This is a genomic window from Natronorubrum marinum (assembly GCF_052040125.1).
Taxonomy (GTDB): domain Archaea; phylum Halobacteriota; class Halobacteria; order Halobacteriales; family Natrialbaceae; genus Natronorubrum.
In genome coordinates, this window is record NZ_JBPPFV010000002.1 from 559383 (window position 1) to 616036 (window position 56654).

At 64.7% G+C, this 56654-nt stretch carries 51 protein-coding genes (2 of these 51 cut by a window edge); 28 read left to right on the top strand and 23 right to left on the bottom strand.

The genetic code is table 11. The features are described 5' to 3' along the window. Nucleotides 1-539, bottom strand: partial view of a nucleotidyltransferase family protein gene (locus tag ACSFC5_RS12435; RefSeq protein WP_440765568.1) — the 5' portion only. 436 nt of this gene lie to the left of the window's left edge; the window shows 539 of its 975 coding nt (coding positions 1-539); it begins with the start codon at nucleotides 537-539; its stop codon lies beyond the left edge, outside the window. A 105-nt stretch (nucleotides 540-644) separates the two neighbouring features. On the opposite strand from ACSFC5_RS12435, the gene ACSFC5_RS12440 reads away from it, so the two are divergent. Together ACSFC5_RS12440 and ACSFC5_RS12445 are read left to right on the top strand one after the other, a co-directional pair. Then, nucleotides 645-941, top strand: coding sequence for a transcriptional regulator (locus ACSFC5_RS12440; RefSeq protein WP_440765569.1), 297 nt, complete (start codon nucleotides 645-647; stop codon nucleotides 939-941). Nucleotides 942-1139: 198 nt separating this feature from the next. After that, a complete protein-coding gene (locus ACSFC5_RS12445; protein ID WP_440765570.1) occupies nucleotides 1140-1502 on the top strand; it encodes a DUF7344 domain-containing protein in 363 nt (120 codons plus the stop codon). Nucleotides 1503-1509: 7 nt separating this feature from the next. Here the strand turns inward: ACSFC5_RS12445 and ACSFC5_RS12450 are convergent, their stop codons facing one another. Then, nucleotides 1510-2007 carry a Rieske (2Fe-2S) protein gene (locus tag ACSFC5_RS12450; protein ID WP_440765571.1) on the bottom strand — a complete coding sequence of 166 codons (498 nt, stop codon included), beginning with the start codon at nucleotides 2005-2007 and terminating at the stop codon, nucleotides 1510-1512. Nucleotides 2008-2099: 92 nt separating this feature from the next. On the opposite strand from ACSFC5_RS12450, the gene ACSFC5_RS12455 reads away from it, so the two are divergent. Continuing rightward, entirely contained in the window at nucleotides 2100-3218 is a 1119-nt protein-coding gene (locus ACSFC5_RS12455) for a saccharopine dehydrogenase family protein (protein WP_440765572.1), read from the top strand. Nucleotides 3219-3221: 3 nt separating this feature from the next. On the opposite strand, the gene ACSFC5_RS12460 is transcribed toward ACSFC5_RS12455, so the two are convergent. After that, nucleotides 3222-4535, bottom strand: a complete 1314-nt coding sequence (locus ACSFC5_RS12460; RefSeq protein ID WP_440766304.1) for an MATE family efflux transporter — start codon at nucleotides 4533-4535, stop codon at nucleotides 3222-3224. 166 nt (nucleotides 4536-4701) lie between these two features. Between ACSFC5_RS12460 and ACSFC5_RS12465 the strand changes: the two genes are divergently transcribed. After that, entirely contained in the window at nucleotides 4702-4908 is a 207-nt protein-coding gene (locus ACSFC5_RS12465; protein WP_440765573.1) for a hypothetical protein, read from the top strand. Nucleotides 4909-4938: 30 nt separating this feature from the next. On the opposite strand, the gene ACSFC5_RS12470 is transcribed toward ACSFC5_RS12465, so the two are convergent. The 5 genes from ACSFC5_RS12470 to ACSFC5_RS12490 form a co-directional block, all read right to left on the bottom strand. After that, a complete protein-coding gene (locus tag ACSFC5_RS12470) occupies nucleotides 4939-5835 on the bottom strand; it encodes an aminotransferase class IV (protein ID WP_440765574.1) in 897 nt (298 codons plus the stop codon). Beyond that, nucleotides 5828-6529 (bottom strand): anthranilate synthase component II, encoded by a 702-nt coding sequence (locus ACSFC5_RS12475; RefSeq protein ID WP_440765575.1) that lies wholly within the window; start codon nucleotides 6527-6529, stop codon nucleotides 5828-5830. The genes ACSFC5_RS12470 and ACSFC5_RS12475 overlap by 8 nt, the downstream gene beginning before the upstream one ends. Next, on the bottom strand, nucleotides 6522-8171 hold the full coding sequence (locus tag ACSFC5_RS12480) for an anthranilate synthase component I family protein (protein WP_440765576.1): 1650 nt from the start codon (nucleotides 8169-8171) through the stop codon (nucleotides 6522-6524). Before ACSFC5_RS12480 ends, ACSFC5_RS12475 begins: the two co-directional genes overlap by 8 nt. 153 nt (nucleotides 8172-8324) lie before the next feature. Next, nucleotides 8325-9146 (bottom strand): helix-hairpin-helix domain-containing protein, encoded by an 822-nt coding sequence (locus ACSFC5_RS12485; protein ID WP_440765577.1) that lies wholly within the window; start codon nucleotides 9144-9146, stop codon nucleotides 8325-8327. 81 nt (nucleotides 9147-9227) lie between these two features. Further along, a complete protein-coding gene (locus ACSFC5_RS12490) occupies nucleotides 9228-10040 on the bottom strand; it encodes a shikimate dehydrogenase (RefSeq protein WP_440765578.1) in 813 nt (270 codons plus the stop codon). A 109-nt stretch (nucleotides 10041-10149) separates the two neighbouring features. Here ACSFC5_RS12490 and ACSFC5_RS12495 point away from each other — a divergent pair, with 109 nt between their 5' ends. Further along, complete coding sequence (locus tag ACSFC5_RS12495) at nucleotides 10150-10566, top strand: universal stress protein (protein ID WP_440765579.1); 417 nt, start codon at nucleotides 10150-10152, stop codon at nucleotides 10564-10566. 81 nt (nucleotides 10567-10647) lie between these two features. Continuing rightward, a complete protein-coding gene (locus tag ACSFC5_RS12500) occupies nucleotides 10648-11592 on the top strand; it encodes a calcium/sodium antiporter (RefSeq protein WP_440765580.1) in 945 nt (314 codons plus the stop codon). A gap of 28 nt (nucleotides 11593-11620) precedes the next feature. On the opposite strand, the gene ACSFC5_RS12505 is transcribed toward ACSFC5_RS12500, so the two are convergent. The 5 genes from ACSFC5_RS12505 to ACSFC5_RS12525 all read right to left on the bottom strand — a co-directional run bounded on the left by ACSFC5_RS12505 (nucleotide 11621) and on the right by ACSFC5_RS12525 (nucleotide 17979). After that, on the bottom strand, nucleotides 11621-12967 hold the full coding sequence (locus ACSFC5_RS12505; protein WP_440765581.1) for a carboxylate--amine ligase: 1347 nt from the start codon (nucleotides 12965-12967) through the stop codon (nucleotides 11621-11623). A gap of 90 nt (nucleotides 12968-13057) precedes the next feature. Next, complete coding sequence (locus tag ACSFC5_RS12510; RefSeq protein ID WP_440765582.1) at nucleotides 13058-13492, bottom strand: nuclear transport factor 2 family protein; 435 nt, start codon at nucleotides 13490-13492, stop codon at nucleotides 13058-13060. A 209-nt stretch (nucleotides 13493-13701) separates the two neighbouring features. Next, nucleotides 13702-14583 (bottom strand): coiled-coil protein, encoded by an 882-nt coding sequence (locus ACSFC5_RS12515; protein ID WP_006092173.1) that lies wholly within the window; start codon nucleotides 14581-14583, stop codon nucleotides 13702-13704. 315 nt (nucleotides 14584-14898) lie between these two features. Then, nucleotides 14899-16830, bottom strand: coding sequence for a glycoside hydrolase family 2 protein (locus tag ACSFC5_RS12520; RefSeq protein WP_440765583.1), 1932 nt, complete (start codon nucleotides 16828-16830; stop codon nucleotides 14899-14901). 60 nt (nucleotides 16831-16890) lie between these two features. Continuing rightward, nucleotides 16891-17979, bottom strand: a complete 1089-nt coding sequence (locus ACSFC5_RS12525) for a tubulin/FtsZ family protein (protein WP_440765584.1) — start codon at nucleotides 17977-17979, stop codon at nucleotides 16891-16893. 166 nt (nucleotides 17980-18145) lie between these two features. Here ACSFC5_RS12525 and ACSFC5_RS12530 point away from each other — a divergent pair, with 166 nt between their 5' ends. The 3 genes from ACSFC5_RS12530 to ACSFC5_RS12540 all read left to right on the top strand — a co-directional run bounded on the left by ACSFC5_RS12530 (nucleotide 18146) and on the right by ACSFC5_RS12540 (nucleotide 20869). Continuing rightward, nucleotides 18146-18571: a DUF5791 family protein gene (locus ACSFC5_RS12530; protein WP_440765585.1), complete on the top strand. Its 426-nt coding sequence runs from the start codon at nucleotides 18146-18148 to the stop codon at nucleotides 18569-18571. Between the two features lie 131 nt (nucleotides 18572-18702). Next, a complete protein-coding gene (locus ACSFC5_RS12535) occupies nucleotides 18703-19593 on the top strand; it encodes an SDR family oxidoreductase (RefSeq protein ID WP_440765586.1) in 891 nt (296 codons plus the stop codon). An 88-nt stretch (nucleotides 19594-19681) separates the two neighbouring features. Next, the gene (locus tag ACSFC5_RS12540; protein WP_440765587.1) at nucleotides 19682-20869 is read left to right on the top strand and encodes a DHH family phosphoesterase; all 1188 of its coding nucleotides are present in this window, start codon (nucleotides 19682-19684) and stop codon (nucleotides 20867-20869) included. Nucleotides 20870-20963: 94 nt separating this feature from the next. On the opposite strand, the gene glmM is transcribed toward ACSFC5_RS12540, so the two are convergent. Further along, nucleotides 20964-22322 carry a phosphoglucosamine mutase gene (gene glmM, locus ACSFC5_RS12545; RefSeq protein WP_440765588.1) on the bottom strand — a complete coding sequence of 453 codons (1359 nt, stop codon included), beginning with the start codon at nucleotides 22320-22322 and terminating at the stop codon, nucleotides 20964-20966. A 214-nt stretch (nucleotides 22323-22536) separates the two neighbouring features. Here glmM and ACSFC5_RS12550 point away from each other — a divergent pair, with 214 nt between their 5' ends. The 7 genes from ACSFC5_RS12550 to ACSFC5_RS12580 all read left to right on the top strand — a co-directional run bounded on the left by ACSFC5_RS12550 (nucleotide 22537) and on the right by ACSFC5_RS12580 (nucleotide 30735). Next, nucleotides 22537-22845 (top strand): transcription factor S, encoded by a 309-nt coding sequence (locus ACSFC5_RS12550; RefSeq protein WP_090304183.1) that lies wholly within the window; start codon nucleotides 22537-22539, stop codon nucleotides 22843-22845. Between the two features lie 139 nt (nucleotides 22846-22984). Beyond that, entirely contained in the window at nucleotides 22985-23290 is a 306-nt protein-coding gene (locus ACSFC5_RS12555; RefSeq protein ID WP_440765589.1) for a DUF7518 family protein, read from the top strand. A 108-nt stretch (nucleotides 23291-23398) separates the two neighbouring features. Further along, complete coding sequence (gene smc, locus ACSFC5_RS12560) at nucleotides 23399-26989, top strand: chromosome segregation protein SMC (protein ID WP_440765590.1); 3591 nt, start codon at nucleotides 23399-23401, stop codon at nucleotides 26987-26989. Continuing rightward, the gene (locus ACSFC5_RS12565) at nucleotides 26982-28079 is read left to right on the top strand and encodes a segregation/condensation protein A (protein WP_440765591.1); all 1098 of its coding nucleotides are present in this window, start codon (nucleotides 26982-26984) and stop codon (nucleotides 28077-28079) included. The genes smc and ACSFC5_RS12565 overlap by 8 nt, the downstream gene beginning before the upstream one ends. 93 nt (nucleotides 28080-28172) lie before the next feature. Beyond that, nucleotides 28173-28841, top strand: a complete 669-nt coding sequence (locus ACSFC5_RS12570) for a DUF8108 domain-containing protein (RefSeq protein ID WP_440765592.1) — start codon at nucleotides 28173-28175, stop codon at nucleotides 28839-28841. A gap of 74 nt (nucleotides 28842-28915) precedes the next feature. Beyond that, nucleotides 28916-30379 carry an MATE family efflux transporter gene (locus tag ACSFC5_RS12575; protein ID WP_440765593.1) on the top strand — a complete coding sequence of 488 codons (1464 nt, stop codon included), beginning with the start codon at nucleotides 28916-28918 and terminating at the stop codon, nucleotides 30377-30379. Between the two features lie 164 nt (nucleotides 30380-30543). Further along, complete coding sequence (locus ACSFC5_RS12580) at nucleotides 30544-30735, top strand: hypothetical protein (RefSeq protein ID WP_440765594.1); 192 nt, start codon at nucleotides 30544-30546, stop codon at nucleotides 30733-30735. Between the two features lie 78 nt (nucleotides 30736-30813). Here ACSFC5_RS12580 and ACSFC5_RS12585 read toward each other — a convergent pair whose 3' ends face one another. Next, nucleotides 30814-31512 (bottom strand): phosphoribosyltransferase, encoded by a 699-nt coding sequence (locus tag ACSFC5_RS12585; protein ID WP_440765595.1) that lies wholly within the window; start codon nucleotides 31510-31512, stop codon nucleotides 30814-30816. Between the two features lie 134 nt (nucleotides 31513-31646). Here ACSFC5_RS12585 and ACSFC5_RS12590 point away from each other — a divergent pair, with 134 nt between their 5' ends. Next, the gene (locus ACSFC5_RS12590; RefSeq protein ID WP_440765596.1) at nucleotides 31647-32969 is read left to right on the top strand and encodes a chymotrypsin family serine protease; all 1323 of its coding nucleotides are present in this window, start codon (nucleotides 31647-31649) and stop codon (nucleotides 32967-32969) included. A 35-nt stretch (nucleotides 32970-33004) separates the two neighbouring features. Here ACSFC5_RS12590 and ACSFC5_RS12595 read toward each other — a convergent pair whose 3' ends face one another. Next, a complete protein-coding gene (locus tag ACSFC5_RS12595) occupies nucleotides 33005-33727 on the bottom strand; it encodes a class I SAM-dependent methyltransferase (protein ID WP_440765597.1) in 723 nt (240 codons plus the stop codon). 136 nt (nucleotides 33728-33863) lie between these two features. On the opposite strand from ACSFC5_RS12595, the gene thiC reads away from it, so the two are divergent. Then, nucleotides 33864-35297, top strand: a complete 1434-nt coding sequence (thiC, locus tag ACSFC5_RS12600) for a phosphomethylpyrimidine synthase ThiC (RefSeq protein ID WP_440765598.1) — start codon at nucleotides 33864-33866, stop codon at nucleotides 35295-35297. Nucleotides 35298-35388: 91 nt separating this feature from the next. Next, the gene (locus ACSFC5_RS12605) at nucleotides 35389-36288 is read left to right on the top strand and encodes a PhzF family phenazine biosynthesis protein (RefSeq protein WP_440765599.1); all 900 of its coding nucleotides are present in this window, start codon (nucleotides 35389-35391) and stop codon (nucleotides 36286-36288) included. Between the two features lie 18 nt (nucleotides 36289-36306). On the opposite strand, the gene ACSFC5_RS12610 is transcribed toward ACSFC5_RS12605, so the two are convergent. Continuing rightward, nucleotides 36307-36651 (bottom strand): hypothetical protein, encoded by a 345-nt coding sequence (locus tag ACSFC5_RS12610; protein WP_440765600.1) that lies wholly within the window; start codon nucleotides 36649-36651, stop codon nucleotides 36307-36309. 22 nt (nucleotides 36652-36673) lie between these two features. Further along, nucleotides 36674-37390, bottom strand: a complete 717-nt coding sequence (locus ACSFC5_RS12615) for a helix-turn-helix domain-containing protein (protein ID WP_440765601.1) — start codon at nucleotides 37388-37390, stop codon at nucleotides 36674-36676. A 183-nt stretch (nucleotides 37391-37573) separates the two neighbouring features. On the opposite strand from ACSFC5_RS12615, the gene ACSFC5_RS12620 reads away from it, so the two are divergent. The 3 genes from ACSFC5_RS12620 (at nucleotide 37574) to ACSFC5_RS23360 (ending at nucleotide 41085) form a co-directional block, all read left to right on the top strand. Next, the gene (locus ACSFC5_RS12620) at nucleotides 37574-38431 is read left to right on the top strand and encodes an SDR family oxidoreductase (protein ID WP_440765602.1); all 858 of its coding nucleotides are present in this window, start codon (nucleotides 37574-37576) and stop codon (nucleotides 38429-38431) included. Between the two features lie 2 nt (nucleotides 38432-38433). Then, complete coding sequence (locus ACSFC5_RS12625) at nucleotides 38434-40461, top strand: AMP-binding protein (RefSeq protein ID WP_440765603.1); 2028 nt, start codon at nucleotides 38434-38436, stop codon at nucleotides 40459-40461. 75 nt (nucleotides 40462-40536) lie between these two features. Next, nucleotides 40537-41085, top strand: a complete 549-nt coding sequence (locus ACSFC5_RS23360) for a DUF2238 domain-containing protein (RefSeq protein WP_502262729.1) — start codon at nucleotides 40537-40539, stop codon at nucleotides 41083-41085. A 266-nt stretch (nucleotides 41086-41351) separates the two neighbouring features. On the opposite strand, the gene ACSFC5_RS12630 is transcribed toward ACSFC5_RS23360, so the two are convergent. Further along, nucleotides 41352-43577, bottom strand: coding sequence for an LUD domain-containing protein (locus ACSFC5_RS12630; RefSeq protein WP_440765604.1), 2226 nt, complete (start codon nucleotides 43575-43577; stop codon nucleotides 41352-41354). Further along, nucleotides 43570-44124: a LutC/YkgG family protein gene (locus ACSFC5_RS12635; RefSeq protein WP_440765605.1), complete on the bottom strand. Its 555-nt coding sequence runs from the start codon at nucleotides 44122-44124 to the stop codon at nucleotides 43570-43572. Before ACSFC5_RS12635 ends, ACSFC5_RS12630 begins: the two co-directional genes overlap by 8 nt. Nucleotides 44125-44827: 703 nt before the next feature. On the opposite strand from ACSFC5_RS12635, the gene ACSFC5_RS12640 reads away from it, so the two are divergent. Beyond that, complete coding sequence (locus tag ACSFC5_RS12640) at nucleotides 44828-46675, top strand: L-lactate permease (RefSeq protein WP_440765606.1); 1848 nt, start codon at nucleotides 44828-44830, stop codon at nucleotides 46673-46675. Nucleotides 46676-46737: 62 nt separating this feature from the next. Further along, nucleotides 46738-46995 (top strand): HalOD1 output domain-containing protein, encoded by a 258-nt coding sequence (locus ACSFC5_RS12645; RefSeq protein WP_440765607.1) that lies wholly within the window; start codon nucleotides 46738-46740, stop codon nucleotides 46993-46995. A gap of 126 nt (nucleotides 46996-47121) precedes the next feature. On the opposite strand, the gene ACSFC5_RS12650 is transcribed toward ACSFC5_RS12645, so the two are convergent. Then, entirely contained in the window at nucleotides 47122-47727 is a 606-nt protein-coding gene (locus tag ACSFC5_RS12650) for an ArsR family transcriptional regulator (protein WP_440765608.1), read from the bottom strand. A gap of 351 nt (nucleotides 47728-48078) precedes the next feature. On the opposite strand from ACSFC5_RS12650, the gene ACSFC5_RS12655 reads away from it, so the two are divergent. From ACSFC5_RS12655 to gatB, 4 genes are all read left to right on the top strand, one after another. Continuing rightward, the gene (locus tag ACSFC5_RS12655) at nucleotides 48079-49860 is read left to right on the top strand and encodes an L-lactate permease (RefSeq protein ID WP_440765609.1); all 1782 of its coding nucleotides are present in this window, start codon (nucleotides 48079-48081) and stop codon (nucleotides 49858-49860) included. A gap of 112 nt (nucleotides 49861-49972) precedes the next feature. Next, a complete protein-coding gene (locus ACSFC5_RS12660; RefSeq protein WP_440765610.1) occupies nucleotides 49973-53071 on the top strand; it encodes an FAD-binding and (Fe-S)-binding domain-containing protein in 3099 nt (1032 codons plus the stop codon). 304 nt (nucleotides 53072-53375) lie between these two features. Then, nucleotides 53376-53864 (top strand): RDD family protein, encoded by a 489-nt coding sequence (locus tag ACSFC5_RS12665; protein WP_440765611.1) that lies wholly within the window; start codon nucleotides 53376-53378, stop codon nucleotides 53862-53864. Nucleotides 53865-54188: 324 nt separating this feature from the next. Then, nucleotides 54189-55685 carry an Asp-tRNA(Asn)/Glu-tRNA(Gln) amidotransferase subunit GatB gene (gatB, locus tag ACSFC5_RS12670; protein ID WP_440765612.1) on the top strand — a complete coding sequence of 499 codons (1497 nt, stop codon included), beginning with the start codon at nucleotides 54189-54191 and terminating at the stop codon, nucleotides 55683-55685. A gap of 28 nt (nucleotides 55686-55713) precedes the next feature. Here the strand turns inward: gatB and ACSFC5_RS12675 are convergent, their stop codons facing one another. Beyond that, nucleotides 55714-56187, bottom strand: coding sequence for a toxin-antitoxin system TumE family protein (locus tag ACSFC5_RS12675; protein ID WP_440765613.1), 474 nt, complete (start codon nucleotides 56185-56187; stop codon nucleotides 55714-55716). Nucleotides 56188-56189: 2 nt separating this feature from the next. Continuing rightward, nucleotides 56190-56654: the 3' portion of a DUF7342 family protein gene (locus ACSFC5_RS12680; protein WP_440765614.1), read on the bottom strand. It continues 45 nt past the right edge of the window; the window shows 465 of its 510 coding nt (coding positions 46-510); its start codon lies beyond the right edge, outside the window — the gene reads right to left on this strand; its stop codon occupies nucleotides 56190-56192.

The window sequence follows — 56654 nt, forward strand, 5'->3', positions numbered from 1 at the left end:
GCGTAGCAGGCAATCGAGACGAGCGTGCTCTTGGGATCGTCGGGCTTCTCCTGAAAGTCGACGACCCGCTCGCCGTCGAGTTCGACCAGCCCGTAGGATTTGGCCTTCTCGCGCGAGCCGACGTCGTAGGCGGCCAGCGTCGGCGCCTCTCGCTCCTCGAAGAAGTCGAGAAAGTCGGTGACGTCGAAACTGATCAAGTTGTCACCGGCGATGACCAGCAGGTCGTCGGTGACGTTCTCGCGGTCGATTAGCTGGGCGAGCGCGCCGACGACGCCGAACTTGTCGTCTTCTTCGCTCGTCTGCTCGATCGATAGCGTCGGTTTTTCGAACTCGCCGTCGGCGAGGTGGGCCTCGAAGTCGGGGGCGAACCGCTCGTTCGTGCTGACGTAGACCTCGTCGATTCGTCCGTCCCCCTCGAGTTCGGCGAAGATACGATCGATGACGGTCGACTCACCGATCGGGAGGAACATCTTCGGCCGATGCTTCGTGATCGGCCACATGCGGGTCGCGTATCCGCCGGCTAGGACGACGGCCTTCATGGTTCGACGTTCACCAGCACGGGGTAAGTCGTTTGTCCTTTCAGTGGTTCTCGAGTCGCCGGAGGCGAGCGGGACATGTAAGGGGCCGACGCCCGTGCCTCGAGTATGCGCGAGGCCGACGAAACGACGCGACAGCGACTCGCGGACGCACTCCGCGAGGAACCCGCAACGCCGAGCGAGCTCGCAGTCCGGCTCGATCTCACCCCTCACTCGGTGCTCCGCCACGCCGAACACGTGTTCCGGTCGGTAGACAGCGCGGAGACGGACGAACAGCTACTCGTTGCACCGCCGACGTGTCGCGACTGCGGCTTCGATGGCTTCGACGACCTGTTGAACCTGCCGTCGCGATGCCCCAGTTGTAAGAGCGAGTCCGTCTCCGAGCCGACGCTGACCATCGAGTGAGACGTACCAGTCGGCGATACAATCAGTTTTCGCTGACAACCTGAAACGGATTCGATACTAATATTTACTGTGGAGCCGAGAAATCGGTACGAACCCTCGAACGACGGACAGCCGACCCGCGTCCAACCGATCTCTCACCCCTCTCGTCTTCGCGTCGCGGGAACTCGTTCGTCCCGAGCGGTCTCACGGTACACACGTATGACTGCCACACCCCCTTCCGAGTCCGACTGTGTTGAGTTCGTGCTGGCGGTCCTCGATAACCTCGACTCCTGTGAGGCGTCGGCGTCGGCCGTCGACCGGGCGTTCGGGCTGCTCTCCGACCAGCGCAGACGGCTCTTCCTCGAGGTGATGCGCACGTACGGCGAATCGCTGACCCTGCCGGACGCCGCCGAGGAGGTCGCCGTTCGCGAGACCGGCTGCAAGGTAACGAACATCTCGGCCGAGCGCGTCCACGAGGTCTACATCTCGCTCTACCACGATCATCTGCCCCGACTGGTCGACGCCGGATTGCTCGAGTACGACCAGGAACGGGATCTGGTCTCCCCCGCTGCGCTCCGCTGATACGGAACTAGATTTTGACGTTCGAGGTCGACGTCAGATCGTCGTCGTCATCGATCGGCCCCTTGCCGACGTACGAATAGTCGTCGTCAGTCAGGTAAACGTCGCCGCCGTCGACGGTGATCTCGAGGGGATTCAGGTACGCACCCTCACAGGGCCCGTACGTACACTCGCCCGAGTCGCTATCGAAGTAGGCGCCGTGGTTGGCACAGACGAGTTCGCCGTCTCGCATGGGGGCACCCGACCCTTTGTCGATCTTGATGTGGGTGAGGTGTTGGCAGTAGTTCAACCAGCAGGAGAGTTGCGGTCCGTCGGGACGCTCGGCCGATCGTTCGGCCCCGCAGCTCTCGTGTGAGCCGCCGTCGCAGTCGCCGGGCGAACCGTCAGCGGCGTCGCTCGCGACGAGAATCGCCTCCCGCTCTTCGCCCTCGTCGTCCGTCACTCGAAAGAGCAGCGTCGACTCCGTCGGCACCTCCTCGAGCGCGGTAATCCGCTCTGAGACGTCCATTGGCGCCCCGGTTATCGACCGGGAATCCTGAACGTTTCGATACGGAACCTGTCTTACGCAACTTTAACACCCTGAGAACCAAACGACGGCCAATGGACTCCCTCCTCATCTACGGCTCGTACGGCTACACCGGTCGGCTGATCGCCCGCGAAGCCGTCTCTCGAGGAGGATCGCCGGCCATCGCCGGTCGCGACGGCCGTGCCGTCGCGCGTCAGGCGGACGAACTCGGCGTCGAAGGACGGACGTTCGGCCTCGGTGACGATATCACGTCCCACATCCGGAATTTCGACGCCGTCTTGAACTGTGCGGGCCCGTTCGTGAAGACGGTCGACCCGCTCGTCGAGGCCTGTCTCGAGACCGAAACCGACTACCTCGATATCACCGGCGAGTTCCGCGTCTTCGAGCGGTTGCGACGGCGGGACGAGGCGGCTCGAGGCGCGGACGTGACGCTGCTGCCCGGCGTCGGTTTCGAGGTCGTCCCCTCGGACTGCCTGGCCGCGTTTCTCCACGAGCAGCTTCCGACGGCGACCGAGCTCTCGCTGGGCGTCAAGGGGAACGGCCCCCTCTCGCGAGGAACCGCCCGGACGTTCGTCGAACAGCTCGGAACCGACGGCGTCGTTCGCCGGAACGACCGGCTGATCAAGGTGCCGGTGGGCTTTCGGACGCGCGATATCGATTTCGGTACCGGTCCCGAGCACGCCGTCTCGGTGCCGTGGGCCGACGTCGTCACCGCCGCACACAGTACGGGAATCGAGTCGATCGAGGTGTACGCGGCCGTGCCGTCGTGGGCGACTCGCGCGATGGCCGCCGTCGACTCGCTGGGCTGGCTGCTCGAGCGACGCCCGATCAAAAGCGGACTGCGGCGGCTGGTCGATTCACAGGCCGACGGTCCCGACGAACGGGAACTTGCCACCGATACGGCGACGATCTGGGGAGAAGTGGTCGACGAATCGACCGGCCGTCGCGCACGCGCTCGAGTCCGAACGCCGAACCCCTACGCGCTCACGGCCGAGAGTGCGGTGACTGCCGCCGAGCGTCTCCTCGACGGACACGACCGGCCCCGGGAACGGATTCCGGCCGGCTTCCAAACGCCGGCGTCGGCGTTCGGCAGCGAGTTCGTCCTCGAACTGACGGGAACGGATCGCGAACTCCTCGCGGCGCCGAGCGAATCCGGAGAGCCCGAACGATCGCCGCTCGAGTCCGACGATTAACGTTTACTCCTCGCCGGGCGTGCTGCCGCGCTCGTCCATCATCGTCTGCGTCCGCTTGATCCAACCGCCGCGATAGAAGCCGACGGCGACGTAGACCGTCGCCCAGACGTAGTAGATCACGATCGAGGCGTAGATTGCTGGCACGCCGTAGCCCAGATAAATCCCACCGACGGCGGAGACGCCGAGCATCCCGACGAACATCCCAGAGACCCGAGCGATGAGTGGCGTCTGCGTGTCACTGCCGCTCGTGAGCGCGCCCGCGAGGACGATGTACAGGGCGGTGACGGGTGAAGCGAGCGCGTAAGCGCGGGCGAACCCGCTCGCGTAGGACAGCGTTTCCGGATCGTCGGTGAACAGCGCGACTAGCGGTTCGGCGGCCGCAAAGAGGACCGCGCCGAGCGATCCGATGGTCACGACGGCGAGTGCGGCGGCGGCCCAGCCGTTGTACCGCGCACCGGCGGGGTCGCCGTCGCCCAGCGTCTGGCCGACGACGATGCTCGTTCCGGTGCGATACCCCCTCGAGAGCGGTCCCGTGAGTTGCTGGTAGACGCGGCGACCGATCTGGTAGGCCGCGTTGACCTCCGTCCCGAAGTACAGCAGGATCGAGTTGAACGGGAACTCGATAATGGTCGTCGCCAGCCCCTCCGCGATCCGCGGGGCGCTGATCGCGAGCAGTTGCCGCGTGATCGTCCACTGGCGCGGCCGGACGAATCCCGCGGGCGTCCACGACCGCTGAATGGCCGCGACGAGCACGAGCGCGGAGAAGACGTTCCCGAAGGCGGTCGCGATACCCACGCCGACGATCCGTAGCTCCGGGGCGGGTCCCAGTCCCAGTCCGAGCACGAGCGTTCCGACGATGTTGAGGGCGTTCGAAACGCCGTTGACGTACATCGGGGTCCGCGTGTCGCCGGCTCCCTGGATCGACCGCGCGGCGACCAGCGTGACGTGTCTGGCAGGGGTCGTCGCGAAGATGATCGCGAGATAGAGCCCGCCCATCCGGGCGACCGCCGACTCGGCCCCCAGTACGTCGATCGCCCACCGGCCGAAGAGGAAGCCGAACAGGACGAACGGCACCCCGGCGAGCGCACCGATCAGGATCGCCTGCGTGATCGCTTCGTCCCGGTTCGTCGTCGCGCCGCTGCCCGTGTCCTGACTCGAGAGCGCGATGACGCCACTGCCGAGCCCCAACCCGATGCGGAGCGGCAGCCGAGCGTAGAGGTCCGCCAGCCCGACGGCTGCCACCGCCGCGGGGGAGAACAGCGCCGTCACGAGGATGTCCGTCGTCCGCATCAGCGTCCGGAGGAACTGCTCGACCATCACCGGCCACGAGAGGTCGAAGATGCGCCGCCAGACCGCGAACAGCCGTCGTCGTCCGCCGGGAAGCACACGAGAAGGTCGAATCCTTCGACGCTTGAACCTAGTGAAGGCGGCACTCGAGTGGAAATGTCGATAGCGATATGACCGTTCAGAAACAATTTTTCCTATGACCTGGTGGATCGTTCGCAACGTGGGCCCCTGGATAGTCGTCTGGGCGGTCTTCGCCTACGTCTGCATCGCGCTCCTCGAACTCCTCGTCTTCGGTCGGTTCGAGCCGACGAATTACGTCCCCGGCGCAATCGGTTCGGGCATCGGATTCGCGTTCGCACAACGAGTGGTGTCGTTCCCGCCGACAGCATCACTGGAGTCGTGACTCGAGGGCAGAACCAATCACGAGAGTCGGTCACCGATAACACGCAGCTTCGACGCGGTCGTCGTACAGCCGTGCGAGTCGGTCCGTCACCGGCCCGCCACCGATCTCGGTCCCGTCGAGCGCGGCGATCGGTCGCAGTTCCCAGGTGCGATTCGTCAGGAACGCCTCGTCGGCCGCGAGCACGTCCGCGAACTCGTACCTCCCTTTTCGAACGGAAATATCGGCTTCGTCGGCCAACTCGAGCACGATCGCCCGCGTAATTCCCGGCAACACGTCGCCGTCGGTCGTCGGCGTCTGCAGGACGCCCTCCCGGACGAAAAACAGATTGCTGGTCGCGCCTTCGGCGACGTATCCGTCGAGGTCGCACATGAGCGCCTCGTCCGCCTCGCCGGCCCCGCCTCCGTTCTCGGCTCGCAGTTCCACCCGCGCGAGAATTCCGTTCAGGTAGTTGTGCGTCTTCGCGGTGGTTGGAATCGCCTCGCCGGGGATTCGACGGGTCTCGACTGTCCGGACGGTCGCCGGCTCGTCCCAGACGGATTCGCCCTCGAGTCCCCCGCGCGGGAGCGGTTTTGCGTAGATCACGACCGTCGGGTCGACCTCGGGCTTGGGCGTCAGTTTGCCCGGCTGCACGCCGCGGGTAACCGAGAGTCGGACGTAGGCGTCGGCGAAGTCGTTCGCCGCGAGCGTCTCATCGATCCGCGCGCGGAGATCGTCGCCGGAGAGGCCGTGTGCGAGCGACAGGGCCTCGCAGGTGGCCTCGAGTCGCTCGAGGTGAGCCCCCCACTCGAAGACCGTCCCGCCGTAGGCGCGCAGGGTCTCGAAGGCGGCGTCGCCGTACCGAAAGCCGCGGTCGTCGACGCTGACGGTCGCCTCGCTCGCGGGGACGAGATCGCCGTCGACGTGATAGACGTAGTCGTCGTCAGCCATGCCGTTCCTCCACGGCGAACCGACAGAAGTTGGCGATCATTCGCTTGCCGACCGCGAGCGAGATGCCGTCGCCGTCCGCGGCCTCGCCGTGACTGCGCGTCAGGATACTCTCGGGGTGGAACTGGACGCCGATGTGGGGCTTCTCGCGGTGGCGAACCGCCATCAACACGCCGCGCTCGTCTGTCGTCCGGGCCGTCTCGAGGAGTTCGTCGGGAAGATCCTGCCGGTCGACCGCCAGCGAGTGATAGCGCCCGACCTGGAAGGTCTCGGGAAGTCCGTCGAAGAGCCCGTCACCGTCGTGGTCCACCGTCGAAGGCTTGCCGTGGACGACGTGGGGTGCGCGGACGACCGGCGCACCGTTGGCCGCACAGAGGGCCTGGTGGCCGAGACAGACGCCGAGGATCGGATACTCGGTTTCGGCAAACAGTGGGATCGATATCCCCGCCTCCGCCGGCGTTCCCGGTCCCGGCGAGACGACGATTCCGGTGGGGTCGATCCGCTCGAGGTCCGAGAGATCGATCTCGTCGTTACGCCGAACCATCACCTGGTCTGCAACCTCGCCAGCGTCCTGCGACGGCGTCTCAGGACCCGCCGAAGCGATCGCTTCGGCGACGTACTGGACGAGGTTGTACGCGAATGAATCGTAGTTATCGACAACAAGGATGCGGGTCACAGCACCTGTCGTGTCACTCATCTGCGTCACCTCCATCAGTCTCGAGGGCCATCCCCGCCCGCTCGCCGAGCGCCTCGTCGACGGCGGTGAGCAACGCGCGAGCTTTGTCCAGCGTCTCGTCGTACTCGAGGTCGGGTTCCGAATCGTGAACGATCCCCGCGCCGACGCGCAGGTGGTACTCCTCGGCATGGCGGACCAGCGTTCGGATGACGATGTTGAGCGTCGCCCGCCCGTCGAAGCCGAAGATCCCCATGCTCCCTGTGTAGGGTCCGCGCCGGGTCGCCTCGAGTTCGTCGATGATCTCCATCGTTCGGGGCTTCGGCGCGCCCGTGATCGTCCCGCCGGGGAACACCGCGGCGACCGCGTCGGCCAACGTTTCGTCGGGTCGGAGACGTCCCGTCACGTTCGAGACGAGGTGCATCACCTCGGAGTAGCGGTCGATCCGTCGGTACTCCTCGACCTCGACGGAGCCGTACTCGCTGACCTTGCCGAGGTCGTTTCGCTCGAGGTCGACCAGCATCGCGTGCTCGGCGCGCTCCTTCTCGTCGGTGCGCAGGTCCTCCTCGAGCGCCGCGTCCTCCGCGGCCGTCTGGCCGCGCGGTCGCGTGCCCGCGATCGGTTCCGTGCGGAGGAACTCGCCGCCGCGCGTTCGCGGGTCGCGAGCGGACTCCGGGGCACGCGGCTCCCCGAGCTCGAGCAGCAGTTCGGGGCTGGCGCTCACCAGATCGGCCGCGCGCAACTCGAGCAGTCCGGAGTACGGGGCCGGATTCACCCGCCGGAGGGCGTCGTAGGCCGCGACGGGGTGGACGGCGGCGGGGGCGACCAGCCGCTGGGAGATGTTCGCCTGAAAGGTGTCGCCGTCGCGGATGTACGCGTTGACCTGCCGGACGCGGTCCGCGAACGCCTCGCGACCGCAGTCGCTCTCGAAGGTCGCTTCCGGCGTCTCGACCGGCGGCTCGCCGATAGACGGATCGCCCTCGAGCGCGGCCCGGGCGAGTTCGAGCGCGCGTTCGCGGCCGCGGTCGTAGGCCGCTTCGATCGTTTCGTCAGCGGGAACAGCACCGCCGACGCCACCGTCGACTGCGAGTCGCGGACAGGCGGTCACCCGAAGCGTCACTCCCTCTGCGGAGTCGTCGTCGGGCGCCTTCCAGGCGGCCAGCCGGTCGTAGACGCCGACCTCGAGTCGCGGCAGGTCGCGGTCGTCGTCGGCCGACTCGGGGAGCGTTTCGAGTTCTCGGACGACGTCGTAGGAGAGCCAGCCGACCGCGCCGCAGGGGTAGGGGACGTCGCAGTCGCCGCGAGCCAGTTCGTCCCGCTCGAGGAGTCCCTCGAGCGCCTCGAGCGTGGGGGAGCCATCGTCAATTCGCGGATGCGTCACCGCATCGGGACCGACTGTCAATCGATCGACGGGGTCGACGCCGAAGTAGCCCCAGCCGGGCTGTCCGCCCGTCGTCTCGAGAAAGACGCCGCCTCGGCTCCCGGGCGTGCGCGCTCGGCGGTAGGAGAGAAACGGATCGTCGACGGTGACCCGGAGTTCGACGGGAACGCGGATTCCACTGCTGTGCGTCGTCGCGTCAGGTGCTCCTCGAGTGTCGGTCTCGAGCCGGTCGGCGAGGGCGGCTCGAAACGACTCGAGCGAGGTGACGACGCGCGGATCGCTCATGTGCCTCGAGAGGGGGTGGGAGCCTAATCTTCTTGCGGTTCGGACGCAGAATCCGTGCGCTGAGGTGATGGAACGTCGTGACCGTCCTCGCGACGGCCGGTGAATCGCTGGTGGGTGGAGAGGAGAGTAGTGGGGCGACTCGAGCCGAGACGGTTATCGCACTTCCGCGCGGTCGATCCAGCCCTGAAGGCGCTTCTCGGAGATGTCGGTCTGTCCGGACAGTTCGGCCGCGTCCGCGCTGGCGAGGTCGGCGATGGTCTCGACGCCCGCGCTCGCGAGGCGGTCGGCGTAGGCGGGTCCGATACCCTTGATCGAGTCGACCGGTTCCTGACTGCCCGCGTCGTCCGCCGACTCATCCGCTTCGGTGTCGGCGTCGGATTCCGTCTCCGGCTCCTGCTCCGAGTCCGCGTCTCCCTCGTCCGCGTCGTCGCCGTCGGTCTCCGGTTCGGTCTCGTCGATGTCGGATGCGGCTTCGTCTTCGGATTCGGTTTCAGCTTCGTCTTCGTCGACCGATTCCGCGTCGGAGTCGTCCGATTCGATCTCCTCGGCCAACGCTTCGGGCTCGGCCTCCTCGACCGGCACCTCCTCCTCGGAGATGTCGGGCGTCTTCTCGTCCGTCGGCGTCGCGTCCGTGGCGGACGGCCCCGTCGCTTCGGCGGGCTCTGCCGCCTCCTCGGGACCATCCGACGGCTCCGTCATCGAGTCCGTCGACGCCGCAGCCGTCGTCTCGGCTGCAGCCGATTCGTCGGCGTCAGCCGCTGCGTCGCCGTCGTCGGATTCGGTCTCCGCCGAATCGGCGGGACTCGACGGTGCCGCCGGTTCCGACTCCGGCTCGGTCTCGGTCGCCGTCGATTCGGGTCCGTCCCCCTGTGCCCCTTCCCGCTCGACCGTTACCCCGACCTCTCGACTGCGCCCTCGCTCCGGGTCCGAATCACCGAACCCCAGCAGCGATTTCAACTTCTGGAGGATTGCCATTGTGCCGATATAGTTGGTTCCATCACTTAAATTCGCCTGATACGATCCTCCACCGGGTCGATATCGGGCCGATTCGCCGGCTTAGAGGTGTGCGCGGAGGGTCTCGTTCATGGCGTCGACCGGTGCGTCTCGCCCCGTCCACAGTTCGAGCGCCTCGACGCCCTGGTAGAGCAACATCCACGCGCCGTCGACGGTCGTCGCGCCCGCCTCGGCCGCGTTCCGGAGGAGTCGCGTCTCGAGCGGCCGGTAGACCGCGTCCAGAACCGCAAGCTCCCCGTGGAGCGCCTCGGCGGGCACCGGCGTCGCGTCCTCCTCCATTCCGACGCTGGTGGCGTTGACCAGCACGTCGGCCTCCGCAAGCAGGTCTGCGAGTTCGTCCGTCTCGAGCCCGTGCCCCGTCGCGTCCGGTACCTCCGCGGCGAGATCGTGGGCGGTCGACTCGGTTCGGTTGGCGATCGCGACGGTCGCGCCCGCGTCGGCGAGGCCGAATGCGATCGCTCGACCGGCACCGCCCGCGCCGACGACGACCGCGCGCGCGTCCTCGAGCGTCACGTCGTGGTCCCGCAGCGCGCGGAGCGCGCCGACCGCGTCGGTGTTGTGGCCCGTCGGTGTCTCTCCCGTAAAGTCGACCGTGTTGACCGCGCCGATCCGGGTCGCGAGTTCGTCCGCCTCGACGGACTCGAGGACGTCCTGCTTGAAGGGAATCGTCACGTTTAGCCCCGTGATTCCGAGCGCCTCGGCCCCGTCGACCGCGGCCGCGATATCCGCGGGTTCGGGTTCGAAGGTGACGTACCGCGCCTCGAGACCGAGTTCGTCGTAGGCCGCTTCGTGCATCGGCGGCGACAGCGAGTGACCGACCGGGTTGCCGAGCAACCCGAAGACGTCCATAGCCATACGGACAGTCGATTCGGCGGGGATATAACGGATGTGACTTCCACGGCGAGACCCCCAGCGTGTGGGAGTGAGTCCCGTCACTTATGATGGCATGCGCCGAACTGCCAGTATGAACCTCCTCGTGCCTATCGACGACTCGGAGCCAGCCCGCGCGGCACTCGAGCACGCGGTCCGCGAGTACCCGGACGCGACGATCACGGTGTTGCACGTCGTCGACGCGAACATGTCGCGGTACGGAGAAGGCGGAGTCTACGCCTACGAGTCCCTGATCGAATCGGGCCAAGAAGCCGCCGAGGACCTGTTCGCGGATGCCGCCGAAGTCGCAGCGGCCCACGACGCGTCAATCACGACCGAGACCGTCGTCGGCCAGCCCGCTCGAGAGATCGTCGACTACGCCGACGAGCACGAGATCGATCACATCGTCATCGGAAGCCAGGGTCGAGACGGCGCGAGTCGCGTCCTGCTCGGCAGCGTCGCCGAGCGCGTCGTCCGTCGGGCGGCCGTTCCGGTGACGATCGTCCGGTAAGGGCGGGAATAGCCACCTACTCGTCGGCGGAACGAACTCGGTTCCGGGCCGCTTTTACGCTGTTCGCGTGTAGCCGCGGCCATGCTCTCCGGTATTCCGCTCTATCTGGTGCTCCTCGCCGCCGGCGTCGTCGCGCTGTACGCCGGCGCCGAGTTGCTCGTCGCCGGAGCCGGACGACTCGCACTCGGAATCGGCCTTCGAGCGGCGACCGTCGGCGTGACCGTAATCGCGTTCGCGACGACTGCGCCCGAACTGTTCGTCGCGACCATCGGCGCGCTGGACGTCTCGACCGACATCGGTCTCGGCGCGGTGATCGGCTCGAACATCGCCAACATCGGGCTGGTGTTGGGTCTGGCCGCACTCATCAAACCGCTGCAAATCAGCTCCACCGTCATGCGTCGGCACGTCCCGTTCATGGTGTTTTCGGCCCTCTTGCTCGTCGTTCTCGGCGCAAACGGCACAATCGGACGACTCGAGGGCGCGATACTCCTTCTCGTTCTCGCCGGTTTCACGGGCTATCTGGTCTACTACGTCAGCGCGGATCCGGCACCGATGGTTGACGATCCGGGGGCCGGAGACGGGGTTGAACGCCGAGACGTCGCGCTCGTCCTCGGCGGCCTCGTCGCGCTCCTGGTCGGGTCGCGCTGGCTGGTCTCGGGCGGTACCGGCCTGCTCTCCGAGTTCGGCTTCTCGGATCTCTTCATCGGGCTCACCGTGCTCGCACTCGGCACCTCGTTGCCGGAGCTGGCGGCCTCGGTCGTCGGCGCCATCCGCGGCGAGACCGAGTTCGCCATCGGCAACGTCGTCGGTTCGAACATCTACAACATCCTCGCCGTCCTCGGCATCGTCGCGCTGATCACCCCGATCGAGATCGCGCCGAGCACGCTCCGGCTCGAGCTCCCGGTGCTGGTCGTCTTCACGATCGTTTTGGTCGGAATGATGGGCTACGGTCGCCGACTCACGCGCCTCGACGGGGCGGGGCTCGTCCTCGGCTACGCCATCTTTCTCTACCTCCTGTATCCGTGACAACGGAACGCAAAACTGATCCGAACCGTCAGTCGTCGAGGTGCTGTGACGCCTGCGACGGCGGTGCGCCGTGGGGTTCTGCGGCGGGCTGGTCGGCTTGCTCCGGCGTGTCGCTCTCGACGACCGGTCGCGCGTCCTCGCTTTCGACGCCCTCGTCGTCGGCCGACGGCGTCGCTGATCTACTCGCTCGCCACGCCTGCACGAGGTTCAATCCGTCCTGGAAGAACGGGGCCGGGTCGTCGGCGACCGCGTAGTCGAATCGCGGCTCGCGCACGAGCGACGTCGCGACATCGCGCAGTGCGCCGACGAACGACGGTCGTTCGACCATGGGGTACTCCTCCGTCGCGACGCTGTGGAGGTAGCTCAGTTCGCCCCGAAGCAAGTGGCCACCCGTCCCGGGCTCGTACGTCGCGTCCGACTCGACCCGCTGGCCGATCGCCTGTTGCCAGTAGTAGTACGGAAAGTCCGCGCCGGCGGTGACGGAAAACGGGAGCGAGGACCAGAAGCGCGGATTGATCTCCATGAGTTTGTACTCCTCCGCGTCGGTGTCGCGCAGGAACTCGACCATCGCGAGCCCGTGCCACTCGAGTTCGTCGAGGAGGTCCCGGCCGGCGGTCTCGAGATCGGGATCGTAGACGGCTTCCCGGTAGGCGCTCGGGCCGCCGCAGTACTTCCAGCCGCGGCGCTGGCAGTGCTGGAAGGTGGCGACCGCCTCGCCCTCGTCGTAGAGGGCGAAGAAGGCGAACTCCCGCGAGTCGGGGATCCGCTCCTGGACGAGCGGCACGTGGCCGCGTCGTTCGACGGCGGCCTGCAAATCCGGCGGCGAGCCCGGCTTCTGGTACTCCGTCGAGCCGATCTCGACGCGTCCGGCATCGGAGCTGAGATAGCCGGGTGCGGCGACCGTATACCGCGGCTTCACGATCGTCTCGCTCTCCCAGTCGTCCCACTGGTCGAGCAGCGCCGTTTCGGGAACCGCCACGTCGGCCGCGTCGGCCGCGGCGAAGAGTTCGACGCGGTCTTGGACCTGTCGCAGCGTCTCGAAATCGGGCCAGTTCGTGTCGACGACCTCGGCGAACGCGTCCTTCCGGTCGGCGAGTACGTAGACGTCCTCCTCGCGGACCGGGATAACCGTTCGAACGTCCGGCCGTTCGGCGAGTTCGAGCAACGCGTCACCGTACGCGGTGATATCGTCCGCCGGATCCGGCACGCGGACGAACTCGTCGCAGTACTTCGAGGCGGCCGCGGGCGTCGCCGGCGAGTCGGAGGCGACAACGGTGTGGACGCCACGCGGGCGAAGCGACCGTAGGCAGGCCACGGTGCTCGGCGCGTCGATGCCGGGGACGAGGACACCTGCGTCATCTTTGTCTCGTTGCATGGTCGAGGAATGCTGATCGACTGTCATCGGTATGAGGTGGATACTTCGGATCGGTGGTTGGGATTCGAGTGCTGTTTCACGGACGCGGTGTTAGTGCGCGAACCGTCGTTGCTCGAGTGCGGTGTCGGTGTACGCCCGACACCGCTGGATCGTTTCGCCGTCGAATTCGTAGACGTGGACGAACGCGATATCGAACGGAGTGCCGTCGGCCGTCCCGACGTATGCTCCCTCTACTACGACGGTTTCACCCGCCTCCGTAAACCGCTCCGGAAGGGCCTGCAGGTGATCCGCCCCCTCGCGGAGTCCCGCGGCGACGTTTTCGACAACGTCGTCGACACCCGTATAGCTTTGTTCGATCGCCCCGCCGCTCGTCGTCGTCGTCCAGTTGACGTCGTCGGCCAGCGCCGCACCCACGTCCGCTCGCCCACCACGGTTCGTAACGAAGCGGTTAAACCCGGCGTACAACTCAGTGAGCAGTTCCCGGTTCACCGTTCCCTCCGTCGATCGATTCGTGTTCGCTTCCATCGTCCTGATATCTCACGTCGATAACGCGGGTGCACAAAATAGCTCACTCCGTTCACACGGCGTGAAAATACACAACTCGAGGAGCGTCGTCTCTGGGCCGATATCAGTGTCGGCGGCGCGGGACAGCGACGGCTACAACGGGTGTCTCGAGACGCTGTGTGGGCTATAAACGAGAGAAAACTGCAACTGCGCCGGTAGACGAGATCGACCTAGAGCAGCCCCGTCTTCTGGAGCTTCATCAGGTCCTCGGTGTCGAGGGTTTCGCCTTCCTTGAACTTCTGATAAATCTCCTCGGCCTCCTCTTTGGCCTCCTCTTTCTTCTTGTCGCGCTCGGACTTGCGCTCTTGCTCTTCTTCCTTGTCCAGTTCGCGCAGGCGCTTCTGGACGCGGACGAAGTCTTCGTGGTGCTGGTCGGCGGCCTCCTGGGCCTCGACGAAGGACTCGTGCATGTCGTCGGCGTCGTCGCGGATGTCGTCGGCCTCGCGATAGGCCTCGATCATCTGGTTGTGGTGCTCCTGAGCTTTGTCAGCGAGCTCCGTCACCTTCTGGTGGTGCTGGGAGGCGTCCGATCGCACTTCCTCGGCTTCCTCGACGAGTTCCTCGAGATCCTCGTTCTGATCGAGTTTTCCCTTCCGGTCTTCGTACTCCTCGCGTTTGCCCTCGATCTTCTCGATGAGCTCCTTTTCCTCCTCGCTCGAGAGGACCTCGGTCTGCTGTTTGAACTCGAGTTGCTCGATCTCCTCTTTGAGCTTGTCGAGGTCCTTGCCCTCGTCGAGCTCCATGTCCGATTTGAGCTTCTCGACCTTGTCGAACAGTTCGTTGGCCTCGGCGTTGAGCTCGTTGCGTTTGTCCTTGTGCTCTTGGACCTTCTCGTTGAGCTCGTCGCGTTTCTCGCGGTGCTCCTGGGCTTCGTCGACTTTCTCGCGCGTCTTGGCGTTGAGATCGTCGCGTTTGGAAGCCCGGTCGGAGGCCATCTGGTTCAGCTCGTTTCGCCGGTCTCGCAGCTGCCCGGCCATCTTGATGAGCTGTCCTTTCGATTTGTTCGCTAGGTCGTCCTCTGTCAGTTCGATGTTTTTCGATTCGTCTACCATGTGTTAGTCAAACCTCTGTGCCATACCCGCACCGGAGCGCCGGTCGCCCGCCTCGAGTACGACCCGTACCCGTCGGTCGGGTGCGTGTCGTAGGTGAGAGACGAGTGGCCGTGTACAGCGTTCGCTCAGGATCTGCGAAACCTCGGTGAATAAGTTTCCTGTCATCGATCGTCGAGCGATACGCGCCCCGGTGGCGTTCTGGTAACCATACCTACTGGCGCCTTCAATTTAAATGTACCGGTCCGGTACCCCCTGAAAACCGTTAGCAGGGGCCTCCACGGACTGTGTCGGCCAGTAACATGGTTCCGGAGGAACTTATAAATGATACCGGTTACGAATCCGCCGATCGCCGATCGCGACGGTCAGTTCGATTCGGGTCGCCGTCCGTGGAATTTGGGCCGTGCCAGCGGCCGTCGTCTCGAGGGGATCGACCTCGACTGTCGTCTCGCCCTCGTCGTTGTCGGCCACCCAGGAGACGGTTGCTTCGAAAGCGTCGTGCGTGTCGTTACAGAGCGTGATCCCGATCGATCCGGCGGCTGGCGGGCCGTCGAGAACCGCCTGCACCGGCTCGAACGATCGAACGAGTCCGCGATACGCCGGCTTCTCCTCGCCGGCGTGGCTCACAACGCCCATTCCGCCGCCGGGAGCCGCGTCGCGAATGGGGGCTGCCGTCGACAGCGCCGACTCGTGCCGGCGAAGCGTCTCCGCGACGGTCTTCAGCGTCTTCGCCTGATAGCGCTGGGACTCCTCGAGACCGGCGTCCGTCCCGACGCGTCGCTCGAGTACCGCCGCGTCGAGTCCCGGAATCTCGGCGGGGTCGGCGTCGTCCGCGGCCAGCGATCCCGCATCGAAACCCGCGACGAGCCGTCCCAACGTGCGGTCGCGCTCGAGCAGCCACTCGAGGTCCGCGGCCGAGAGATACTCCCAGCCGGGCGAGAGCCGCGTCGCGTCGGGCTCGGTACCCGGCGGCCCGGTGCTCGAGACGACGGCGGGAGAGCCCGGCTTCGACTCCTCGGCTGCTGCGTCGGCGGATTCGGCGACCGTCTCCGCGATCCGCTCCCCAACCGCGTCAGCGACCGATTCGGCTGCACCGTGATCCACGTCGGCCCGCCACGCGCGATAGCGAAACCGAAGTTTCGTCAGGAACCCGCTCCCGTACAGTCCGTCGAAGGGGCTGGGTAACTCCTCTGAAACGCCGTATATCGCGGCGCTCGGACGGTGGGTGTACCGTTTCGCGAGCGTCGCTGCGAGCGCGGCGGCTTCGTCGGCCGACGGCTCGTCGTTCGGTTCGACTCCCACAACGTCTTGCCAGACGAGGAGTCCGGCCTCGTCGCCGGCCGCGTACAGTGACTCCGGGGGAACGTGCCCGTTCGCGCGCACGAACGTCGCGTTCGCGGCGGCAGCGCGTTCGACGTCCGCGACGGGGTCACCACCCGGTAGCCGCGCGAACCCGCGGAGCCGAACCGGCCGGCCGTTGATCAGGAACTCGTCACCATCGCGTTCGACGTCGCAGAAACCGACCGTCTTCGAAATCGCGTCGTCGCCGAGTTTCGCCCGCACCGTGTACCGATTCTGGGGACCGTATCCCTGCGGCCACCACCGCGACGGCTCGCGGATCTCGAGCGTATCTGACACCGTCACCCGCTCGCCCGCGGCTGCCCGCACCGGCACGCGCTGCATCGCCGCGCTCCCGCGAAATCCCTCCGGTCGCAGCGAGAGCGTGATCGCGTCGTCGACCGCCTCGCCCGCATCGACCTCGCACTCGACGTCGATGACGCCGCCGTCCTCGGTGAATCGGGGACGGGCCTCAAGGCGGCGACAGAACGTCTGCGGGCGGGCCTCGACGTCGACCGCCCACGGGACGGCGGACGTCGCGTGTTCGGTCGCATCGATGGCCTCCTCGGAACCGACCACCGCGCCCGGCCGCTCACAGACGACGATCAGTTCGTTCGTCGGTCGGGGGTCGAACGTGGTCCGAAACGGACCGACGAACGGCTCGTGACCACCGACGCGGGTTCCGTTCAGCCAGATTTCGGCTCGAGACGCGTTCCCGCGAAGTTCCAGCAGGGCGCGCTCGCGCTCGTCCGCGCGCGGATCCGCGACCGTCGTTCGGTAGGCGATCGGTTCCGTCGCGTCCGCGAACGCAGTCTTCGATCCGGGGACGGCCACCGACCGCCACTCCTCGACCGTCGGCGGGCTATCGTCGGTGTGTCCGTCGACGACGCCGCCTGTCCACTCGCCACTCATTGACACACCCACGGAACCCGAACAAAAAAGCCCTTCCGACGTGTCGGGTGTCGGCGTGACCTAGAAGAGGTTCTCGAGGCGGTCGTCCGCGAACTGTTCTGCGGGGTCGGATCGCTCGTCTTCCCGTTCCTGTGCCCGATTCGCCTCGCGTGCGCGATCCATGAACGCCTGTACGCGATCGGAGCGTTCGGCCCCGCCGAGCAGGACCAGCGCGCCGAGTCGGTCGCTGTCGAGCGGGAAGTCGCCGCCGCGGACCTGCATGCTGCCGGTCTCGTCCTCGAGCCAGCGGCGCGCGCGTTCGACACCTTTGCGGGGAATTCGGTCGGGTTCGCCGGCGATGACCAGCAGGGCCGAATCGGCCGTCGTCGCGTCCGGGAGACTCGTCCCCGTCAGGAGGGCCTGTCGCGAGACGCTCATCGCGGTGGTGATGTTTTCCGCGCTGTCCTCGCTCGCGAGTTCGGTCGCGTAGCCGAGCACCGAGACGCCGCCCGAGCGGAGCGTGTTGATGACCTCGCTCGAGTCGACCACGCTCTCTCCGACGCCCTCGACGGCCTCGCCGGAGGCGAAGAGCAGGCCGACGCGCTGGGCAATTTTCCCGTTGATCGTCTCGAAGGCGCCGTCCATGCTCTCGCCCTGTTCGTGCCACGCGTCGTTGTCGATCAGCAGTGTCGAGTCGGCCTCGCGGATGATGGTCTTCAGGGACCGGCCCGCGTTGGCCTGGTAGAGCGCCCCCTCGTTACGACCGGGGAGAACGCCGAGCGCGTAGACCGGCACGTCGTAGACCTGCTGGAGGTGGTGGACGAGCACCGGCGCGCCGCCGCTGCCCGTTCCGCCGCCGAGCCCCGCGACCACGAAAATAGCCTCGGCGCTCGAGGTGACGCGCCCGTCGAGGGCGCCGAGCACCTGCTGGATATCGGATTGCATCACTTCGGTGCCGAGTTCGTTGTCGCCGCCGACGCCGTGTCCGTTGACGCGGTCCGCGCCGATCAACTGCGTATCGGCGAACTCGAGCGATTGGAGGTCTGCTTCCGCGGAGTTGACGGCCAGTGCGCCCTGGACGGCTCCGAACCCCATCTCCGCGTCGAAGCGGGTGAGCCGTTCAGTGACTTTGCCACCGGCCTGACCAACGCCGATCAGGGCAACTTTCATACGGATTTCATGTAAGTACGGGTAATTGAACGTTCCGGTGAACAACTACACTGACAGTGGACGAACGTACCAGTCGGCGAACGAACGTCTCGGTCCGCGGCCGCACGCGGACGGGCCGGAACGGACAATAACAATTTCTTTTAGCCCGATGGCCGTTTCGTCGCATATGTTCTACGACCAGCGGATGACCGTCCCCGACTCGCCCGCCGACCTCCGCGCCGAGTACGAGGGCGATCTGCGGGCCGTCGTCGACCAGCACGGAGCCGACGCCGTCGCCGAGGAGACCGACGTGGACCGAGACACCGCCGACGCGCTGCTCGAGTCCGAGTCGCCCGACCTCACAATTGCGGAAGTCGCCCAGATCCAGTCGCTCGAGGACGGCGAACCCGAACCGGACGAGATGGTCACCATCGCCTGCGAGCACCTCCTGTTGGGGATGTCGACGGCCGTCCTCGACGTCGATTCCATCGAGACCGAACTCGAGATCGAACTGGACGCGAAAGAAATCCAGCAGAAACTCGAACAGCGCGCCCCGATGTCGCTCGAGGAGTTCGTCCACATTCAGTACGTGATCGCCGACGGCGCACCCTAATTTAGTACTGACTCGGCCGAGTCGGAATCGACCGACGCGTCTCGGTCCGATTTCGGTCGACAACTGCACCGTGAACGGTTAATTTTCGCTTCGAACCCCGAGATTATGTACGCGCACCCACGAGTCGACGTATGAACGTCGCAATTCTGGGCTGTGGCCACGTCGGCCTCGAACTCGGTCGCCAACTCACCGAGCGCGGGCACGAGGTGACCGGCGTGCGTCGCTCCGACGACGGCGCCGAGGCAATCGAGGCCGCCGGATTCAACGCCGTCAAGGCTGACGTCACCGACCGCGAGGCGCTCGAGGCCGTTCCAGACGTCGACGCTATCGTCTTCGCGGCCAGCAGCGGCGGCCGGGGCGCGGACGCGGCCCGCGAGGTCTACGTCGAGGGCCTGCGGACGGCCATCCAGCAGTTCGGCGAGCGCGGGAACGGCCCCGACAGGCTGGTCTACACCTCCTCGACGGGCGTCCACGGCGACCACGGCGGCGACTGGGTGGACGAAGAAACCGAACTCGATCCGACCACCGAGAAGACCGCGGTGCTCGCCGAGGCCGAACGGATCGCCCTCGAGCTACCCCCCGAGTACGGCTTCGAAGGTACCGTCGCGCGCTACGCCGGCCTCTACGGCCCCGGTCGCTACCGACTCGAGCGCTACCTCGAGGGGCCGGTCACCGAGGGCTACCTGAACATGGTCCACCGCGACGACGCGGCCGGGGCCGTTCGCTACCTTCTCGAGGAGGATCTCGCGCGCGGCGAGATAGTACAGGTCGTCGACGACGAAACCGCTCCCAAGTGGGCGTTCGCCGACTGGCTGGCCGAGCAGTGCGAGGTCGAACAGCCGCCGAAGCAGACGAAAGCCGAACGACTCGAAGACGGAGACGTCTCCGAGGCCGGCAAACGCCGCATTCTAACCAGCAAACGCTGTTCTAACGGCAAACTGCGGGGCCTCGGCTACGAGTTCGCGTACCCGACCTACCGGGAGGGGTATCGGGACGCGATCGAGGCGTATCGCCGTCGCTGACGGTTCTACTGTGCCGTACGCGTGGATACCGACGGGAAAGGGTCGCCAGAGGGGGAAATTTATTGAGGATTCACTTTGATTGTCGGGTATGAGCGACCGGGACCCCTCGACCAGCACACTCTTTCTCGAGCCCGACGCCTTGCTGGTCGAGAGCGTCGTCGACGAACTCCAGGCCCTCGAGCCGCTGGTGCTCTCCCTGCTCGTCCTCGCGACCGTGGCCGTCGTCGTCGGCGGCTGGTGGGTCGTCCGCTGGTTTCGTCGCCCGCCCGGCGTCCGCATCCAACGCCTGCTGGGGAACTACGACGAGATCGCGGTATTGATGCACCCGAACCCGGACCCCGACGCCATGTCCTGTGCGATGGGGATCGCCCGCATCGCCGAGGCCGTCGATACCGAGGCGACGCTGCAGTACGCCGGCGAGATCCGCCACCAGGAGAATCGCGCGTTCCGAACCGTCCTCGATCTGGAACTCGAGTCGATCGAGTCGAGTTCGCAGCTCGCCGCCGACGCCGTCGTCCTCGTCGATCACAACACGCCGCGGGGCTTCGCGGGCTCTCAGACCGTCGAACCGATCGCGGTCGTCGACCACCACCCCGGTAACGGGGCCGGGACGGAGTTTACGGACGTTCGGACCGACTACGGCGCTGCGTCGACGATCCTCGTCGAGTACCTGGACGAACTCGACGCGACGATGGCGGCGGAGGGCGGCAACGGGTTCGAGATCTCCGAGGAACTCGCCACGGGACTCCTGTACGGCATTCAGTCGGATACGAACCGGCTGACGAACGGCTGCTCGCGGGCCGAGTTCGACGCCTGCGCCTCGCTGTTTTCGGGGATCGACGAAGACCTCCTCGACCGGATCGCCAACCCGCAGGTCAGCGACGACGTGCTGCGGGTCAAAGCGACGGCCATCACCGAGAAACGCGTCGAAGGTCCGTTCGCCGTCTGTGACGTCGGCACGCTCTCGAACACCGACGCGATTCCCCAGGCTGCGGACGAACTCATGCATCTCGAGGGCGTGACGGCGGTCGTCGTCTACGGCCAGAACGACAACACGATTCACCTCTCGGGGCGTTCGCGGGACGACCGGGTCCACATGGGCGAAACCCTACGCCACGCCATCAGCGACATTCCGATGGCCAACGCCGGCGGCCACGCCCGGATGGGCGGCGGACAGGTGTCCGTCGATCACATGGAGGGGATCGGACCCTCCGACGGGATCAGCAGGCCCGAGTTCGAGGAGCGGCTCTTTTCGGCGATGGCCGGCGAGCGGTAGCCAACTGATCGTACAGTAAGACGGACAGCGAACGCTCGAGTGCGTTCTATCCGTCCGAATCGAAGGAGCGAGTTCGGTTCGACTCGAAGCCGCGCTACTCGGCGGACGGCGTTTCGGTAGTCCCGCGCGTCTCGCCCCCGTCGGTCGCCGCGAGGACGATCTCGCGAGCCTCCTCGAACAGTTCCTCGGCGCGGTCCGGATCGCGCGCCTCGGCCGTGATCCGGACGACGGATTCGGTCCCGCTGGGGCGGACGAGCGTCCAGCCGTCGCCGTGGTCGATTCGAACGCCGTCGAGGGCGTCGACCTCGAGGTCGCGCTCCCGGACCGTCGTCTCGACGCGCTCCATGACGGCCGCCTTGTCCGTCACTTCGATCGAGGTTCGGCGAATGGGGTAGGTCTCGAGGTCGTCGACCAAGTCGGCGAGCGAGCCCGCGCGTTTGGTCATCGCGGCGAGTTTCGCGGCTGCGAGCGGACCGTCCGGACAGAGCGTCTCGTCGGGCCAGATCCACGCGCCGCTGGGTTCGCCGCCGAAGACGACGTCGGGTTCGGTCGCCCGCTCCGCGACGTAGACGTCGCCGACGGCGGTTCGCGTCACCGAGGCACCCGCGGCCGCCACCGCGTCGTCGACGGCGAGACTCGTATCCACCGGCGCGGCGATCCGGTCGCCGTCGCTGACCATCTCCCGGGCGAACAGCGCGAGCAGGAGGTCTTTCGGGACGAACCGGCCGCGTTCGTCCACGGCGACCATCCGGTCACCGTCGCCGTCGTGGGCGAGTCCGAGGTCCGCGTCCGTCGCGCCGACCAGTCGCTGGAGGTCCTCGAGCGTCTCCTCGTTCGGTTCGCTCGGTCGGCCCGGGAAGCGGCCGTCCTGCTGGGCGTTCAGCGTTCGCACCTCGCAGCCGAGTTCGATCAGCGCCTCCGCCGTCACGCTGCCCGCGCCGTTGCCGACGTCGACCACGACGTCGAGTCCCGAGAGATCGTCGACGGTGTCCGTAATCGTTTCGGCGTGTCGCTCGAGCAGCCCCTCGTGGTGTCTCCGGTCGCCGATCCCGTCCCAGCGCTCGAGGTCGTAGCGCTCGTTCTCGACGCGATCCGTGATCGCCGCGCGGCGCTCGGTGTCGAACGCCTGACCGGAGGGCGACCAGAGTTTGATTCCGTTGTCGGTCTTCGGGTTGTGGGAGGCGGTGATCACGACGCCCGCGTCCGCCTCGAGCCAGTCGACGCCGCGGGCGACGGTCGGCGTCGGGGCGATACCGATCACGATGACGTCGCCGCCACACTCTCTGATTCCGGCGCTGAGCGCGTCGATCAGCATCGTGCCGCTCTCGCGGACGTCGCGACCGACGACGACGCGTTCGTACCCCTCGGATGCCAGCGCACGGCCGACCGAAAGCGCCAGTTCGGCCGTTACCTCTTCGCCCACCGCCCCGCGAATTCCGCTCGTTCCGAACATGGACGGAGCTACCACGACCGGGTATATAAAAATCGGAACATCGTCCTGCGTTCTGAGAGCTCCTGACACGGGAGTCGATACCCGACTGAGACGTCCGGTGACCTGTGACACCCGTTCGTCCGTACTGCGGCGAGTGCGAACGTGTTCGCCCCGTCTCCGCCGATAGCTCCAAACGGGTCGCTTAAGTCTCTCGGCCGACGTAGCCCGGACACTAATGGAATTTTGCGACGAATGCGGTTCGATGATGAAAGCCGACGACGGGCTGTGGGAGTGTGGCAGCTGCGGCTTTACGAAGCCGAAAGGTGACGCGGACGAGTACATCGTGACGGACGATCAGGAGGCGAGCGAGATCATCGAATCCTCCGGGGAAACCTCCCTGCCGGAGACCGACGCGCTCTGTCCCGAGTGCGGTCACGACCGGGCCTACTGGTACATGCAACAGATTCGGTCGGCCGACGAGAGCGAGACGCGCTTTTTCATCTGTTCTGAGTGCGAGCACAAGTGGCGCGAAGACGACAACTGACCGTCTCCCCCCTTCTCGTCGGTTGCACCCAGCAGTAGTCCCGTGCGGTGGATCGCCGGCCGTCAACCAGACTCAATGTACCAGCCAAATTAATATTGTCTGACGTACGTTTATGTGGCCGGACGGACCCCTAGGATACATGTCGAAAAATCGCGTCGAGGAACTCGAGTCGACGGTTGCGGAACTCGAGTCGACGGTAGAAGGGCTGACGGACGAACTCATCGAATCCAAGGAACGCATTCGCGTACTCGAGGCCGAACTCGACACCGAGTCGCCGACCCGCGTCCCCGAGCGACGCGGCGGCGAGGAAGCGGAGTCGGCGGACGAGGTGACGCAGGAAGCGGCACCGGACGAGGTCGCGGAGGCCGCGGCCGACGCGGACGGCGAGGAGGCGGCTCAGGACGAAGCGGAAGACTCAGGTAGCGACGACATTATTGTCGCATAACTGCGTGGCGACGGCGCGGCCGCGGTCGACCGTCGGCGGTATCGACGGCAGCCGACCCCGCGACGACACCCGCCACGATCCCCGGGAGACGGAGGGCTCGAGAAGAGAATGTATATCAAGGCACTCGTTCTGGACAATTTCAAGAGCTTCGGCCGAAAGACGAAGATCCCCTTTTATCAGGACTTCACGGTCGTCACGGGACCGAACGGTTCCGGGAAATCGAACATCATCGACGCCGTCCTCTTCGCGCTCGGACTGGCCCGCACGCGCGGGATCCGCGCGGAGAAACTAACCGATCTCATCTACAACCCCGGCCACGAGGACGGCAACGACTCCGGCGGCCCGCGAGAGGCGACCGTCGAAGTGATTTTAGACAACACAGATCACACCCTCGAGCGGACCCAGGTCGTCAACGCCGCCGGCAGCGACGACGTCGGCGACGTCGACGAGATTCGCATCCGCAGACGGGTCAAAGAGACCGAGGACAACTACTACTCCTACTACTACCTCAACGATCGCTCGGTCAATCTCTCTGACATCCAAGATTTGCTCGCCCAGGCCGGCGTCACGCCGGAGGGCTACAACGTCGTCATGCAGGGCGACGTGACCGAGATCATCAACATGACGCCCCACGCGCGCCGGGAGATCATCGACGAGATCGCCGGCGTCGCGGAGTTCGACGCGAAAAAAGAGGACGCGTTCGGGGAACTCGAGGTCGTCGAGGAGCGAATCGACGAGGCCGAGTTGCGCATCGAGGAGAAACGCGACCGACTCGCCCAGCTCGAGGACGAACGCCGGGAAGCACTTCGGTACCGCCGACTCCGCCGCGAGAAGGAGGAGTACGAGGGGTACAAGAAGGCCAGCGAACTCGAGGAAAAGCGCGCGGACCTCGAGTCCGCCCAGTCGAAGGCCGACGGACTCGCCGAGGACTTAGAAGAGCTCCAGCGGGAACTCGACGAGCGCGAAGGGACGGTCCTTCGCTTGCAGGAGGACCTCGAGGATCTCAACGCCGAGATCGAACGCAAGGGCGAGGACGAGCAGCTGCGAATCAAAAGCGAGATCGAGGAGATCAAAGGCGAGATCTCGCGACTCGAGGACAAGATCGAATCCAGCGGGGAGGCGATCGAGGAGGCGGAATCCAACCGTCGCGAGGCGTTCGTCCAGATCGATCGCAAGCAGGAGACGATCGAGGAACTCGACGACGAGATGCGCGAGCACAAACTCGAGAAGGCCTCGATCGCGAGCGAGATTCAGGAACGGGAGGCAGAACGCGACGAACTCGAGGCCGAGATCGACGCCGTCGACACCGAGTTCGACGAGCTCAAGGCGGATCTGTCCGAGCGGAAGGACGACCTCGAGGCGGCAAAAACGACCAAAAACGACCTCCAGCGCGAGCAGGACCGCCTGTTGGACGAGGCGCGCCGGCGCTCGAACGAGATCAGCGAGAAGGAGGCGACGATCGACCAGCGCCGCGAGGAGATCCCCGAGATCGAGAGCAAGCGCTCCGAACTCGAGCGAGAGCTCGAGAAGGCCGAGAAGAACCGCGAGAATACTGCCGGTGTCGTCGACGATCTCAAAGGTGAGAAGCGACGCCTCCAGTCGGACGTCGACGACGTCGACGACGACATCCAGGCGAAACAACAGGAGTACGCCGAACTCGAGGCCAACGCGGGCGAGAGCGGCGACTCCTCCTTCGGTCGTGCGGTGACGACCATCCTCAACGCGGGGATCAACGGCGTTCACGGTGCAGTCGCCCAGTTGGGCAACGTCGCCGGCGAGTACGCCGTCGCTTGCGAGACCGCGGCGGGCGGCCGACTCGCGAACGTGGTCGTCGACGACGACGTCATCGGCCAGCAGTGTATCGACCACCTCAAGTCGCGCAACGCGGGTCGGGCGACGTTCCTGCCGATGACGGATATGAACCAGCGTCGGCTGCCCAACGCGCCGAGCGATCCCGGCGTCGTCGACTTCGCCTACAACCTGGTCGACTTCGACGGGCAGTACAGCGGCGTCTTCTCCTACGTGCTCGGCGACACGCTGGTCGTCGAGGACTTAGAGACCGCCCGCTCCTACATGGGCGACTACCGGATGGTTACCCTCGACGGCGACTTAGTCGAGAAAAGCGGCGCGATGACCGGCGGTTCGGGCGGCGGTTCGCGCTACTCCTTCACCGGCGGCGGCGAGGGCCAACTCGAGCGCGTTGCCAAACAGATCACGGAACTCCAGGAGGAACGCGAGGAGTTGCGCGAGGAACTTCGCGACGTCGAGGAGCGCCTCGACAACGCTCGCGACCGCAAAACCGACGCGGCCGACGAGGTGCGTTCGATCGAGAGCAGCCTCGAGAGCCTCGCGGAGCGACGCGAGTCCGTCGAGGATGAAATCGAGACCCTCGAGGACGACCTCGCCGATCTCGAGGACGAACGCGAATCCGTCGACGAGCGGATGACCGAGATCTCGGGCGAGATCGAGGAGAAGACCGCCGCAGTCGAGGCAATCGACGCCGATATCGATGAACTCGAGACCGAACTCGCGGACTCGAAGATTCCGGAACTCACCGCACAGATCGAAGAGCTAGAGAACGAGATCGACGAACGCGAGGATCGCATCTCGGATATCGACAGCAAACTCAACGAACTGAGCTTGGAGAAGGAGTACGCCGAGGACGCCATCGAGGACCTCCATGACGACATCGAGACGGCCCAGAACCGCAAAGCGGAGCACGAAGACCGGATCGACGAGTACGAGGCGGAGATCGAGGGGAAACGCGAGACGCTCGAGGCAAAACACGAGGCCGTCGCGGACTTAGAGGACGAACTCGCCGAGTTGAAAGACGAGCGAAGCGACCTCAAGGAGGAGCTTTCCGAGGCCCGGACGAGCCGCGACCAGCAACAGGATCGGGTCAACGCCGTCGAGAGCAAGCTCGAAAACACCCGCAGCAAGGTCGGCGACCTCGAGTGGGAGATCGAGAGCCTCGAGAGCGAGGTCGGCGACTACGACCCCGAGGACGTGCCGGACCACGAGACGGTCCTCGAGATGATCGAGTACCTGACCGCGGACATGGAGGCGATGGAGCCGGTGAACATGCTGGCGATCGACGAGTACGACGACGTCCGGAGCGACCTCGAGGAACTCGAGGACGCGAAGGCGACCCTGGTCGAGGAGGCCGAAGGGATCCGCGATCGGATCGAGCAGTACGAGACCCAGAAGAAACGGACGTTCATGGACTCCTACGACGAGATCGCCGGCCAGTTCACGGAGATCTTCGAGAAGCTCTCAGAGGGGACCGGAACCCTGCACTTGGAGAACGAGGACGACCCGTTCGACGGCGGGTTGACGATGAAGGCCCAGCCGGGGGACAAGCCGATCCAGCGACTCGACGCGATGTCCGGTGGGGAGAAGTCCCTGACCGCACTCGCCTTTATTTTCGCGATACAGCGGCACAACCCCGCCCCGTTCTACGCGTTAGACGAGGTCGACGCCTTCCTCGACGCCGTCAACGCCGACCGGATCGGCGAGATGGTCGACGAGCTCTCCGAGAAGGCCCAGTTCGTCGTCGTCTCCCACCGCAGCGCGATGCTCGACCGCTCCGAGCGAGCGATCGGCGTCACGATGCAACAGGACAACGTCAGCGCGGTGACCGGCATCGACCTGAGCGACGACGACTCCGGCGACGGTGAGGAGGTGCCGGCGAGTGACTAGCGAGGAGCCCGAGGAGCCGGATACGACGACGACGGGGTCCTCGAGTACGCGAACGGAGAGCAGAGCGAACCGTGAGCGAGGCGAACGGTGCAAGGACGATTTCTATACGGACGGCGGGAAAGAGGACATCCCGCTGAACATCGCGGGTCACGAGGAGCGTGAGCCGCCGGGATCTGACTCGAGCGACGCTCCCGAATCGCCGGGCGACGGATCGGTCCTCGAGTTCTCCGAAGACGACGACCTGGGCGGGGACATCGAAGACAGCGAGGACGAAGACGACGAAGTCGAGCCCGTCGAACTGCTGGTCCAACTCGCCAAGAACGGCGAGATCGATCCCTGGGATATCGACATCGTCGCGGTGACCGACAAGTTTCTCGAGGCGCTCGACGACGCTGACCTGCGGACCTCGGGCCGGGCGCTGTTCTACGCGAGCGTTCTCCTGCGGATGAAAAGCGACGAGCTGTTCGCCCCGGACGAACCCGAGGCGGACGAACTCCCGCCGTGGGAGGCGCCCTTTGCCGACGAGGGGCCGATGGACGGCGGCGACCCCGACGCCGAGGGCGGGCCGCCCGGTTTCGACCCCGTCGAGGGGCTCGAGGCGGAGATGGAACGCCGCCTCGAGCGCAAGCAGGCCCGCGGGAAGCCCGAAACGCTCGACGAACTGGTGCGGGAACTGCGCGGGGCCGAACGCGGCACCTGGTGGAAGGAGTCCCGAACGTACGACACGAGCGACTCGCCGCGGGGCTACGACCGCGGGATGCAGGAGCTGAACTACCACTCGGGCGACGACTTCCGGGTGGACGACGAGCCGACGAGCGACGACGTCACCCACACGACCCACGAGGAGGACATCGAAGCCGTCATCGACGACGTCGAGTCGGAACTCGAGTCCCAGTACGAGCAGGGCCGCGAGGAGGTGCTGTACGCCGAAATCGACGGCGTCGGCGGCACGCGCGTGATGACCTATCTCGCCCTCCTCTTTCTCGCCCACCGGGGCCGGGTGCGCCTCGTGCAGGACGAACTGTTCGGCGACCTCTGGGTGCAGGACGCGACCGTCGAGACGGAAGCGACCGAAGCGGTTGCGGACTGACTCGAACGGAGGCGAAACTGACCGGCGGTCGTAGACCGACCGACTGCGAAACTGCCACAAACGTTTACCGAGCACCGTTCGAACCTCGGGTCGATGTCCAGGCCTACCGACGCGCGACCGGACGACGCGGCCTTTCGCGTCCGCGTCGAGACGTTCGCCCTCCTGCGGCGAGCGCTCCCGTTCGGCGTTCTCGCGGGGTCGCTCGTCGGTCCGCTCGTCGTCGTCGACTCGAGTACTGCGGTGTGGCTCTCGATGAGCTGTTTCTTCGGGACGCTGTTCGTGTGCTGGACGCTCCGCGGACTCCCGCTCTATCCGGCCCACACGTTCGGGATCGAGTACCGGTTCGAAGACGATGAGTTCGCATCGGACCGACGGCAGTGCGTTCGCTGTGAGGCGGTGATCGAGGGCGGAACGCACCGTCGCTACGCGCGCCAGTTCGTCGTCCTCGGGGTGCCGGTGTACACGCTCGCCTGGGGGCACAACGACTTCTGTCCGGGCTGTCTCGACGTCGATCCGCACGGAGCGAGCGACTCCGAATCACGGGAGACGCGCGAGTCGACGCCCGGATCGCCCGACGGCGGAGCGGACGGGTCGGCGGACTCGAGGGAAGGGGCAGAACGGGCAAATCGGGTCGGCACTGCCGCGGACAACCGGCAACCCGGTGATGCCCCCGGAACCGACATCGTCCGCCGCGTCGATCTCCGCGACGAAGCGACGGCGCTCGAGGTCGAGCGAGCGTTCGACGACAACGGCTCGTATTAGTGTGTCTGTACGAGAGTGGTTGGCGATATCACACCTCACGAGAAAACAAGTAAGTCGAGCGATACGCTCGTAGTATGTCCTCCGGCGAGTCGCCGGACGAGAGTAATCTCACGGAGGGATCGCTCGTCCGGCCGATGTTCAAGCTGGCGTGGCCGCTCGTGGTCATCCAGCTCCTGCAGGTCGCCTACAACGTCGGCGATACCTTCTGGCTCGGCGCGCTCTCGCCCGACGCCGTCGGTGCGGTGAGCCTCGCCTTTCCGCTCCTCTTTCTGGTGATCGCGGTCGGTGCCGGGTTCACGACGGCCGGCGCGATCCTGATCGCCCAGCACACGGGAGCCGAAAGCGGGAAGGGCGGCCTGATCGCCGGGCAGACGATCTCGTTCATCTCGATCGTCGCGGTCGGTCTCGGTATCATCGGCTACTTCGCGACCCAGCCGATGCTCGATCTCCTCCCGGCCGACAGCGAGACGGAGGCGGCGATTCTCCCGCTGGCGGCCGACTATCTCCAGATCTTCTTCCTGGGAGTTCCCTTCGTCTTCGGCTTTTTCGTCTTCGCCGCGCTCATGCGGGGCTACGGCAACACCCGCGCACCGATGCGCGTAATGGCCATCAGCGTCGTTATCAACCTGGTAATCGACCCGCTGCTCATCTTCGGGGTCGGGCCGCTGCCCCGCCTCGAGATCGCCGGCGCCGCCGTCGCGACCGTCGTTTCCCGAGGGATCGCGACGCTGATCGGCTTCTACCTGCTGTACTACACGGATGTCGGTCCCGACATCGAGTTCGGCCACCTTCGTCCGCGCCTCGAGTACGTTTCCGAGATCACCCGGCTGGGCGTCCCGACGGCGCTCGAGCAGTCGATGACGGCGCTGGCGCTGGTCGGGATGACCGCGATGGTCGTCACCTTCCCGCCGGCGGTCGTCGCGGCCTACGGGCTGGGCAACCGACTGATCTCGCTTGCGTTCCTGCCCGCGATGGGGGTGGGGCAGGCGACGGACTCGATCGTCGGCCAGAACCTGGGTGCCGGCATGGCCGATCGCGCCGAGAAGGCGACGTGGATCGCCTCGGGCGTGGTCGCCGGGATCATGTTCGTCGCCGGGGCGCTCGCCTTCCTCTTCCCGGAGCCGTTCGTCGCGGTGTTCCTCACGGCCGAGGAGGCGGGCCGGGCCGAGACGCTCGCCCACGGCGTCACCTACCTCCAGTTCGCCGCGTTCGCGTTCGTCTTCATGGGCGTCATGCAGGTGATTCAGGGCGCGTTCCGCGGCGCCGGAAATACGAAGACGGCGCTGGCATTCGCCGTGATCGGCCTGTGGATCGTCCGCGTCCCGGTCACGTACTACCTGATCTTCGTCGCCGGCTGGGGAACGACGGGAATCTGGACCGGCGTCGTCGTCGGTGATATCGTCGGCGCGATCGCCGCCGTCGCGTGGTTCACGCGCGGCACGTGGAAGGAGTCGCTGCTCGACGAAAGTGGCGACGAAGAGACGGATTCGACGACGGGAGCGACCGACTCGAGCGAGGCCGAATCGGTCGCCGAGTAACGAACGCGTCGGACTCGGTATCTGTCCGTTCGAAACGGTGTCGAAACCGGTATCAGGGGTCGATTTGACGGATCGACCTCTCAACCGCGAACACGTACTGCTTTTCCTTCAACCCTAATCTGTTTGGAAAATCCCTCAAGCAGTGTGGCGGTGTACGAAGGCGTATGCTCACGAACAGGGAGTCAACCGACGGGGACGACGGACCGAAGCAGTACCTGGTGACGTGCGAGGGCTGCTCGTTCGAACACGCGGCCGACGGGCGCGAGCGTGCAACGGCGATCGGCGCCGATCACCGCAGAGAGACGCACCACGTGGTCGTCGCCTTCGAGGTCCCGCCCTCGCTCGGATCGCGGTAACCTCCGTGCGGCCTCGAGCCACGCCCGTGACTCGCGCTCGATACGACGACAGCCCACCCGCCGGCTGTTACCAGCTGTTCAGTCGCCGGCGAGCATCCACTCGCCAGGTCCGGCGGACTCGAGGATGTCGCGTCGTTCCATCTCGGTTAGCACTTCCGGAACTCGGTCCGGCTGAGCGATCTCCATTTCGATCCGGTCGATGTTGTGGAACTCCGAGAGATAGTGACGAATCTCCTCCTGCGTGAATGTGTCCTGCTCGGCTTGCGCCATGACGCTCGAGACGAGGTCGACCATGTCCTCGATGAAGTTCCAGGGGTAGACGATCCAGGTCCACTCCTCTAGGTGTTCGCCGACGTAGTCGGGTTGGTACTCGCTGGTTCCGAGCAACTGGAGCGTCGCCGTTCGAACCTCGCCGGCGTCGCGATCGGTGACGTACTCGTGGGCCCGTTCGATGGAGCCGCCGGTGTCGGCGATATCGTCGATGATGAGGACGTCCTTCCCTTCGACGCTCCCCTTGGGCATGGGGTAGCGAACGGTCGGCTCGCCGCTCTTCTCGGCGGTTCCGACGTAGTGTTCCATCTTCAGGCTCGTCAGGTCGTCCAGTCCGAGGAAGTCACAGAGACACCGGCCCGCGAACCAGCCCCCGCGGGCGAGCGCGACGACGACATCGGGTTCGAACGCGTCGTCGCGAACCTCGTCGCTGACGTCGCGACAGAGGCCGTAGATGTACTCCCAGGTAGTGATCGTACAGTCGAAATCGTCCGGTAGATCGGACATCTGATGGCACCTACGCGATACCAGTGTGGCGACCCTCATAAGTCGGCTGAAACCCGCCGTCCTCACTGCGTGTCGTCCTCAATTAAATTCAATATTATTGAGACAGAATACTGTATAGAAGGGTGCAATAGCCCATGCCCACCAGCCAGGACTACGAGTACCTTCTCGAGTGCAAGAACGTGATCGGCGTCGACTACGACGAGCGGGAGGATCGAGTGACCGTCTTCGTCACCCAGAAGGAGTCGGACGACTGTCTCGCGGACGAGGATCACGTCGCAAAGCGCGTAGCCGACGCGGGCGACGACGTGACCATCGACGTCGTCGACGCGGGCTACGGCGAGGAGCGCGAGGGGTTCGACGCGCTGTCGATGTACGAGACGGTCCCCGAAGCCGCACCCGGACGCGAGGGACGCCACCGACCCGTACCCGCGGGCGTCAGCGAGAGCAACGCGAACCTGACGGCGGGAACCGGCGGCCCGTACCCGGCTCGAGTCACCGATCCCGACGACGGAGACGTCGTCTGGCGCGACGACATCGAGTCGGGCGACCTCGTTCGGCTCTCGAACAACCACGTCTACGCCCGCTCGAACGAAGCCGATCCCGGCGCGCCGATCCGCCAGCCCTCGCCCCGCGACGGCGGCACCGAGGACGACGCGGTCGGCGAACTCGTCGGCTACGTCCCCATCGAGGAGGGCGTTCGGGTCGACATCGCCGCCCGATCGGCCGGCTCGGATCGGGACGCGGCCGACTACTTCGAACTCGAGGACTCGTGGCCGACGGCGATCCGACGCGAGGAGTACCAGGCGCTGCGGGGCGAGACGGTGACGAAAACGGGCCGCACGACGGGCGTCACGAGCGCCGAGATCGAGGCGACGAGCGCGAGCGTCCGCGTGAACTTCGGCGAGGAGCACGGCCCCGTACTGCTTCGCGAGCAGTTGGTCACCGGCCCGATGTCCGAGGGCGGCGACAGCGGGTCGCCGGTATTTCTCGAGGACGGAGCGCTCGTCGGCCTGCTCTTCGCCGGCTCCGCCGAGCAGACGATCTGCAACCGGATCGGACTCGTCGAGTCCGAACTCGGCGTCGAGATTCTGACGGAGGACCCGAGCGCGGGTGACGGTAGCGACGGAAGCGAGGGCGTCCCCGTCCACACGACGACGCTCGATCGCACCGTCTCGGTCGACCTCGAGCCCTCGTCGCTCTCGCTCGAGTCCATTCGATTCGAGGACCGGATTCGGCCCGGCGAGCGCGTCGAGGCTGTGGTCACCGTCCGTGCCGAGTCCGGGGCGTACTGGCTCGCCATCGAGGACGAGCGGACGATGGTGACGATCCCTGAGGACGGCGACGGCGATGGATCTCGAGGACGGGCGACGGCGAGTATTCTCGTCTCGGTGCCCGACGACGTGGACGACTCGCTGACGGTTCGTATCCGTGGTGGGCCAGTCGAGACGCTCGAGTAGGAGGTCAGACGCGTGCTACGGACGTCAGCAGTGTGTTAGGGTGGTGAGACGAGGCGAAGACAGAGGAAGTTCGGACGGGTCGCCTCGTACTCGTACCGTTCCGGGTTCGCCTCGCGGTACGCTTCCGTGGGCGTCGGTTCGAGCAGTCGGTCGAGCCGGAACCCCGCCTCGAGCGCGGGAGACAGCATCGCGGAGAGCGGCCGACGGTACGCCGGAACGTCCACCTCGGTATCGAAGGACTCCCACGTCGCCGAAACCAGTTCCAGTTCGTGATAGTTCTCGGCGTCGTCGTACTCCTCGAAGTCGGCGTGGGGATGTTGCACCGAACAAACGATCCAGCCGCCGGGAGTCAGGACTCGGCGGAGTTCGCGAAACAGCGGCGTCCACTCTTTTACGTAGTGAAACGCCAGCGAACTGGTGACGCCGTCGAACGCGTCGTCACTGAACGGGAGGCCACTCTCGAGGTCGGCCCGAAGGAAGTCGGCATCGGGGACCCGTTCTCGCGCGTACGCGAGCATTTCGCGACTCGCGTCGAGACCGATGACGGTCGCGCCACGATCGGCGAGTTCGTCCGCGAGGTGACCGGCACCGCATCCGGCGTCGAGAACGCGCGTTCCTTCGACCGCGGCGAGCAAGGAGAGCGTTGCCGGCCGTTCGAGGTAGGCGTTCGACGGCTTCGTATCGCCCTCGCGGTCGTACCCTGCCGCGAGTTCGTCGTAGGCCCGCTGGGCAACTGGGTGGTTCGGCGTCTCGGGCATTAGACGCACGGAGACGCCACGAGCATACAACTCTGTACATCTTCCGTGCCGAACGTCGACAGCGTTGCCGGCGCTCTTTCGCCGGTCTACGGCCAACGCCAGAGCTATATAACTCGATGGTACAACCTAGTTATCGATGGCGCGAACACAGATCGAAGCCGCACGCGAGGGGACGGTTACGGACGCGATGGAACGGGTCGCCGAACGCGAGAACCGAAAGCCGGAGTTCGTCCGGGAGCAGGTCGCCGAGGGGCAGGCCGTGATTCCGGCGAACGTCACTCACGACGCGCTCGACCCGATGATCATCGGCCGCGAGTTCGCGACGAAAGTCAACGCGAACATCGGCAACAGCGAGACGACGAGCGATCTCGAGGAGGAGTTGCGAAAGCTCCACACCGCGGTCCACTACGGCGCGGACACGGTGATGGATCTCGGCACCGGGAGCGATCTCGACGAGATACGCGAAACGCACGTCGACCACTCGCCGGTGCCGATCGGGACGGTGCCGCTGTACGAGGCGGTAAAGCGAGCGGGCGGTCCCGAAGAGCTCACGACGGAGCTGCTGCTCGAGGTCATCGAGAAGCAAGCCGAGCAGGGCGTCGACTACATGACCATCCATGCCGGAATCCAGGCGGAGCACCTGCCGCTGACCGACGGCCGGAAGACGGGAATCGTCTCCCGAGGCGGGTCGATCATGGCGTCGTGGATGGAAAGCCACGGGGAGCAGAACCCGCTCTTTCAGGTGTACGACGAAATCTGCGAGATTTTCGCCGAACACGACGTCACCTTCAGCCTCGGGGACAGTCTTCGACCGGGGTCGCTGGCCGACGCCTGCGACGAGGCCCAGTACGCCGAGTTGGACACCTTAGGCGAACTGACCCGTCGCGCCTGGGAGCACGACGTGCAGGTGATGGTGGAAGGACCGGGTCACGTCCCGATGCACAAGGTCGCCGAGAACGTCGAGCGCCAGCAGGCGGTCTGTGACGGCGCGCCGTTCTACGTCCTCGGCCCGCTCGTGACCGACATCGCGCCGGGCTACGACCACATCACGAGCGCCATCGGGGCCGCGATGGCAGCCGAGGCCGGCGCGGCGATGCTCTGTTACGTCACCCCGAAAGAGCACCTCGGACTCCCCGACGAGGAGGACGTTCGCGACGGCCTCGCAGCCTACCGGATCGCCGCCCACTCCGGCGACGTGGCGAACGAACGCCCCGGCGCGCGCGACTGGGACGACGCGCTCTCGGAGGCGCGGTACAACTTCGAGTGGCGCGAGCAGTTCGGCCTCGCGCTCGACCCCGACCGCGCCCGCGACTACCACGACCAGACGCTGCCCGAAGACAACTACAAGGAGGCCCGTTTCTGCTCGATGTGCGGCGTCGAGTTCTGTTCGATGCGGATCGATCAGGATGCGCGGGAAGACGGGGAGATGAACCGACTCGAGTCGACCACCGATCTCGAGACCTCCTCCGCAGCCGAGGTGAATCGGCCACCGGTCGGGACGCACGACTCGGACGGGCTGTCGACGGTCGGGGACGAGAGTCAGTCCGTCGAGCGGGCCGGCGACGACTGAGAACCGGGCGACGATCCGTGGCGTCCGGATCGGTGTCCACGGCGATGCCGAGGACAGCAGATTGATACGTCGGTCGTCCCACGGACGTGGTATGGACACGATTCGGATCTTGCAGGTCGACGCCTTTGCCGACGAGCCAATGGCGGGGAATCCCGCCGGCGTCGTCCCCGAGGCCGATGGACTCTCCGACGACCAGATGCAGCAGATCGCCGCCGAGATGGCCGTCAGTGAGACGGCGTTCCTTTCCCCGAGCGAGACCGCCGACTATCGGATTCGGTACTTCACCCCCACTCAGGAGGTCGACCTCTGCGGGCACGCGACGATCGGCAGCTTCGCACACCTCTACGACGAAGGACTCGAGGCCGGAACCTACAGCCTCGAGACGAACGTCGGCGAACTCGAGATCGAACTCGAACCGGACGGCACGGTCTGGATGACACAGGACACCCCGCAAATTCGCGAGGTCGATGTCGGGTACGACCGCGTCGCCGACGCGCTCGGCGTCGGTCAGGCGGCCCTCGAGGGTGCGAGCGACGATATTCCGCTCGCGGTGTCCTCGACCGGGCTCCCCTTCCTGATCGTCCCGATCACCTACCTCTCCGACCTCGGAAATGCCGATCCCGATATGCACGCGATCGAGGACTTGACCGAAGCTGTCGACGCCACCGGCGTCTATCTCTTCACGTTCGACGCGCTCGACCGCGAGTCGACGCTCCACGGCCGAATGTTCGCCCCGGGGGCCGGCGTGCCCGAAGACCCGGTCACCGGCACCGCGAGCGGTTCCGTCAGCGCGTACCTCGACCGATTCGGCGCGTTCGACGACGACTTCCCCGACGAACTCCGCCTCGAGCAGGGCCACTACGTCGACCGCCCGGGACTGGTTCGGGCGCGCGTCGGGAGCGCCGTCCAGGTCGGCGGCCGCGGAGTGACCGTCCTGGACGGCTCGCTGGTCGTTCCCGAGGACGACGAGGACGAGATTCTCGAGGCCTGAATCGGTCACGGGAGTCCGCTACTCGCCCTCGTCGCGTTCGGAACCGTCGTCACGACTCGCGTCGGATCCGGGACTCGAGGGCGAAGGCGCAGCGGCCGATGTCGACGCCGACCGATCGCTCGAGTCGTCCGTCGACACGTCGCTTTCCATCTCGGCTCTCGCTCCATCGGTTGTCGCGTTCGACTCGAGGTGGTCGCGTTCGTCGAACGTCGTCGTACTTTCGCCGCGTTCTACCGCCCGTATCTCGCGTCTCGTCTCCGCGATCTCGGCCTCCATGCTGGCGAGTCGCTCGTCGAGTTTCCTGAGGGTCACGCGCGAACGGCCCTTGGAGCCGGGTCGCGTTCCGTATCGCTTCGTACCCACAGCGGCGACCACCGAGGGACGATCAGTGCGTCTCGCCGTCGTCGATGTTCTCGAGGGCCGTCAACGCCGCCTTCAACACCTTTCGCTCGCTCCGACGGAGGTTCATCGAGACGGCGGTCTTCGAGACATCGAAGTGATCCGCCAGCTCCTCGAGCGTCGTCTCGCGAGGCGTCTCGTAGTAGCCGGCCCTGGAGGCGGCCTCGAACGTCGTCCGCTCGGTCTCGGTGAGGGATCGACAGCCATCGAGCAGGGAAATCGCGCTATCGGAGTTCTCCAGTAAGTCGAACAGGGCTGTCGGGCCGAGCTGGTCGCGATCCTCGACGGTGAAGTCGTTGTGTCGCTCGAGTTCGGCGAGCGTGCGGTCCTCGTCGCCGTCGTCGTCAAAACCGACGTGCCACCGTTCGCGGCCGTCTTCGATTCGGAACGGACCGGTGATGTAGCCGCCGTTCCGATCGATCGTTCGCATCGCGTTCGTCTCCTCGATCGTCGTCCCGATCTGGGCGACGGCGTCGCGCTTCGAGAGGATGTAACACTCCGTCATGTTCGGGTGCTCGCGGAGCTCGCGGAGTCCGGCCTCGAGCGCCCCGCTCGACTCTCCTGTCGCGATGAGCCGGGTCTCGAGCGTCTCGTCGTCGGTGTCCAGTTGCCACTGGACGGCCGAGAAAGCGATATCGACGTTATCGGTCGTGTCGATGAACGGGCAATCGTACTGCCGCATGTCGATATCGAGATCGATCATTACTAGATGGAAAATCACATACAAAGTCTTAATATTTATTATCAGGAGCTATATCCCAGTGGCTCGACTGTTCCGGTATCAATAACGGATGGTTGGGGCGGGAGATGCCAGCGGAAACGACCGTTGATATGTTAACGGACGACTTTTAGCGCGTCCCGAGATAACGTACACCGAGCGAGAGATATGTCTCAGGATCAAGTTACCCCGCCGACGGTGACGGAAGACGATATTCAATCGATCGACGACGACGCGTTCACGAGTCGGAACGTCTGTCTCGTAACGGGCGGCGGATCGGGTATCGGCAGAGCGACGGCCCTCGCCGCCGCCGGAAACGGACTCACCGTCGCCGCGACGGACATCGACGAGGAGGGACTCCAGGGAACGATCGAGCGCGGCGATGAACTCGGTCTCGAGGGCGAGATCGAGTCCATCGTCGGAGACTTGACCGACGACGACGATCTCGAACGAATCGTCGAGGAGGCCACGCAGTACGGCGACCTCAAGTACCTCGCGAACGTCGCGGGAATGCAACACATCGACTCGATCGAGAACTTCCCGATGGACATGTACGATCGGATGCACGAGATCATGCTTCGAGCGCCGCTCTACCTCTCGAAGCTCTGCATGCCCCACTTCCGGGAAACCGAGGACGGACGGGGCTGTATCGGCAACATGAGTTCGGTTCACGGCCACTACGTCACCAGCGACAAGGTGGGGTACAACGTCTCGAAGTTCGGCCTGCGCGGACTCACGCAGTCGATTGCCGCCGAAGGCGACGGCGACATTCGTGCGTTCTCGATCAGCACCGGCTACGTGAAGACGCCGCTGGTGACGGACCAACTCGCGGACACCGCCGAACAGCGCGGCATCTCCGTCGACGAGGTGATCGAAGACGTAATGCTCGGCCAGTCCCGCGTCAAAGAGATGATGGAACCGGTCGACGTCGCCAACCTTTACCTGATCGGTTTCTCCGACCTCGGCCGCCACCTCGACGGCGGCGACCTGTTGTTTGATGGCGGCATGACGCTAACGTACGAGTAACGATGACAGGGAACACTACCGACCCGAGCCTCGAGGACGTCGACGAGATCGTTCACGAACCGAGTCAGGCGTTCGTCGAGTCGACGAACGTCTACGAGTTCATGGAGACGTACGGGATCGACGACTACGACGATCTCATCGAGCGGACGACGAGCGAGGTCGACGGCGAACCCGCAAGCGGGGTCGACTGGTTCTGGGACGAACTCGTCGACTACCTCGATATCGAGTTCTACGAGGGCTACGACGAAATACGGGATGACAGCGACGGCCCACAGTTCACCGACTGGTATCCCGGCGGGGAACTCAACGTGGCCCACAACGTCGTCGATCGCCACGCCGCCGTCGACGAGGAACGGCGAAACAAGGTCGCGACTATCTGGGAGGGCGAGGACGGTGAGGTTCGCGAAGTCACGTATCACGAACTCCACCGGCAGTCGAACCAGGTCGCGAACGCACTCAAGGAACGCGGCATCGAGACAGGGGACACCGTCGGGCTCTACATGCCGATGGTCCCGGAGGTCGTCTCGATCCTCTACGGTTGTTTCAAAGTCGGCGCGGTCGCGGTCCCCATCTTCTCGGGCTTCGGCGTCGACGCGGCTGCAACCCGAATCGCGGACTCCGGCTGTTCGGTGCTGTTCACGGGCGACGGCTTCTACCGCCGCGGGAAGCCGGTCTTCCTCAAATCGGCGGCCGACGAGGCCATCGAGGAGGCCGGACACGTCGAGGACACGATCGTCTTTGACAGACTTGACGCCGGTGATCCGGCCAGCAAGCACGAAATTCCGTGGGACGACGACCGCGACGAGTGGTGGACTGACGCCGTCGAAACGCAGGACGACGCCTACGAGTCGAAATCGCTCGGCTCGAGCCAGGAGTCGATGCTGCTGTACTCCTCGGGCACCACGGGCAAGCCGAAGGGGATCGTCCACACCCACGCGGGGGTCCAGATGCAGTGTGCGAAAGAGGTCTACTTCGGGATGGACCTGAAGCCCTCGGATCGATTCTTCTGGGTCTCCGACATCGGCTGGATGATGGGGCCGTGGACCCTCATCGGCACCCACACCTTCGGCGGCACGGTCTTCATGTACGAGGGCGCGCCGGACCACCCCGAACCGGATCGCTTCTGGGAAATGATCGACCGCCACAAGCTCACCCAGTTCGGCATCTCGCCAACCGCGATTCGGGCGCTGCGAAAACACGGAGATGACTGGCTCTCCGGCCACGACCTCTCCTCGCTCCGTCTGCTGGGCTCGACCGGCGAGCCCTGGGACCCCGAGTCCTGGCTGTGGTTCTACGAGAACGTCGGCGGCGGCGAGGCGCCGATCATCAACATCTCCGGCGGCACCGAAATCTGTGGCTGCTTCCTGATGCCGATGCCGAACCAGCCGCTCAAACCGTGTACGCTCGGCGGGCCGGGGCTCGGGATGGACATCGATATCGTCGATCAGCAGGGGAATTCGGTGAAGGAGGATCACGAACGCGGCTTCCTCGTCGCGCGGGACTCCTGTCCCTCGATGACGAAGTCGCTCTGGTCCGGCGACGAACGCTACCTGAAGGAGTACTGGTCGACGTTCGAGGACCTGTGGAATCACGGCGACTGGGCCCAACAGGACGAAGACGGCTTCTGGTTCCTCCACGGCCGGGCCGACGACGCGCTCAACGTGGCGGGTCGGAAAGTCGGCCCAGCGGAGGTCGAGGGTGCACTGATCGATCACGAAGCCGTCAATCAGGCCGCGGCGATCGGGGCCCCGGACGAGACCACCGGAACCGCCGTCGTCGCCTACGTGATCCTCGAGGACGGCTTCGAGGAGACCGACGAGTTGCGCGAGGAACTGCGCGCACAGGTCGGCGAGGAGTTGGGCAAGCCGTTCCGCCCGCGCGAGATCCTGTTCGTCGATCAGTTCCCGAAGACCCAGTCGGGCAAGATCATCCGCCGAGCCATCGAGGCGACGTATACGGGCGAGGATCTGGGTGATATGAGCAGCATCGAGAATCCGGAGGCGCTCGAGGAACTCGAGGACGCGCGGTAGCGACACCCTCGCTCGATAGCCGTTCAGCAAAAAAGGATATCGACCTTCCACGATCGCTGTCCTCGAAACCAGATTTTGTCCGCAGAAAGGGGCGAAGCCGGACGAATCGCGAATCGAGTTCTTCAGATCGCTATCTTCACAGCGCTCGTCCGATGGGTCCGTCGGCGCGATCCGGGCGTGATCATCAACGGTATCATCGCGCTGGTGTTTGCAGCGATACCGGGAGTCCTCGAAAACAGATACCGTGCCCGCTTTCGTCCGTGGCAACGGCCGCAGGTCTCGACAGCGGCACTGGTCTACACGCTCGGGACGTCGGGTCTGTACGACTGGATCTGGTGGTGGGACTACCTGGCGCATACACTATCCGGGGTCGTCGCGGGGCCACAAATGTCGCGTTTCGAGCAGCCGAAGAAGATCGCCGGGCACGCTTTCGCCGGAATCCAAACCGGTAGTCATCGCGACAGTAATGCTCCGAATCGGGTTCGTCTGGGAGCTGCTCGAGAACGTAAACGGGCCAAGCACCGTCTCCCGGATCTTCTGTCCGTCGGCTTCGTCAGTAACATCGGCGAACAGACTGACCAGCAACGAACCCCGCGAGGATGTTGTCGCTACCCAGTAACGTGACGGCGCCGAGCACGGCGAAAGTGAGCGCCACGATAACGCTCAGCAGCGGCGCCCCCTCAAAGAACTCGTGCGATCGGGACTCTTAATCGATCCAGTCGGCAGCAACGCCGAACACGGCACCGACGAGAACGGGCCCTCCGACTCCTCAGCGGGGCGAAGAGTGCATCGAGTCGATCTCGTTCGTCGCCCGTGAGGGACCCACACTACTACCCGACAGAGCCGTCGTCACAGAAAACGCCCGCTCCGCTGACGTGTGGCCGGCAGTATCAGTCGATGCGGCTCCGGGGATCAAGCACCTCGATCGGATGCACCGCGTCACGTTCGAGCAGGTCCCCGAGCTGGTCCTCACAGGAGGTCCCGCTGGCGACGAGCAGCCGATCCTGGGTTTCGGGTTGGGTGAACTGCGCTGCGAGTCGATCGCCGACATCCATGCTCAACTCGTAGTACTCGCGTTTATAGCCGAAGCTGCCGGCCATCCCGCAGCACTCGACGTCGCTCTCGACGACGTCATAGCCGAGATCTGCGAAGAGGGCCGTCGTGTAGCGATCGAGATCGAGGGTTCGCTGCTGACAGTGGGAGTGGTAGGCGATCGCCGGGCCGTCCGCCCCCGGTCGCAGCCCTGCGACGTCGCCACCGTTCGCGAGCACGCCGTAGACGTACTCGCAAATCTCGTAGCTCCCGTCCTGGAGTCGCTCGAACGATCGCTCGGGGAGCAATTTTTCATACTCGCGGTGGAACATCGCGAGGTCGCTGGGTTCGATCACGACGACGTCCCGGCCGGCGTCGAGATGTTCGGCGAGCTCGGCGTAGACGCGACTGGCCCCCTCGTCAGCGGTCGCGATCAGGCCCTGTGACAGTGGCGCGCGCCCGCTCTCGCCGACCTCCGGAATCCGAACGTGGACGTCCAAGGCCTCAAGAACTCGAACGGCCGCTTTCCCGCGATCGACGTCAACGTAGTTCGTGTAGGTGTCGGGATAGAGGACCACCTCGCGGTCAGCGTCGGCGGGCTCAACCCCTGGCCCTCGCGCCTCGTACCAGTCACGAAGCGTCTCGCGCTCAAATTCGGGGAGCTCGCGCCGGCTGTCAACCCCGGCGACGCGCTCCATGGCCGTCCGGACGGGACCGAGCGAACCGATCCAGTTCGAAACCGGCGCGGTCGCGCTTCCGAGTTTTGCCAGAGTCTCGTAGTTCCCGAACAGCCGCTTCTGAATGTCGAGGCCGCCGGGTTCCTCGTCGGGGGTCAAGCCGTCGACCAGGAACTCGAACTGGCCGCCGTCGCCCTCGCGATTGACTCGATCGCGAACCACCGTGTTGATCCAGGGAATGTCGATTTTCACCGGGCATGCATTGACACAGCGCGAGCAGCCGGTACAGAGGTCGTTGAACTCAGCCGCCGACTCTTGGCCGTGGACGCCGGCTTCCCAGCCGGTCGCGATCCCGCCGGAGTAGGTCTCGCCACCAAAAGCGTGGCCGCCGACCGACTGGAAGTTCGCACATGAGTTCGCACAGGCCGAACACCGGATGCAGTACAGCGTCTCGCGGAGTTGCTCGTCCTCGCGCATCGCCATCCTGCCGTTGTCGATCAACACGAGGTGGAACTCTCGATCGTCGTCTCGATCCGCGAACGCGACGTCGGGCTCGTCGAAGTCGACGAGCGGCGAATCGACCGGCGGCGTCAGCAGCGAAATGTAGGAGGTGATGTCCTGGCCCGTGCCCGATCGGCCGATCAACTCGATAAACGGCGCGAGGTCCTCGACCGATGGTACGATTTTCTCGATACCGGCGACGGCAACGTGGGTATCCGGAACGACTGCGGTTTTACGGGCGTTGCCCTCGCTCGTCACGAGCAGTATCGATCCCGAGTCGGCCGTGATGAAGTTCGCGCCGGTCATCCCCACGTCGGCTCCCCGGATCAGCTCACCCAATCGTTCGCGGGCGAACATCGTCAGCTCCTCAGCCGTCTCGAGCGGCTCGTCGGGGTCGAACTGGGAGTTGAAGAGCCGGGCGATATCCGCGCGTGACTTGTGGATCGCCGGCGCGACGATGTGTGAGGGTGCTTCGTCGGCGACCTGGAGGACCCACTCGCCGAGGTCGGTCTCGACCACGTCGACGTCGTCGCGCTCGAGCGCCTCGTTGACCTCGAGTTCCTCGCTCGTCATCGACTTCGATTTGACGAACCGATCGGCATCGTTCTCCGCTGCAACCTCGCGGATGTACCGGTTCGCATCGGTGGCGTCGTTGGCGAGATAGACCGTTCCGCCGTTCGCTTCGACCGTCTCGGTGACCCGATCGATCAGTTCCGGCAGCCGCTCGATCGCGTCCTCCTTGATCGCTCGCGCCTCTTCTTTGAGCCCCTCATAGTCGTCGAGTTCTGCGACTGAGTCGTACCGTCCCTGGTTGAACCCGAGCGTATTCGCCTCGACTGCACCGCCCTCGGTCTCGAGGAGGTACCGGATGCGGTCGGCTTTCGCCCCGCGATCGATCTCACTCACCGCTCTCACCCGTCTTATCGAGGTTGTCGGCTCCATCCGTCATCTCGAGGACGACGACGTGAACGTCCTTTGGCCCGTGTGCACCTTTCACGAGCGATCCCATGTCGGCGGTTGCACTCGCTCCCGTCGCGATGATAGCACTGCCGCCCTCGCGCAGTTCCGGGCCCAGGCGATCGATCGCGGTCGGCATACCTGCGACGATGTCCACCTCGCGGAGCACGGGGATGTGTAGATCGGGAAAGAGGCTCACCTGTTCCGCACCCAACGGGGTCGCTGGAAGGACGACGCTGCCATAGTCAGCGATCCCGAACGAGGCCGCCGTAATGCCCGTGGTCGCCGAGTCGAGGCTCGCGGGCGTCGGCTCGTCGTCCACCCAATCGGGGAGCGAGATCGACGAGAACGGGAGTGATGTCCCCACTGCGGGTTCGCGGGCGAGAGTTTCTAGTATCTGACCGAACTCAGTTGGATCGGTGTACGTGACCGAGACGTCGAGATCCGCGAGCGCGGCTTCGAACCGCTTGGCGAGGGTTCCTGTGTCGACGGTCATGGGACGATGCTACGACCGTACCTATATCACTGTTTTGTTCGTTCACGCGGTACACGCACACACCGGGTCCGCGGAGTGAGGACCGATCACCGCCAGTCAGACGATAGCCCGGATCCAGCTCGCCCGTGTTCGGTGTTTTTCGGGAATATCGGACCGATCGACGTCGAAGCAGTGAGTTTGTCCGCTGTAGATCGTATCGGGTCTTTTAAAATGTAGTTATTCGTGCCCGCGCGAATGACGAGGCCACCAGGTAACACAACTGAAATGGCCTCTTCACACGAGTGTATAACCGACACACACAACTAAATTGGTTCTGGTACGTCTCTCTTCGACCCATCAAATGAAGGGAGCAGCGACCGGACGGTCTCGAGGTCGGCACGGTTACCGAGAAAAAACACGGTACGTAGCCGCTATAGTCGACTGTATAGGTGAATCACCGTCGATCGAAGTACCCAATAGAGTTGCCGGTATCGCCCGAATCGTGGTGTCGTCTGGCACATTCGGGATCGTTCCTCTTCGAATCTCCGAGGAAATTGGATCCATACGGTGAATACCGCGGATTCGACCGGTCAAATGGTCCAAACGGTCGAAGGTTATAAATACTGGTTGGACGGTTCTGAATCCATGCCAGGTACGATTCCACATGGCATCGACAGCGATCGCACGTCACCAGCTCACGAGACAGGCTCAGGGGGTGAACTGAATGGCTAGCCCGATCGAAGTGGCGCTCGCGGCGATACCGCTCCTCCTGGCCGGCGTCCTGCTCGTCGGGTTCCTGTGGCCCGCAACGCGGGCGATGCCGCTTGCCTGGGTCGCCGCGGTCCTGGTCGGCTTCTTCGTTTGGGGGATGCCGGCCGACTGGATCGCCGCGGCCTCGATTGTCGGCGTTATGACGGCGATCCAGATCCTCTGGATCGTCTTCGGCGCACTGTTACTGCTCTACACGCTGATGCAGGCGGGCGCGTTCGATCGCATCAACGAAGGGTTCGCCAAGATCAGCGACGATCGGCGCGTGCAGGTGATCCTGCTCGGATTCTTCCTCGCGACGTTCATTGAGGGGGCAGCCGGATTCGGGACGCCCGCTGCCGTCGTCGCCCCGCTGTTGCTCGCGCTCGGATTCCCGGCGCTGGCAGCGGTGATCGCGGCGCTGATCGGGCACGTCATCGCCGTCACCTACGGCGCGGTCGGGACGCCGATCATCATCGGGATCGAAAACCCGCTCGCGACGACGGAATCGACGAATACGGCGATCACGGACGCCGGGTTCACCGTGCAGGCGTACTCAGTCGAGGTCGCCGTCTGGGCGGCGACCTACCACGCCCTCGTCGGCTTCGTCATGCCGCTGTTCGCCGTCGGGATGGTTGTCTACTTCTTCGGCGATCAGGACGAGCGCAGCCTCCAGCCGGCGTGGGACGTTGCACCCCTCGCGCTGTTCTCGGGGATCGCGTTCGTGGTTCCCTACTGGCTATCGGCACAGATCAGTGCCGAGTTCCCCGCTCTGATGGGTGCGATGGTCGGCGGCGCGATCGTCGTCGGTGCTTTGAAAGCCGGCTACTTCGTGCCTGACGAAGAGTGGGACTTCCCGGACCGCGAGGAGTGGCCCGCCCACTGGGTCGGCACGATCGAACCGGGCCAGGCGAGCGCGCCCGGCGTGGGCAGCAGCGACGGCGATGCCGTCGCCACTGACGGTGGCGTTCCGGCAGCCAACGTCGGAACGGCCAACATGTCCCTACTCCGCGCCTGGACGCCGTACATCCTCCTGGTCGTCCTGTTGGTCGTCACGCGCGTGTGGGGTCAGCTCGCGGCGTTCCTACAGGGTGAGCCGGCGACGCTGTTCGGCGCAACCGTGGAGATCCCCTCGATTACCATGGGGGTGCCGGTGATAGGCGGAACCCTGGACGTACACCTGCTCCTGTTTTTCACTCAGTGGAGTGAGATTGCCGGAACCGGGCTTGGCGGCGGCATCGATTGGGCCTACGTGCCGGGCTTCTGGCTCGTCCTCTGTGCGCTGATCGCGATTCCGCTATACGGCATGGACGGCGACCAGGTGACCGCCGCCTGGGCTGAAGCCGGCGAGAAGCTCGTTGCGCCGTTCATCGCGCTGGTGTTCGTCATCGCGATGGTGCAGGTGATGCTCCAGTCCGGCGCACACGCCGAGGAAGTCGAGAGCATGATCTTCGTCCTCGCACAGACGACCGCAAACGCCGTCGGACCTGCCTACCCGTTCGTCGCCGCGCTCATCGGCGCACTCGGGGCCGCGATGGCCGGCTCGAATACTGTGTCGAACATCACCTTCGGCGGGTTCCAGTTCGAGGCCGCCTCACAACTCGAGCTGCCAACCCAGCTCATCGTCGGTGCGCAGGCCGTCGGCGGCGCGATCGGGAACCTCGTGGCAATCCATAACGTGGTCGCCGCGCTCGCAACCGTCGGCCTCGTCGGGCAGGAAGGGCGCGTGATGCGACTGAACCTGATCCCACTCGTGTACTACGCAGTCGGGGTTGGGATCGTTGCAACGGTGTTCAGCTACGTCTTCTTCCCGGGTCTCTTCTAGGGTCCCGGTCTCGATCGTTCCGTGCTTCTACGAAACAACTACTGCGAGGAAACCCGAAAACGATGATAATCGAACGAGAGTACGATCCAGGGACTCCCGCGAGCGTCGCGATCGTCGACGAACTCAGCGCCCTCGAGGGGGCCGACGTGACACCGGACGAGGTCTGGTTCGTGCTCTACGAACACGTCGACCCCGAGGCGCTCGATCGAATCATGTCGGACGGTGCCGGCGCTGGGGACGTGGTCGTCTCGATCTCGATCGAGGAGTATCGCGTCACGGTGTCGAACGCCGGCCGGATTCAGATCCGAGCGCGTGAGTAGCGAGTCGAGAACGGCCGGGAGCCACGTCGGCGTGGCGGCCTTCTCATACGGTCTACTGTAACTCATTTCCGGCGCGGCCGCAGGACTGGTCGCGGTCGCGCCGGTAAATCGGTACAGCAGTCCGTATCAGCCGAGCGTCGGCGTGAACCGATCGCTCCCGAGGAAGTTCCAGATGTGGCCGCGCTCTTCCGGCGGGTCGACGGCGGGTAACTCTTTTAACGCCGGCTGGATCGCGTTCCACCATCCCTCGTCGGTTTCGAACCCCGCTGGGTGGTCCGGGTAGACGTTATCGAGGAAGTCCGACTTCCGCGCACTGGGGTGTTCGATGAGGTACTGGTATGCCGCGAGCAGCGCCTCCCGTCGCGCTTCGACGATCGGTCCCGACCCGGGGAGATCGACCGCTGCCATCGCCTCCCTGACTGCAGGCGGTGGCGTCTTCGCCCCCGATCGATCCGTCGCCGGCTCGGGATCGGATTCGGGCCCTGCCTTCATCGGAACCCACCAAACCCGTCCGCGGGCACCGACTTTGCGCGTCTCCAGAGTCCCGTCCTCGACGAGGTCGTTGAGCTTGTTGTGTGCCGTTCGCCGAGAGCAACCAAGATGCTCCATGACGTCGTCCGCGGTCAACGGACGACCCAGATCCTCCCGTTCGTCGAAGGCCTCGAGGGCAGCCGTCGAAGGAATCCGATCAGCGTATTGGCCGTAACTGTTTCGTTCACGATCGTTGCTCATATTTGGTCCAGTACATACGTCTGTATATGCCTTTACATTCGAGTGAATTACCGCAGGAGGACGATCGAAGCCGGGTATCGTGACGTTTACGATCGATTAACCTCGACGCTCGGCACGTCTGAGAAGTTCTACGGCGTGTCGTGCCGTGACTCCATCGTCAGTGAACGTAAACGAGAGATAGATCGTCGAACGAAGCCGTCTCCGTCAATTCTATCGGTGTGAGAGAAAGTCTGACGCGAGGATGCCAAACAGTCCATCACCTATAAATCGGAGATCTACTGAAAGTACCATGTGTCATGATCGATCCACGGCCGGATTCGTGGACCGGGGTTGGGACGGTTGGTGGCAGCGATGGTTGACGTCATCGACATCGCTCTCGCAGCAGTGCCATTGGTCGTCGTCAGCGTCCTGCTCGTCGGACTCCTCTGGCCCGCGACGCGGGCGATGCCGATCGCGTGGCTCTCGGCGCTCGTCGTCGGCTTTTTCGCCTGGAAGATGCCGATCACGTGGTTGACTGCGGCGACGATCGAGGGGGTCCTCACCGCGATTCAGATCCTCTTCATCGTCTTCGGTGCGCTCGTGTTGCTGTACACGATGCTGCGAGCGGGAGCCTTCGACGTCCTCAACAGCGGATTCGCGTCAATCAGCGAGGATCGTCGCGTGCAGATCGTGTTGGTCGCGTTCTTCCTCTCAACGTTCATCGAAGGCGCAGCCGGGTTCGGCGCACCCGCTGCCGTCGTCGCCCCGCTGTTGCTCGGGCTCGGATTTCCCGCGCTCGCGGCAGTTGTCGCCGCGCTAATCGGCCACATCATCGCGGTCACCTACGGTGCGGTCGGGACGCCGATTATCGTCGGCATCAGGGAGCCAATGGCGAGCGTCTCCCGGATCCGAACCGTGATCGAGGCTGAGGGGCTGACTGCGACCGAGTTCGCGGTCAACGTCGCCGCGTGGGCAGCGACCTACCACTTGCTCGTCGGCTTCGTGATGCCCCTGTTCGTCGTCGGGATGATCGTCTACTTCTTCGGCGATCAGGACGAGAGATCGATCGGACCGGCCCTCGAAGTGTGGCCCCTCTGTCTGTTCGCGGGACTCGCCTTCTCGATACCCTACTGGCTGTCGGCGTGGTACCTCAGCGCCGAGTTCCCGTCGCTGGTCGGCTCGATGATCGGGGCGGCGATCACGATCGCCGCACTCCGAGCGGGCTACTTCCTGCCCGAAGAGGAGTGGACGTTCCCGGACCAGGAGGAGTGGCCCGACCACTGGCTCGGCTCGATTCAACCGACCGATGCCAGAACTGTGCTAGCCGGAACGCACGACATCTCGCTCCTGCGAGCGTGGTCACCGTATCTGCTGTTGCTCGTTTTCCTGCTCGTGACGCGGGTCATCGATCCGCTTCCGGCCTTGCTCCAGGGGGAACAGGTACAGCTGTTCGGGACGCAGGTTTCGCTGACGCTGGGAACGATCTCAACGGGGATCGGGGACTTCACCGTCGGCCTGTTTCTCTTCGAGTGGTCGAACATTCTCGGGACGGATCTCGGCAACGGTGTCGACTTTACCTACGTTCCCGGGTTCTGGCTGCTGTTGAGCGCGGTCGCGGCGATCGGCCTGTTCGATATGAACCGCCGGCAGGTGTCTGAGGCCTGGCTCGGCGCGACGTCGAAGCTGCTCTCGCCGCTGATCGCGCTCGTGTTCGTGCTCGCGATGGCGAACGTGATGCTTCAGTCGGGATCACACACGGAAGGTGTCGACAGCATGATCGTCGTCCTCGGAACCGCGACGGCGAACGTTGTCGGTCCGGCCTATCCGATGGTCGCCGCGCTCATCGGCGCGCTAGGGGCGGCACTGGTCGGCTCGAACACGGTCAGCAACATCACGTTCGGCCCGTTCCAGTTCGTTGCAGCCGAGCGACTCGGCCTCTCGCGTGAACTCATCGTCGGTGCCCAGGCCGTCGGCGGCGCGATCGGGAACCTCGTCGCGATCCACAACATCGTCGCCGCGTTGGCGACCGTCGGCCTCGTCGGTGAGGAAGGACGCGTGATCCGTCTCAATCTCATTCCGCTGCTGTACTACACGGTCTTCGTCGGCCTCTGGGCACTGCTGTTTACGTACGTCCTCTTCCCGAAGGTGTTCTGATGACCCGGAAACGAACGGTCCCGATCGGCAACAGTCATACGAAATCACACCACGAACGACAGCCACACGACATCGATAGCAACTGACCCACACCCCGACCTATACGACACCAATGGCAACCGATTCAACGAAACCCGACGACCGCTCGTCGTCTGTCCCGGACCCTGCACTCAATTCGCAGGCGAACTACAACTACCAGAGCGACGACGTCGAACGGCCGATGCTGGTCGACGATCTCGAACGACTCGTCACGGGCGAGGTCCGTGCCGATTCCTATTCGCGGCAGCTGTACGCGACCGACGCGAGCATCTACGAGATGACGCCGATCGGCGTCGTCTTCCCGCGTTCGACCGAGGACGTCGCCGCCGTCGTCGAGTACTGTGCGGAACGGGAGATTCCGGTGCTCCCCCGCGGCGGCGGAACGAGCCTCGCCGGCCAGACCGTCAACGAGGCCGTCGTCCTCGATTTCACCACCCATATGACCGATGTCATCTCGATCGATCCCGACGAGGGACGCGCGACCGTCCAGTCAGGAATTTACCTCGGGAGCCTCAACGAGGCGCTCGAACCGCACGAACTCAAGTTCGCGCCCGATCCCGCCTGGGGCGACAAGAGTGCACTCGGCGGCGCAATCGGAAACAACTCGACGGGGGCCCACTCCCTGCAGTACGGCAAGACCGACGCCTACGTCGAAAAGGTCGAGGTCGTCCTCGCGGACGGCACGGTGACGACGTTCGGCGAAGTCGATCTCGAGGACCTCCCGGAACTGGCTGAGGGTGACGATCTCGAGTCCGCGATCTACGCCGAAGTCGCTCGCATTCTCGACGAGCAGGACGACCTGATCGAAGAGCAGTATCCGGATCTCAAGCGCAACGTTTCGGGCTATAATTTGGACTGGCTCGTCGAGGACGCCCGCGGCGGCGAACGCGGAATCGGCGAACCAGTTTCCGAAGGAGGGACGATCAACCTCGCGAAACTGTGCTGTGGTAGCGAGGGGACGCTCGCGATCGTCACCGAGGCGACGGTCTCCCTCGAGCCGATTCCGGCGGAAAAGAGCATGACGCTGCTGGCATACGATAGCGTCCTCGACGCGATGGACGACGTCGAGCCGATCGTCGACCACGATCCCGCCGCAGTCGAAGTCCTAGACGACGTCATGATCGACCTCGCACGGGACACGCCGGAGTTCGCCCCCGTCACCGAAATGCTGCCCGACGGGACGGCTGCGGTCCTGATCGTCGAGTTCTACGCCGACGACGCGGCCGACGGCAAGCGCAAGGTCGCGAACCTGCTGGCCGATCGCTGTCCAGCCGTCGATCCCGCGGGCGAGGCCGACGACGAGGCCGAGCGGGTCGTCAGCGATCGCGGCCCGCTCGCGTTCGACGCGATCGAAGCCTACGACGACGAGAGCCGTACGAAGATCTGGAAGCTCCGCAAGTCCGGGCTCCCGATCCTGCTCTCGCGGACCACCGACGAGAAACACGTCGCGTTCATCGAGGACACCGGGATTCCGCCCGAGAACCTCCGGGCGTTCGTCAAGGACTTTCAGACTGTCCTCGAGGACCACGACACCTACGCCAGCTTCTACGCCCACGCCGGGCCGGGCGTCCTCCACATCCGCCCGCTCGTCAACACGAAGACGGAGGCGGGACTCGAGGCGATGGAGTCGATCGCGGACGACGTGACCGATCTCGTCGTCAAACACGAGGGCTCCATCTCGGGCGAACACGGTGACGGCCGGGCTCGAACCCAGTGGAATCAAAAGCTCTACGGCGAGGAGATCTGGGAGACGTTCCAGGAGCTAAAGACGGCGTTCGACCCCGACTGGCTGCTCAATCCGGGCCAGGTCGTCTTCCGCGACGAGAATCCGACCGATATGACCGAAAACCATCGGTTCGGACCCGACTACGAGTTCGACGCTGGCTTCGATCCGGTCCTTGAGTGGGACAACGACCAGGGTTTCCAGGGGATGGCCGAACTCTGTCACGGCTGTGGGGGCTGTCGTGGCGAGCAGTCGACGACCGGCGGCGTGATGTGTCCGACGTTCCGGGCCGAGGACGAGGAGATCCTCTCGACGCGCGGCCGGGCGAACATGCTCCGACAGGCGATGAACGGCGACCTTCCCGACGACCCCACCGACGAGGAATTCGTCCACGAGGTCCTCGATCTCTGTATTGGCTGTAAGGGCTGTAAACACGACTGTCCGAGCGGGGTCGACCTCGCGAAGCTCAAAGCCGAAGTGTCCTACGAACACCACGAACGCCACGGGACCTCGCTTCGCGATCGGCTCTTCGTAAACTTCGATACGCTCGCGAAACTGGGCAGTGCGACCGCACCAGTTTCGAACTGGATGGGGAAACTCCCCGGAAGTGCCCTTCTCGCGGAGAAGGCGCTCGGTATCTCACGGGAACGTGACCTGCCGACGTTCGAGCGGAACACGTTCGCAAAGCGGGTTGCAGGTCACGAATCCGCCGTCTCGAGCGAGGACGCGTCCCGTCGTGTCGTCCTCGTTCCGGACATCTACACCAACCACGAGTATCCCGAGGCCGGCAAGGCGGCGCTCGAGGTGCTCGAGGCCGCGGGCGTCCACGTCGAGATCGCCGATCCGCGTGACGTGGGTCGACCGGCGTTCTCGAAGGGACTGCTTGACCAGGCAGCCGAGAACGCGAACGAGACGGTCCACGACCTCCTCCCCTACGTCGAGGACGGGTACGACGTCGTCCTGATCGAACCCTCCGACGCCGTCATGGTCCAGTTCGACTATCTCGATCTCTTCTCTCATTCACAGGTCGAGGTGGTCGCGGAGAACACGTACGGGGTCTGTGAGTACCTCGATCGGTTCGACCTCGACACCGAACTCGCGTTCGACGGGCCGGACGAGCACCTCGTCTATCACGGCCACTGTCACCAGAAGGCCCACGCGAAAGACCACCACGCCGTCGGCATTCTCCGGCGGGCCGGCTACGCCGTCGACCCGCTCGACTCGACGTGCTGTGGCATGGCGGGCAGTTTCGGTTACGAGGCCGAACACTACTCGATGAGCAAGGCGATCGGCGAGGTGCTCTACGATCAAGTCGAGGATAGCCAGGGAGATCGCGTCGTCGCTCCCGGTGCGTCCTGTCGGACCCAACTTGCCAATCGCCCGAGTGCGATCGAGGAGCCGCCGACGCCGATCGAAGTCGTCGCCAACGCCCTCGCCGAGCAGCGGTAAGCGGAAAACGATTGACACAACAAAAGTATTACTCGAGCGGCCTTCTGCTTACTCGACTACTCCTACCGAAATGCTATTTGCTCTCTCCCGCCCGCGTCCCATGCCAGTGTGCGTGCTATCTCGTGAGATAGCAACACATGATGAGAGGAGCAACTCTATTCGATGAGAAGACGGACGAGACTGGGTTTTTTGAGCGGCCGCAGCCATATTACTTTTATAACTGCTAACGTTCGATCAGAATACCGTTATTCACTCCGAAAAATCAGCTATTATGACACGGGCACGTACGACACCGGATCGACGCGTGACCGGCGTAGTGGGACGACGGATCATTGCTCAGACTATTGATACCGTGTTTCTGTTGATTCAGTTGCTGGCGATAACACTCGGACTGACACTGCTCTTCCGCGTTGAGACGGACGCGGGGTTCCAGGGAATGTTCACGCTGAGTTTACTCACCCTTCCGCTGTACGGTGGCGTTCTTGAATGGCTCTGGAACGGCCAGACGGTCGGAAAACGACTCACCGGTATCCAGATCGTCGACGTCGATTATGGGACAGAGCCGGCAGCCTACCAGGCCTTCATTCGGAATATACCCGCTGTCGTGTGGTTCAGTTGGATCACGGCTGCCGTCGCTCTGGCTGCGATGGCGATGAGCGACCGTCGACAGCGCGTGTTCGATTGGGTTGCCGGGACCTGCGTCATTCGCTTCGGGTCGACAGTGAACCGGCAACAGTCTGAAGATCAGAACGAGTTTAGAAGCGAACAGTTAGACAATTTGAATAATATTTGATGACAGTGTACTTCGTTTTAGAAGGGAGCCATCTTCCGAAGAAAGAAATTAAAGCGATAGGGGCTCTCCCGAGTCGAGTTCGAGAAGCATTTCACCTGCACTGAGTACTCTCCACGTTCGCAAGCCGAGCCAGCGCTCGTGGAACTCCGGCGTTCACATCGCCGATCACGTCATTGTGAACGCTATACCGATACTGCCCGGAATATACCCATGCTAACCGTTCTGTGACACGCTGGATCGATATCTCGTCGCTCCAGTACCGGACTGAGGACCAGCCGTCTCCAGTCGTTACGTTTTACCCCTGCCGGCCCGAACCGAGGCGCAATGACCGCCCAGACCGTCCAGCAGGGCGACCTCGTCACCGTCATCGGCCTCGAGGTCCACGTCCAACTGGAGACCGACACGAAGATCTTCTGTGGCTGTGCGACCGACCAGACCGACGAGCCGAACGCGAACGTCTGTCCCGTCTGTCTCGGACTGCCAGGTGCCCTCCCGGTGCTGAACGAGGCTGCCGTCGAGGGCGCCGTGAAGATCGGCAAGGCGATCGACGCCGAGATCCCCGAAGAGACCCGGTTCCACCGGAAGAACTACTACTACCCCGACCTGCCCAAGAACTTCCAGATCACCCAGTACGACGAGCCGATCTGTCAGGAGGGCGAACTCGAGGTCTCCGTCGAGGGCGAGCGCCGGACGGTCGCGATCGAACGCGCACACTTGGAGGAGGACCCGGGCAGCCTCCAGCACGTCGGCGGCGGTGGCGGCATCGACTCGGCGGAGTACACCCTCGTCGACTACAACCGCGCGGGGACGCCGCTGATGGAGATCGTCACGGCCCCCGACTTCCGCAGTCCGAGCGAGGTTCGCGCCTTCCTCGCGAAACTCGAGGAGGTCCTCGAGTACCTGGGCGTTTTCGACGCCGAGCGCGACGGCAGCCTGCGGATCGACGCCAACCTCTCGATCATCCCCGAAGACGAGATCGAGAGCGACGACGTGACCGATATCGGCGCGGAGGCGCTCGCAGCTGCAAACCGCACCGAGGTCAAGAACATCTCGAGTCACAAGGGGGCCGAGAAAGCCTTGGCCTACGAGGAGACCCGCCAGAAGAACGCGATCCAGCGCGGGCGCGCGGTCGAACAGGAAACCCGCCACTGGGACGAGAGCCGCGGGATCACGGTCTCGATGCGCTCGAAGGAGGAGGAAAAAGACTACCGCTACTTCGAGGAGGCCGATCTGCCGCCGCTGCGCGTCTCCCACTGGAAAGAGGAGATCTCGATTCCGGAGCTCCCATCCGCGCGACGCGAGCGCTTCCAGGACGAGTACGGGCTAAACGAGGAGGCCGCCTCGAAGCTGACCTCGACGAAGCAGGTCGCGGACTTCTACGAGGACGTCGCGAGCGAGTTCGATCCCGATCTGGCTGCGACGTGGGTCGCGGACAACCTGCTGGGCGAACTCAACTACCGTGACATGGAAATTACGGACCTCGAGGGGCGCTTCGAGGAGGTGACGCGACTCGTCGAACTCGTCGCCGAAGACGATATCACGGCGAAAAACGCCCGCGAGACGGTGCTGCGATCGATGCTCGACGACGAGAAGGCGCCGGACGAAATCGTCGAAAACGAAGGGCTCGGCAAAACCGACGAGGACGAAGTCCAGCAGGCCGTCGTCGCGGCCATCGACGAGAACCCCGACGCCGTCGACGACTACGCGTCGGGCGACGACGGCGCGATCAACTTCCTCGTCGGGCAGGTTATGCAGAAAACTGGGGGGAGCGCGGACCCCGGCGACGTGAACCAGTTGCTTCGGGGCGAACTCGAGGGGTAGGTCTTGAACCCGTACGAGAATCGATGTCTCACGGTGGATCATCGAGACCGTTCGGGTCGGCGATCGCTCCACTATCGTACATCGACCTCCACAGTTTGATTGTTGCTCTGGCAACGTACTCGACAGCAGAGACGCTGATGCACGACGCCTCGACATCATCGTCGTCGCTCGATGCAGTTGGCGGTGGGTGGAAATGTGACTCATCGCTCGGCGCCGTATAATCATGTGGGTGGGCGTCCCACCGTAGATCCCGGCTCTCATCCGTATAATGAACGTTGTACTCTCCATTGACCGTCCATTCAACGTCGAACCTCCCAGACGTCGCATCCCCGATGCCGTCTGAAAAAAGGATACGTAGCTCTTCAGGCTCGATCTGATCATCGAACTCGGCCCGTGCTAACGGCTCCTGTGCGATGACCGCGTCGCGAAATGTGATCAGCCCACGACGATCAGTAGCACCGCGTATCGAATGCGATTCTGAGCTGTGACTCCCCGGCGACATCGCTATGCGTTCGCCTGCCGGTCGACGATATCTCCGGCCTGATCGAGCGCAAGTGCGACTTTCGCAAAGCTGAGGTTTCGCTCGGTGGTCTTCCACGTTCTAATCGTCTCCTCGTCGAGCTGCGTATCGTTCCACGCGATGTCCTCTGGGCTATCCACGCCAGTGGTCTCCTGAAACGCTCTAATCCGCTCTCTCATCTCATTTACTTTCTGAAGCAGCGTCTCCGAGTCCGTCTGATCTGCCATATCTCGAGCCTGTTCTAAGACTAACGACTGCCACGATCGAAGGTACAGCGTCGCGCCGCTCGTCGGATCCGACGTCCTCTCGACGAACCCATCGTCTGCGAGGTCCTCGAGGTGAGAACGAGCGGTGGATTCTGCGACTAACGCTCGATCGGCAATGTCACGTGCCGTCTCACCGTCATACGTCCCACCAACTATCGACTTCACTCGCTGAAACGCTGTTGT

Coding starts and splice junctions, on each gene's coding strand:
- ACSFC5_RS12440 (WP_440765569.1), top strand. CDS start 645: ATGCGCGAGGCCGACGAAACGACGCGACAGCGACTCGCGGACGCACTC.
- ACSFC5_RS12445 (WP_440765570.1), top strand. CDS start 1,140: ATGACTGCCACACCCCCTTCCGAGTCCGACTGTGTTGAGTTCGTGCTG.
- ACSFC5_RS12450 (WP_440765571.1), bottom strand. CDS start 2,007: ATGGACGTCTCAGAGCGGATTACCGCGCTCGAGGAGGTGCCGACGGAG.
- ACSFC5_RS12455 (WP_440765572.1), top strand. CDS start 2,100: ATGGACTCCCTCCTCATCTACGGCTCGTACGGCTACACCGGTCGGCTG.
- ACSFC5_RS12460 (WP_440766304.1), bottom strand. CDS start 4,535: ATGGTCGAGCAGTTCCTCCGGACGCTGATGCGGACGACGGACATCCTC.
- ACSFC5_RS12465 (WP_440765573.1), top strand. CDS start 4,702: ATGACCTGGTGGATCGTTCGCAACGTGGGCCCCTGGATAGTCGTCTGG.
- ACSFC5_RS12470 (WP_440765574.1), bottom strand. CDS start 5,835: ATGGCTGACGACGACTACGTCTATCACGTCGACGGCGATCTCGTCCCC.
- ACSFC5_RS12475 (WP_440765575.1), bottom strand. CDS start 6,529: ATGAGTGACACGACAGGTGCTGTGACCCGCATCCTTGTTGTCGATAAC.
- ACSFC5_RS12480 (WP_440765576.1), bottom strand. CDS start 8,171: ATGAGCGATCCGCGCGTCGTCACCTCGCTCGAGTCGTTTCGAGCCGCC.
- ACSFC5_RS12485 (WP_440765577.1), bottom strand. CDS start 9,146: ATGGCAATCCTCCAGAAGTTGAAATCGCTGCTGGGGTTCGGTGATTCG.
- ACSFC5_RS12490 (WP_440765578.1), bottom strand. CDS start 10,040: ATGGCTATGGACGTCTTCGGGTTGCTCGGCAACCCGGTCGGTCACTCG.
- ACSFC5_RS12495 (WP_440765579.1), top strand. CDS start 10,150: ATGAACCTCCTCGTGCCTATCGACGACTCGGAGCCAGCCCGCGCGGCA.
- ACSFC5_RS12500 (WP_440765580.1), top strand. CDS start 10,648: ATGCTCTCCGGTATTCCGCTCTATCTGGTGCTCCTCGCCGCCGGCGTC.
- ACSFC5_RS12505 (WP_440765581.1), bottom strand. CDS start 12,967: ATGCAACGAGACAAAGATGACGCAGGTGTCCTCGTCCCCGGCATCGAC.
- ACSFC5_RS12510 (WP_440765582.1), bottom strand. CDS start 13,492: ATGGAAGCGAACACGAATCGATCGACGGAGGGAACGGTGAACCGGGAA.
- ACSFC5_RS12515 (WP_006092173.1), bottom strand. CDS start 14,583: ATGGTAGACGAATCGAAAAACATCGAACTGACAGAGGACGACCTAGCG.
- ACSFC5_RS12520 (WP_440765583.1), bottom strand. CDS start 16,830: ATGAGTGGCGAGTGGACAGGCGGCGTCGTCGACGGACACACCGACGAT.
- ACSFC5_RS12525 (WP_440765584.1), bottom strand. CDS start 17,979: ATGAAAGTTGCCCTGATCGGCGTTGGTCAGGCCGGTGGCAAAGTCACT.
- ACSFC5_RS12530 (WP_440765585.1), top strand. CDS start 18,146: ATGTTCTACGACCAGCGGATGACCGTCCCCGACTCGCCCGCCGACCTC.
- ACSFC5_RS12535 (WP_440765586.1), top strand. CDS start 18,703: ATGAACGTCGCAATTCTGGGCTGTGGCCACGTCGGCCTCGAACTCGGT.
- ACSFC5_RS12540 (WP_440765587.1), top strand. CDS start 19,682: ATGAGCGACCGGGACCCCTCGACCAGCACACTCTTTCTCGAGCCCGAC.
- glmM (WP_440765588.1), bottom strand. CDS start 22,322: ATGTTCGGAACGAGCGGAATTCGCGGGGCGGTGGGCGAAGAGGTAACG.
- ACSFC5_RS12550 (WP_090304183.1), top strand. CDS start 22,537: ATGGAATTTTGCGACGAATGCGGTTCGATGATGAAAGCCGACGACGGG.
- ACSFC5_RS12555 (WP_440765589.1), top strand. CDS start 22,985: ATGTCGAAAAATCGCGTCGAGGAACTCGAGTCGACGGTTGCGGAACTC.
- smc (WP_440765590.1), top strand. CDS start 23,399: ATGTATATCAAGGCACTCGTTCTGGACAATTTCAAGAGCTTCGGCCGA.
- ACSFC5_RS12570 (WP_440765592.1), top strand. CDS start 28,173: ATGTCCAGGCCTACCGACGCGCGACCGGACGACGCGGCCTTTCGCGTC.
- ACSFC5_RS12575 (WP_440765593.1), top strand. CDS start 28,916: ATGTCCTCCGGCGAGTCGCCGGACGAGAGTAATCTCACGGAGGGATCG.
- ACSFC5_RS12580 (WP_440765594.1), top strand. CDS start 30,544: ATGCTCACGAACAGGGAGTCAACCGACGGGGACGACGGACCGAAGCAG.
- ACSFC5_RS12585 (WP_440765595.1), bottom strand. CDS start 31,512: ATGTCCGATCTACCGGACGATTTCGACTGTACGATCACTACCTGGGAG.
- ACSFC5_RS12590 (WP_440765596.1), top strand. CDS start 31,647: ATGCCCACCAGCCAGGACTACGAGTACCTTCTCGAGTGCAAGAACGTG.
- ACSFC5_RS12595 (WP_440765597.1), bottom strand. CDS start 33,727: ATGCCCGAGACGCCGAACCACCCAGTTGCCCAGCGGGCCTACGACGAA.
- thiC (WP_440765598.1), top strand. CDS start 33,864: ATGGCGCGAACACAGATCGAAGCCGCACGCGAGGGGACGGTTACGGAC.
- ACSFC5_RS12605 (WP_440765599.1), top strand. CDS start 35,389: ATGGACACGATTCGGATCTTGCAGGTCGACGCCTTTGCCGACGAGCCA.
- ACSFC5_RS12615 (WP_440765601.1), bottom strand. CDS start 37,390: ATGATCGATCTCGATATCGACATGCGGCAGTACGATTGCCCGTTCATC.
- ACSFC5_RS12620 (WP_440765602.1), top strand. CDS start 37,574: ATGTCTCAGGATCAAGTTACCCCGCCGACGGTGACGGAAGACGATATT.
- ACSFC5_RS12625 (WP_440765603.1), top strand. CDS start 38,434: ATGACAGGGAACACTACCGACCCGAGCCTCGAGGACGTCGACGAGATC.
- ACSFC5_RS12635 (WP_440765605.1), bottom strand. CDS start 44,124: ATGACCGTCGACACAGGAACCCTCGCCAAGCGGTTCGAAGCCGCGCTC.
- ACSFC5_RS12640 (WP_440765606.1), top strand. CDS start 44,828: ATGGCTAGCCCGATCGAAGTGGCGCTCGCGGCGATACCGCTCCTCCTG.
- ACSFC5_RS12645 (WP_440765607.1), top strand. CDS start 46,738: ATGATAATCGAACGAGAGTACGATCCAGGGACTCCCGCGAGCGTCGCG.
- ACSFC5_RS12650 (WP_440765608.1), bottom strand. CDS start 47,727: ATGAGCAACGATCGTGAACGAAACAGTTACGGCCAATACGCTGATCGG.
- ACSFC5_RS12655 (WP_440765609.1), top strand. CDS start 48,079: ATGGTTGACGTCATCGACATCGCTCTCGCAGCAGTGCCATTGGTCGTC.
- ACSFC5_RS12660 (WP_440765610.1), top strand. CDS start 49,973: ATGGCAACCGATTCAACGAAACCCGACGACCGCTCGTCGTCTGTCCCG.
- gatB (WP_440765612.1), top strand. CDS start 54,189: ATGACCGCCCAGACCGTCCAGCAGGGCGACCTCGTCACCGTCATCGGC.
- ACSFC5_RS12675 (WP_440765613.1), bottom strand. CDS start 56,187: ATGTCGCCGGGGAGTCACAGCTCAGAATCGCATTCGATACGCGGTGCT.